This window comes from Nocardioides malaquae (assembly GCF_015070385.1).
In the GTDB taxonomy this organism is placed as follows: domain Bacteria; phylum Actinomycetota; class Actinomycetes; order Propionibacteriales; family Nocardioidaceae; genus Nocardioides; species Nocardioides malaquae.
Genome location: NZ_JADCSA010000006.1, coordinates 1 through 57,671, shown reverse-complemented (window position 1 = coordinate 57,671; position 57,671 = coordinate 1). Strand labels below are relative to the sequence as shown.

The following is a 57,671-nucleotide window of genomic DNA, read 5'->3' as shown; positions in this document are numbered from 1 at the left end:
TCATCGGCAGCAGGGCGCGCCACTGGTCGGCGATGTAGCCGGGCCGGACCATCGCGTACGCCCCCCAGCCGACCCCACGCACGTCGACGTTGTTGAGGAGCAGGCGGTTGACCTTGACCTGGGGGATCCCCTCCCCGGAGGCGAATCCCACGACCATCAGCCGTCCGAGCGGGGCCAGGGCCCGCAGCGAGTCGGTGAAGAGGGGGCCGCCGACGACGTCCACGACCACGTCGACGCCCTTGCCCGAGGTGAGCTCCTGCACCTGCTCCAGGAAGCCGTCGGCGAGGATCACCTCCTCCGCCCCGGCAGCGCGGGCGACCTCGGCCTTCTCCGGCGTGGAGACCACGCCGATCGGCCGGGCGCCCATGCCGCGGGCCACCTGGATCGTGGCGGTGCCGACGCCACCGGAGGCGCCGTGCACGAGCACCGTCTCCCCCGGCTTCAGCTGCGCCCGCTCTGCGAGGGTGAACTGGGCGGTCAGGTAGTTCATGCCCAGGGCCGCGCCTTGGTCGAAGAAGATGCTGTCGGGCAGCGGCACCACGGCGTCCTCGGGCACCGCCACCAGCTCGGCGGCGCCGCCGTAGGGCATCATCCCGGCGACCCGCTGGCCCACCTCGAAGCCCTCGACGCCCTCGCCGAGCGCCTCCACGGTGCCGGCGACGTCGACGCCCAGGGTGAAGGGCACCCGCGGCCGGAGCTGGTACTGCCCCTTGGAGAGGAGCAGGTCGGGGAAGGCGAGCCCCACGCTGTGCACCCGCACGAGCACGGTGCCGGGCAGGGCGGTGGCGTCGGGCACGTCGACGACCTTCACGCCGTCGGGACCGATGGGCTGGATCACCTGGGCTGCACGCATGGGGCCACCCTAGGGAATGCATCCGACCTTGGGCAGGGGCGGTGCGCACGACCGTCGACGTGCGGTGCGCTCACCCCCCCCACGTCGGAGACTCGGCCTCCCTGAGGCCCCGGAAGCGATGTCGGGCCCGAACTTCCGACGTGGTGGTCACGCAATCCGTGTGCCGACCCGAAATGATTCGGCACGTTCCCGATCCGGGGGCATGATGTGCCGGTGACTGACCCGCTCATCGACAACGTGATCGACACCGTCGGTGACCAGGAGGTCGGCCGTGAGCTGCCCAAGGACCTGCCCCGGGCGCTGCGCCCCTTCAAGGTGCCGGCCTACCGACGCCTGGCCGTCTCGCTCAGCTTCGGCGCCTTCGCCAGCGGCGTGTGGATCATCGCGCTGGTCTGGGAGGTCTTCCGGCTGGGCGGCTCGGCCGGTGACCTGTCCTTCGTCTCCGCCGCGGCCGCCGTCGGCGTCATCCTCCCCGCCCTCTTCGCCGGGGTGGTCGCCGACCGGGTCACCCAGAAGTACGTCCTCATCGGCGTCGCCGCGGTCGAGACGACCGGCTTCGGCCTCGCCGGGCTGCTGGCCTGGGGCGACCTGACGAGCATCTGGGTGCTCGCCGCGATCGCCTTCGGCACCGGCACGGCGATGGCCTTCTACTACCCGGCCTACTCGGCGATGCTGCCCTCGATCGTGCCCGAGCAGGACCTGATGGCCGTCAACGGCTTCGAGGGCATGGTGCGCCCCACCATCTCCCAGGCCATCGGCCCGGCGGTGGCCGGACTGGTGGTCGGGGCCGCCGCCCCGGCCGCGGCCTTCGGCATCGCCTCAGCCTCCATGTTCTGCGCGTTGCTCGCCCTCGTCTCCGTGCCGCGTACGCCCCTGCGACGCACCCTGGACCCCGCGCACGCCGCGCACCCGGTGCGCTCGGCGCTGACCGACATGCGGGAGGGGTTCGCCTACATGCTGCGGACCCCGTGGCTGCTGGCCACGCTGTCCTTCGCCTGCCTGATGCTGCTGGTGATGATGGGTCCGCTGGAGGTGCTGATCCCCTTCATGATCAAGAGCGAGCTGGGTGGCGACGCCAGCGACCACTCGCTCGTGCTCGCGGCCTTCGGCATCGGCGGTGCCCTGGGCTCGTTCGTGATGTCGTCGATCCGGATGCCGCGGCGCTACCTGACGCTGCTGATCCTCGGATGGGGTGTCTCCGGCCTGCCCTTCCTCGTGATCGCGCACGCCGACTCGGTGTGGACGATGGTCGCCGCGGGCGGGGTGATGGGGGCGCTCTTCTCCGCCCCCATGGTCATCTGGGGCACGCTGCTGCAGCGCCGCGTGCCGCCCGAGCTGCTGGGCCGGGTCTCCTCGCTCGACTTCTTCGTCTCCATCGCCTTGATGCCGGTCTCGATGGCGCTCGCCGCCCCGGTCGCCGACGCGATCGGCCTGGAGCTCACCTTCTACATCGCGGCCCTGGCCCCGGTGGTCTTCTCCGTCGCGGCCGTCGTGTGGGGGCGTACGACCTCGGACGAGGTGGCGCACCCACTCACCTGAGGCGCCCCGGGAGGTTTGGAACCGGGCCGCAGGTGGGACTTCCCCCGAGCGCCTCGCCGTGGAAAGGTCGGGGGCACCCGAACGCAGGAGGATCCATGGCGACACAGGATGCGGTCTCCGTCGAGAAGGCGAAGCGAGGAGCCTTCTCGTCGCGCAAGGTGTTCATCTTCGCGGCCATCGGCTCAGCCGTCGGGCTGGGCAACATCTGGCGCTTTCCCTACGTGGCCTACGACAACGGCGCGGGCGCGTTCCTCATCCCCTACCTGGTCGCCCTGGTGTGCGCCGGGATCCCGTTCCTCTACCTGGACTACGCGCTGGGTCACCGTTTCCGCGGCTCCGCCCCGCTCTCCTTCGCCCGGCTGAGCCGCCCCGCCGAGGCGATCGGCTGGTGGCAGGTCGGCATCTGCTTCATGATCGCGGTCTACTACGCGGCGGTCATCGCCTGGGCGCTGAGCTACACCGTCTTCTCTTTCGACAAGTCGTGGGGCGACGACCCCGGCGGCTACTTCACCGGCGAGTTCCTGAAGGTCGGCGAGGTCGGGGTCGACCTCGACGTCGTCGTCGGCGTCCTGGTGCCGATGCTCGTCGTCTGGCTGGCGGTCGTCGTGATCATGGTGGCCGGTGTGGAGAAGGGCATCGGCTTCACCTCGGTGGTCGGCATCCCGGTGCTGATCCTGGCCTTCCTCGCTCTCGTGATCCGGGCGCTCTTCCTGCCCGGTGCGATGGACGGCCTGGAGGAGTTCTTCACCCCCGACTGGGCGGCGCTGCGCGAACCGGGCGTGTGGGCCGCGGCCTTCGGCCAGATCTTCTTCTCGCTCTCCATCGGCTTCGGCATCATGATCACCTACTCCTCCTACGTCGACCGCAAGACCGACATGACCGGTTCGGGCGCCGTGGTGGCCTTCTCCAACTCCGGCTTCGAGCTGCTCGCCGGCATCGGCATCTTCGCGGCCCTGGGCTTCATGTCCCAGGCCAGCGGCGACCCGGTCGGCAAGGTGCTCGGCTCCGGTGGTGTCGGGCTGGCCTTCATCGGTTTCCCGACGATCATCAGCGAGGCCCCGTGGGGGGCCTTCATCGGCGTGATGTTCTTCGGTTCGCTGGTGGTGGCCGGACTCACCTCGCTGGTGTCGGTGCTGGAGGTCGTCGTCTCGGCGGTGCGCGACAAGTTCGACCTGCCCCGCAAGGTGGCCGCAGCAGCGGTCAGCATCCCCTGCGCGATCATCAGCCTGATCTTCTTCTCGACCGCGAGCGGGCTCTACATCCTCGACATCATCGACCACTTCATCAACCAGTTCGGCATCCTGCTGGTCGCGACCGTCGCGATGGTCGTCGTGGCCTGGTCGCTGCGCGCGCTCCCGCTGCTGGCCGACCACATGAACGCAGGTGGGTCGATCAAGCTCCTGCTCTGGTGGAAGGTCCTGGTGGGCGGCCTCGTGCCTGTCGCCCTGGCCTACATGCTCTTCGAGGCGTTCCGGATCGACGTGGAGACGCCCTACGAGGGCTACCCGACGTGGATGCTGGCGCTCTTCGGCTGGGGTTCCGCGGCCGCCGTGATGGTCCTGGGCTACGTCCTGGCACCGATGCCGTGGCGCAAGGACACGTCGCTGGAGGACCCCGGCCTCGACGCACCACCCCATGACGGGGTGCCCACAACGCCCACCGCCCGGACGACGAAGGAAGGGGTCGAGCGATGAGCACCACCTCGATCATCATGATGATCATCTCGATGCTGATCGTGTGGGGAGGTCTGGCGCTGTCGATCGTCAACCTCGTGCGCAGCGACCGGCGCCAGCCGGGCGCAGGCGGTCACCCCGACGGTGAGCACCTGACTCGCGACCTGTGACGACCACCTGCGAGGCGCGGCGGCCCATCGACGGCCGCGTCCTGCACCTCGTGCTGGGATGGGGACCATGACTTCTCACGACGCCTCGGGCGTGCGCTTCGGCATCGACTTCGGTGGCACCGGCATCAAGGGCGCGGTCGTCGACCTCGAGCGCGGCGACTTCGCCGCCGACCGGATCAAGATCGCCACCCCGCAGGAGTCGACTCCCGACGCGGTCGTGGAGATCTTCCGCGAGATCCTCGACGCCCATCCGGAGGTCACCGGCCCCGTGGGTGTGACCGTGCCCGGCATCGTGCGCCGCGGCGTCGTGGGGCTCGCACCCAACATCCATCCCTCGTGGCAGGGCGTGGATGCCGACGCGCTGCTCGAGGACCGGCTCCAGCGTCAGGTGCACGTCGTCAACGACGCCGACGCCGCCGGCTACGCCGAGGCCGCCCGGGGCGCCGCGCAGGGGCGTACGGGTGTGGTGCTGGTGACCACCCTCGGCACCGGCATCGGCTCCGCGCTGCTGCACGACGGCGTGCTGGTGCCCAACGTCGAGCTGGGCCACCTGGAGATCGGGGGCCGGGTGGCGGAGAGGTGGGCCTCGGCGAAGGTGAAGAAGACCGAGGACATCTCCTACGAGGAGTGGGCCGAGCGACTCACGGTCTACTACCGCCACGTGGTGAGGCTCTTCTCCCCCGACCTGGTCGTGGTCGGTGGTGGGGTCAGCAAGAACCACGACAAGTTCCTGCACCTGATCGACGTCGACGTCGAAATGGTGCCGGCCCACCTGGAGAACCGCGCGGGGATCGTCGGCGCGGCCCTGCTCGCGGGCAACTGAAGAGCGCGGCCCTGCTCGCGGACAGCTGAACAGCGCGGTCGCTCAGTCGTCCTCGACGACGGCCCTGATGGCCTCGGTCGCGCCCTCAAGGTAGCGGCGTACGACCTCGCGCTCCTCGTCGGTGAAGGCGGCGTCGTTGGCGAGCAGCCCCAGGATCATCTGCTGCAGGTGGCCGCGGGCGTCCGCACGGCCGGAGTCGGTGATGTGCACCCCCGTACGCCGGCGGTCGCCGGGGTGGGGGCGGCGCTCGACGTGGCCGCGGGCCTCGAGGCGGTCGACGATGCCGGTGGCTGCGGCGGTGGTGACGTCGAGGGCGCGGGCGATGTCGGCGGGCCCCATCACCTCTCGGGTGAGCAGGTCGAGGGCGCTGAGCTCGGTGGGGCTCAACCCGCTGCGCCGGGAGACGGCGTGGTGGAGGCGCGAGCTGACCCGGGTGAGATCGCGGATGGCCTCCAGCGACGCACTCGTCTCGGGGCGAGGCACGCTCATCCTCCTCCTCGGACGTGTGGGGATATTCGTGGGCCGGTGCGGGAACATTCCGCACAGTTGGACGTGTTGCTAAGTTCGTTGATGATTAACGAAGTTTGACATCAACCACTGTACTCCCGCTCCACCACTCGCTTACCACCTCCGAACACCGGCCCGCACGAGGAGCACGACATGCCCACCTCCGCCTCCGAACGGACGCAGGACCCCCACGCCGGCACCAACCGGCTGACCCGCTTCATCGCCGGGCGCCGCAGCGCGTGGGTCGTGGCCCTGCTGCCGCTGCTGCTGGCCGGCTTCATGTTCAGCCTCGGCGAGGCGGAGCGCGAGGAGCAGACGGTCGACTCGCTGCCGGCCGGCTTCGACATCACCGAGGCGACCAAGATGCAGGAGGAGGCCACCGAGGGCGAGGACCTGGTGGCGATCGTGCTCTGGACGGCCGACGAGGGTGAGTTCACCCAGGCCCAGGTCGGTGAGCTCCGGGAGTACGTCGGTCAGGCACCCCTCCTCGTCGCCGACGACAACACCGCCGCCTACACGGTGCGTCCGGTGGAGGACGGCGACTCCGCCGGGGTCAGGGACCAGGTCAAGGACCTGCGCGACGAGGTGGAGGGCAGCTCCCCCGACGGCGTCACCGCGGAGGTCACCGGCCCCGCGGGGCTGCGCGCCGACTTCGGCGAGGTCTTCGCCGGGGCCGACGTCACCCTGCTCATCGCCACCGCCTCGATCGTGGCCGTGCTCCTCATCGTGACCTACCGCAGCCCGATCCTGTGGGTCGTGCCGCTGACCGTCGTCGCGGTCGCCGACCGCCTGGCCGCGATCACCGCCACCCAGGTGATGCAGCACGTCGACGCCGTGGCCTGGGACGCCTCGACGGTCGGCATCCTCTCGGTGCTCGTCTTCGGAGCCGGCACCAACTACGCCCTGCTGCTCATCTCTCGCTACCGCGACGAGCTGAAGATCGAGGAGGCCCGCCACGTCGCGATGGCCCGGGCCCTGACCCGCACCGCCGAGTCGGTGCTCTTCAGCGCCACCACCGTCGTGCTGGGTGTGCTCACCCTACTGCTCTCGGCCACACCCACCACCCGTGGCCTGGGTCTGGCCTGCGGCATCGGCATCGTGATCGCCGCCGCCTTCGCGCTCATCGTCCTCCCGGCCGCGCTGGTGCTCTTCGGCCGTTGGATCTTCTGGCCCAAGGTGCCCAAGGTCGGCGAGCCGCAGCTGGTCGACAGCAACGGCTTCTGGCACCGCGTCGGCACCCAGGTCAACCGTCGCCCCGGCACGTTCGTGGCGGTCACCCTCGCTCTCATCGCCCTGATGGCCGTCGGCTTCACCCAGGTCAAGACCGGGCTCAGCTCGGAGGAGCAGTTCACCCAGGTGCCCCAGGCGGTGACCGCCGCCGAGCGTCTCGGTGAGTCGTTCCCGGCCGGCACCGCCTCCCCCACCGAGGTCGTCACCCGCGACGACGCGCGCGAGGTGCTCGCCACGGTGGAGGACGTCGAGGGCGTCACCTCGGCCCGCATCACCGCCGAGAACAACGGCATCACCGTGGTGCAGGCGACGTTGGAGGCCCCGCCGAGCTCCGACGGGGCCGGGGAGACCATCGTGGCGCTGCGGGAGGCGCTCGAGGGCTACGACGAGACGTACGTCGGTGGCTCGGACGCCGAGAAGGTCGACGTCGACGAGGCGACCTACGGCGAGCGGCTGCTCATCCTGCCGATGATCGCCCTGCTCGTGCTCGTGGCCCTCATGCTGCTGCTGCGCTCGATCGTGGCGCCCCTGCTGCTGGTCGGCACCGTGATCGCGACCTACGCCGCGGCGATGGGTCTGTCGTGGTGGGTCTTCCGGGGCATCTTCGACTTCCCGGCGCTCGACCAGACGGTCCCGCTCTTCGCCTTCCTCTTCCTGGTGGCGCTGGGCATCGACTACAACATCTTCCTGGTCACCCGGGCCCGGGAGGAGGCGCTGACCCACGGCAACCGACGCGGCGTGCTGCGGGCCCTGACCGCCACCGGTGGCGTCATCACCAGCGCCGGCATCCTGCTGGCTGCCGTCTTCGCGGTGCTGGGCGTGCTGCCGCTGGTGCTGCTGGCCCAGCTCGGCATCATCATCTTCATCGGTGTCCTGCTCGACACGCTGCTGGTCCGCACCGTGCTGGTGCCCGCGCTCGCCATCACCCTGGGCGACAGGTTCTGGTGGCCCCGCAAGCCGGCCCGTACGGTGGAGGGATGACCGATCAGATGAATGACCGGACCGCCATCTCCTCCGACTCCCCCACGGTGCGCGACAACCCGGAGCAGAACCGCTTCGAGGTGCTCGTGGGCGAGACCCTCGCCGGGTTCGCCGACTACCGGCGCAGCGAGGGCCGCATCGACTTCACCCACACCGAGGTGTTCGAGCAGTTCGGTGGGCGGGGGCTGGCGAAGACGCTGGCCGCCGCCTCGCTGGACGAGGCGCGCGCGCAGGGTCTCGCCGTGCGGCCCTACTGCCCGCTCTACGCGCGCTTCATCGCCAAGAACTCCGACTACCTCGACCTGGTGGCCGAGGGTGATCGCGCTGAGTTCGACCTCGCCTGACACCACTCTCGTCAGGCGTCGAGCGCGGCCTCGATGTCGGCAGCGATCTGCTCCGGCTTCGTCGTCGGGGCGTAGCGCTTGAGCACCTGGCCGTCGCGCCCGACGAGGAACTTGGTGAAGTTCCACTTCACCCGGTCGCCCAGCACGCCGGACTTCTGCTCGCGCAGCCACCGGTAGACCGGGTGGGCGCCGGGGCCGTTGACCTCGATCTTGGAGAACATCGGGAACGACACCCCGAACTGGCCGGTGCAGAAGTCGAGGATCTCCGCGTCGTCGCCGGGCTCCTGGTGCTTGAACTGGTCGCACGGGAAGCCGAGCACGCTGAAGCCGCGGTCGGCGTAGGTGTCGTAGAGCTTCTGCAGGCCGGTGAACTGCGGGGTGAAGCCGCAGTGCGAGGCGGTGTTGACCACCAGGACCACCTGGCCGTCGAAGGTCTTGAGCTCCGTCGGCGTGCCGTTGATGGCGTTGGCGGAGAAATCGAAGAGCGATGTCATGGCGCCAGTGAACCAGCGGCCGCCCCACCGGCAACCCGTTCTCACGGATCGACCCCCTCCGCCCGACGAACCAGACGCCACAGGCGCCCGCCCCCTGGTGGGGACGGGCGCCTGCCTGACCGGTTCGATCCGCGAAGGGATCAGTTGGTGAGGGTCACCGTGCCGCGGGTGACGGAGGTGGTGTTCTGCTGGTTGTCCGTCGGCTCGATGACGACGTCGTACGTGCCGGGCGCCAGCCAGCAGTCGACGGTGCCCTTGCCGACCCAGGTGCCCTTCTTGTTCTTCAGGCCACCCAGGGCGACGGGGTAGCTGTACTCGCTGTCCTGCTGGCGCAGGGAGGCGAGCACGTAGCCGACGCCCGACTGCTTGTCGGTGGCCTTGACGGAGTAGGAGACCTGCCAGCGGTTGTCGCCCACGCGGCCGGTGGTGGGCGTCACGGTCACGGCGCCCACGGTGGGAGCGGTGCGGTCGGTCTTCGACGTGACGGCCAGACGCGGCTTCAGCTTGCCGGTCAGCGACTTGTCCTCCGGGTAGGAGGTGAAGTTGCCGGCCTTGTCACCGACGGAGGCGTTGACCACGGTGGCCTTGCCCTTGCCCACCCACTTGGGGATCGTGGCGGTGCCAACCAGCTTGCCCTTCTTCGGGGTCAGGGAGGCAGCGGCGATCGTCTTCTTGGCGGTGCCGATCATCACGGTGCCGTAGCCCATGCCGGAGCCACCCTTCTCGGCGAAGGTGGCGGTCACCTTCACCTTGGCGACCTTCTTGGTGGTGTTGACCTTCTTGGTGCTGAAGGTGATCTTCTTCAGCGTCGGCGCCTTGAGGTCGGGCTTGGAGATGACGTTGAAGAACGACGGCATGCCCATGTCGGCCAGGTCCGAGGTCTCGTAGCCCTGGTAGGAGTCGCCGCTGGAGAGGTCGACCGACAGGTCGTGGCGGCCGTTGCCCGCACCCTTGGGCACCGAGACCTTGACCTTGAAGGTGCCGGCCTTGGGCTTCGACTGGTAGCCGAACCGGTCCTGGCCCTTGCCGACCGGGTCGCCGTTGACGAAGACGTAGTCGAGCTTGGGTCCCGACGTGGTGCCGGAGACGATGACGGTGCGCTCGCCGGTCTTCACGTTGACCTTCGTGGGGCTCACGTTGAGTGAGGTGAGCACGGGCTCCGCCGGTTCGCACGACGGGTCGAACGCCTGCGCGGGCGCGGTGGTGACGGCGACGAGGCCGCCGAGCGAGAACGCCCCGGCGATCGCGGCCGCGGCCGCCCGTCGCACCGTGGTGGGTGCAGTCATGGTTTCCCCCTGGGATGAGATGGCACCGGCCGACCAGGCCGGTGGTGTGACCGGGCCAGTGTGGCGGCTCCGGACCGGCTTGGGAACACACCCCGCCGCCGTGGACCAGTTGGTTAACGACCGTTCACCGCACGGACGCCGCCATTCGTGGACGAGGACACTCTGGGCCCTTGGCAGCCGCCGACGCCTCAGCCAGAGTGAGTGATCCAGGTCACTCTTCCCTCGGGAGGTCCCGTTGCCGTCCACGTCCACCGCATCGCCCGCACTGTCGTACGCGGCTGGCGAGACGACCGTTCCCCTGCTCGCCGTCACCATCGGCGAGGCGTTCGACGCGACGGTCGCGCGCCACCCCGAGCGGGAGGCGCTGGTCGAGGTCGCCTCGGGTCGCCGGTGGACCTGGGCCGAGATGCAGCGGGACGTCGACGCCTTGGCGCGTGCCCTCATCGGCGCCGGCCTGGCCGCTGGCGACCGGGTGGCGATCTGGGCGCCCAACTGTGCGGAGTGGACGCTCGTGCAGGTGGCCACCGCCAAAGCCGGGATCGTGCTCGTCAACGTCAACCCCGCCTATCGCACCCACGAGCTCTCCTACGCCCTCAACCAGTCAGGGGCGCGCATGGTCATCGCGGCCACCGACTTCAAGTCGAGCGACTACGTGGCGATGGTCCGCGAGGTGCTGCCCGACTCGCCGCAGGTGGGCGAGGTCGTGCACATCGGTACGCCCTCGTGGGACGCCCTGCTGGCCCGCGCGGGCGACGTCGACGCGGCGGCGCTGGCCGAGCGTACGGCCTCGCTGAGCCCGACCGACCCGATCAACATCCAGTACACCTCGGGCACCACCGGATTCCCCAAGGGCGCGACCCTGAGCCACCGCAACATCCTCAACAACGGCCACTTCGTGACCGAGATGATCGGGCTGACCGAGAGCGACCGGCTCTGCATCCCGGTGCCCTTCTACCACTGCTTCGGCATGGTGATGGCCAACCTGGGGTGCATCACCCACGGCACCACGATGGTGATCCCGGCGCCCGGCTTCGACCCCGGCGTCACCCTGCAGACCGTGCACGACGAGCGCTGCACGGGGCTCTACGGCGTGCCGACGATGTTCATCGCGATGCAGAACCATCCCGACTTCGACTCCTTCGACCTCTCCTCGCTGCGCACCGGGATCATGGCGGGGTCGGTCTGCCCGGTCGAGGTGATGCGGCGCTGCATCGACGACATGCACATGGCGGAGGTCTCGATCGCCTACGGCATGACCGAGACGTCGCCCGTCAGCTGCCAGACGCGGGTCGACGACGACGTGGAGCGGCGTACGGCCACCATCGGCCGCGCCGCACCGCACGTCGAGATCAAGGTGGTCGACCCGCTGACCGGTGAGACGCTGCCGCGCGGGGAGGCGGGCGAGTTCTGCACCCGCGGCTACTCGGTGATGCTGGGCTACTGGGACGACCCGGAGAAGACCGCGGAGGCCATCGACGCGGACGGCTGGATGCACACCGGCGACCTGGCGGTCATGCGCGAGGACGGTTACTGCACGATCGTGGGCCGCATCAAGGACATGGTGATCCGCGGCGGCGAGAACATCTATCCGCGCGAGATCGAGGAGTTCCTGCTCGCGCACCCCGACGTGGAGGACGTGCAGGTGATCGGGGTGCCCGACGAGAAGTACGGCGAGGAGCTCTGCGCCTGGATCCGGATGCGTGCAGGCGCCCAGCCCCTTGACGCCGAGGCGGTACGCACCTTCGCCTCCGGCAAGCTCGCGCACTACAAGATCCCGCGCTACGTGCTCGTCGTCGAGGAGTTCCCGATGACGGTCACGGGCAAGATCCGCAAGGTCGAGATGCGCGAGGAGACCGCGGCGCGACTGGGGTTGGTCGAGCGCGGTCACGGCTGACCCCGGCCCTCACCCGTGACGGGCGACGTCCTCGCAGAGCACCTCGGGCCACCGCGCGACGTCGTGGGGCGTACGCGCGACCTCGAGGCGAGCGTTCGGCAGCAGGTGAGCGAGGGCCTCGGCGGTGGAGACCGGGTGGGTCGGGTCGTCGATCCACGCCAGGATCGTGACCGGCACGTCGATGCCGGCGATGGCCTCGCGCGGGGGCAGGTCGCTCAGCGCGGCGCCCCGCATGAGTGAGGGCAGCAGCTCCTCGGAGACGTCGGGCACGGTCTCCGGGGTGCCGGCGGTGGCGGGCGGGCGCGGCACCATGCGGCTCGCCTGCACGAAGGCGTCCATGCCGATCCGCTCCACGATGTCGGCGGCGCGCAGGTAGTCCGCCGCCTTGGCCTGCCGGGTCTCCCAGGCGGTCGGCGGCACCAGCAGCGTCAGGCTGGTGAACCGCTCGGGGTCCTTCACGGCCGCGTGCAGCAGCGTGGCGCACCCCATGGAGGGCCCGACGCCGTGCACCGCCTCGCCGGGCAACCAGGCGTCGAGCAGCGCGAGCAGGTCGTCGGCGATCGCGTGCCAGCGGTAGTCCTCGGCGACCGCGCGCCCGGTGGAGCGGCCGTGACCGCGGGCGTCGTAGCGCAGCAGCCGGGTGCCGCTCAGACCCCGGCCGAGGTCGAGGTCGAGCAGCCGGTCGCGCCGCCGGCTCGAGGTGAGCCCGTGCAGCTGCACGACGGGGTGGCCGCCCTCGTCGCTGAGCTCGACGTCGAGCACGGCCCCGGGCACGGAAAAGGTCGGCACGCGATTGCCTCCTGCCTGCGGGGTGGGGGCGCCTACGCTAACGCCATGCGGCTGACCAACGTTGCGCATCTCCGCCTGCCGTTCGGTCGGCTCCTCGGCTACGACGTCACCGTCGGCCCGCCCGGAGGCGAGCTGCCCGTCTCCTTCGACCAGGCCCGTCACGTCGGCGCCGGCGACCGCGCCGGGTCGTGGATGGCGCTCTCCTTCCGGCTGCCCCACGCCGTCGAGCCCGACGACCTGGCGACCGCGTGGCTGGCCGTGGTGCAGCGCCACGGCACCCTGCGCACCGTCTTCACCCCCGGCTCCGACGGGCCTCGGCTGCACGAGGTCGAGGTCGGCCCGGGTGGGTGGACCGAGCACCCGATCTGGCCCGGGCAGGCGGTCAATGCGGCGTTGCGCGACGTGCTCGACGACGCCTGCGCGCCCTACGCCACTCCCTCCCACCGGCTCTGCCTGCTCACCACCGCGGACGGCCCGACCGTCGTCGTGGGCGCTGACCACGCCCACACCGACATGTGGTCGATGCTGGTGATCGCCCGCGACCTGCTCTCCGCGCTCGCTGCCGTACGCCGCGGCGAGACGCCCCACTTCGCGCCCGCACCGGCGTTCGCCGAGCACACCGCGGCGCTGGAGCAGCGGGAGGCGGCACCTGCGGACGTACGGGAGCGGTGGGCGCAGGTCATCACCGACGGCGGCGGCGTGATGCCGCGCTTCCCGATGCCGTTGGGCGAGGTGACGACGCTGCAGCGCGAGCGGGTCGAGGTGCGCGACGTGCTCGACGTCGACGACCTGGCTGCCTTCTCGGCCGAGGCCCGGGAGCGGGGCGTCTCGACGCTGGCGCTGGTGGTCTCGTCGATGACGGAGGTGACCCGCACCCTGGCTGGGCAGCCGCTGCGGGCGCTCTTCCCGGTGCACAGCCGCTACGAGCCGACCTGGCACGACTCGGTCGGGTGGTTCATCACCAACTCGGTGCTGGTCTGTGACGACCCCGAGCCGCGGGCCAGCTCGGCTGCGGTGAAGGAAGCCGTCGAGCTGGGGTCGTGGCCGCTGGCAGACGTGCTCGCGCCGTGGGGCGGGATGCCCGACGCGCCGGGCATGTTCGCCATCTCGTGGCTCGACCTGCGGCGCCTGCCGGTGCGGGTCGATGCGGCAGGCCTGGAGGCGCAGTACGTCGGCGCGGAGGTGCTCACCGACGGGGTGATGCTCTGGTTCGTGCTCGACGAGACCGGGCTGCACCTGCGCTGCCGCTACCCCGACACCGAGCTGGCGCGCCGCAATGTCGGCGGCTGGCTGGACGCGCTGGTCGCCCACGTCTGCGCCCACGCCCAGGTCTCCGCCGGCGGACGGCTGCGGGTCGCCGACGAGGTCTTCCGCGTACGCCGCGCGCAACGCGAGGACGTACCGGCCCTGGTCGCGCTGCTCGCCGACGACCCGATCGGCGCCACCCGCGAGGGCGCAGAGCTGGTGCGCTACGAGACGGCCTTCGACGCGGTCGCGCGGGACACCTCCCACTACCTCGCCGCTGTCGTCGACGCCGAGGACCGCATCGTCGGCACGATGCAGCTGACGATCCTGCCCGGGCTCTCGCGTGGCGGGGCCACCCGGATGCAGGTCGAGGGCGTACGCGTCGCGTCGGCGCTGCGGGGGCGTGGTCTGGGCGCGGCGATGCTCGGGTGGGCGCACGGTCACGGGGCCGCGCGCGGCGCGACGCTGGCGCAGCTCACCACCGACCTGGCCCGCGACCGGGCGCGCGCCTTCTACCTGCGACTCGGCTACGAGGAGACCCACGCGGGGTTGAAGCGGAAGCTCTGAGCGACCTCGTGCACAACTTCGCGGCGGGTCATTGACCGCCACCCACCCGGGGAGGATGCTGGGTGGGTCCGGCGCCATGGTGACGCCGACGTCACTGGGGGTTCGACGATGTTGGAGTCACGGCGGCCTGCCGCACTGCTGACCACACTGCTCACCGCGGGCGCACTCGGCCTGTCAGGCTTCGGCCTCTCCGGCCTCGCGACCGCCTCCTCGGCCGCGCCGGCTCCGGCGGGTGCCGCCGAGGTCGCGGTGGCCGAGGCCTCGCCCTCGGCCCGGGCCGCGGCGAGGAAGGGCCTGCGCGTGCGGGTCCTGAAGCCCAAGGCCATGCGCAAGCAGGTGCGGGTCACCGTCACCGGCCCCCGGCAGAACGGCAAGAAGTTTCGCAAGGTGATCAAGGCGACCCGTTGGTGGCCGAAGGTCAAGCCGGGCGTCTACCGGATCAAGGCCAACACGTTCCGCAAGTACGAGCAGCGCGTGGTGCCCACCGTCAACGTCGCGAAGGTGCGCATCCCGCGCTCGAGGAAGTTCCGTGAGGTCAAGGTCACCTACGCCAACCCGCGGTTCTGCACCGGCCAGGGCTACTCGCTGAAGGCGTGGGGCGACAACACCCACGGCCAACTCGGCACCACGAGCCCCGCCTGGACGACCAGCCCCACCACGAACCGGTGGATCAGCGGCCTCACCGCAATCACCGGGGCGCGCTCCTCCACCTACGCCCTCTGCAACGACGGCAGCGTCTGGGCGTGGGGCCTCAACTCCTCCTACCAACTCGGTGTCGGCCACACGAAGAACCGGCACTACCCCGTCCGGGTCCACGAGGTCAGCGGCGTGACGGCCCTGGCCGCCGGCACGGAGACGGCCTACGCCCTGACGGCCGACGGCAGGGTCTGGGCATGGGGCTCGGGCCGCTACGGCGAGCTCGGCAACCGGCGGTCCGGCTTCGGCACGGTCGCCACGAAGCCGGTGCCGGTCTCCCTGCCCCCCACGATCGTCCAGATCGCGGCGGGCGGGCGCTCCGCCTACGCCCTGACCGACGAGGGCGAGGTCTACGCCTGGGGTGCCGGTGGCGTCGGTCAGCGCGGCAACGGCACGACCGGCGCCGAGACGCCGCGCCCGGTCAAGGTGGCGGGTCTCGACGACATCGTGGAGATCGACGCCGGCCAGGTCACCGCCTACGCCCTCGGCGAGGACGGCACGATGTATGGCTGGGGTGGCAGCAACCAGGGGGAGATCCCCAACGTGGCGCCCTCGACCAACACGCCCGCAGGCATCGCCACCGGCGTGACCAAGATCGGCGCCAGCCAGTCGGCCGGCTTCTTCGTCACCGGGACGCTCCACGGCTTCGGCTCCGGACGCCACCACGACTCCGGTCGCGACACCGGCGGCAGCCCGACCACACCCGACGCGGTGCCCGGGCCCGACGGTCTCTTCTCCTCGGTGCTCGACCTGGTCGGCAAGGGACACACCTCCTACCTGCTCGACGAGGAGGGATACGTCTACTCATGGGGCGACAACAACCGGGGCCAGGTGGGCCTGCGACCGATCACCGGACCGGGGGCTGACGAGGGCCTGCTGCCCCAGGAGATGAACTCGGGTGAATACAACGCTCCCGCGAGGGCGATCGGAGCCGGGCAGTTCAACGGCTACCTGCTCTACAGCTCGTCGGAGATCCCGCGCTGACCGGAGCCCCCGACGCAGAGGCAGGCGTGACGCCGTGGTGGGTGCTGCACGTCGACATGGACCAGTTCATCGCGGCGGTGGAGGTGCTGCGGCGCCCCGAGCTGGCGGGGATCCCGCTGGTCGTGGGCGGGCGCGGCGACCCGACCGAGCGCGGCGTCGTCTCGACGGCCTCCTACGAGGCGCGGGCCTTCGGGGTGCGCTCGGGCATGCCGTTGCGTACGGCCGCGAAGCGCTGCCCCGACGCCGTGGTGCTGCCGGTCGACAAGGAGGCGTACGACGCGGTGTCGGCGGTCGTGATGGAGACGTTGCGCTCGGTGCCCGGGGTGGTGGTGGAGGTGCTCGGCTGGGACGAGGCGTTCGTCGGCGTCGAGACCGGTGACCCGGAGGCGGTGGCGCGGCAGATCCAGGCCGACGTGCTGGCGGCGACCGGACTGCACTGCACGGTCGGCATCGGCGACACCCGGGTGCGGGCGAAGACGGCGACCGAGTTCGGCAAGCCGCGCGGCCTCTTCCGGCTGACCGCCGCCACCTGGCCCGAGGTCATGGGGTCGCGTCCGGTGCGCGACCTGTGGGGCGTCGGCAGCCGGATCTCCCAGCGGCTCGAGGGGCTCGACATCCGCACGGTCACCGACCTGGCCGAGGCCGACGAGGCGCTGCTGGCAGCAGAGTTCGGACCGCGCACCGGCCCGTGGCTGGGCGAGCTGGGGCGCGGCGGCGGCAGCGCGGTCGTGGACGACACCCCGTGGGTGCCGCGGGCCCACGGCCGCGAGACGACCTACCAGCAGGACCTCACGACGTACGCCCAGGTCGAGGCGGCCGTGCAGGCCCTCGCCGAGCAGGTGGTCGCCGACATCCGCGCCGAGGGTCGGCCCTGCCAGCGGGTGCACCTGAAGGTGCGGTTCGCGCCGTTCTTCACCGTCAACCGCTCGCGCAAGCTGGCCGAGCCCACGTGGGAGGTGGAGGTCATCGCCGCGACTGCTCTGGGCCTGCTCGCGAAGCTGGAGGACGACCGTCCGATCCGGTTGTTGGGGGTGCGGGCGGAGATGGTGGCGCCGGAGGGTGGCTATCCCCGCTGAGGGGGGTCGGCACGGGAGCTGCGATCCGCCTCACACCTGGATTTTTCACGGTGTCAGCCTTGGCAAATCGTTCATACGATCGCGCCATGGCGACCCAGAGATCGACCGTGGTGGTTGGCGCCGGCATCTCGGGGCTCGTGGCTGCCCGGCGCCTGCGTCAGCGAGGCTTCGGCGTGACCCTCCTCGAGGCCTCGGCGCGGGTGGGCGGCCAGATCGAGAGCCGTGAGGTCGCAGAGGGGGTCTGGCTCGACCTCGGCGCCGAGTCCCTCCACCTCTCCGCGCCCGGCGTGGCGGCGCTCGTCGACGAGCTGGGCCTCACCGACTCGGTGGTGACGGCCACGCCGGGCAGCAGCCGGCTGGCGACCCGTCGCGGTCTGCGGCCGCTGCCGGCCGGGGTCGGACCGGCCGGACCCTCGCGCCTGGCGCCCGTGCTGACCAGCCGCACCCTCACGCTGCCCCAGCTGGTGCGGGCCGGTCTGGAGCCGGTCGCGTCGCGTCGCACGACTCCACTCTCCCCGGACGCGGACGTCTCGGTCGGCGACTTCGTGACGAGCCGCTTCGGTCGCGCCATCAGCGACACCTTCGTCGACCCGCTGCTGGGCACCCTGCACGCCGGTGACGTCAGCCGGCTCAGCCTGCGCGCGTGTGCGCCGATGCTGGTGCCGAGTGCGAGCAGCGGGAGGTCCCTGCTGCGCAAGCGTGCGAAGGGCGCGGCGGTGCAGTTCGCCACCTGGCGGCAGGGCCTGGGGGCGGTGGCCGACGCCCTGCTCGCGACCCCGGGGCTGGAAGTGCGCACCGGCTGCCGGGTGACCGGCATCGAGCCGACGGCAGGCGGGGGCCACCTCCTGCACACCGACGGACCCGGCACGCTCGCCGCCGACGCCGTGGTCGTGGCGGTGCCCGCCGACGCGGCCGCGACGCTGCTCGGCGGGGTCGCGCCCGGAGCGTACGGACCGCTCACCGCGGTGGAGACGGCCGACGTCGTCACCGTGCTGGTCGCCGTGCCGGCCGGTGCCGCCCGCCGCCACCTGCACGGCACCGGGCTGATGGTGGGCTCCGGGTCTGGGCGGCTGCTCAAGGCCGCCACCTTCTCGAGCGCGAAGTGGCCGCACCTGGCCGACGACCGCGAGCAGTGGCTGCGCCTGTCGGCCGGACGGGTCGGCGACGACCGGATCGCCGGACTCGACGACGACCAGCTGGTCGCGGCGCTGATGCGCGACCTGCGCGAGCTGACCGGGCTCGACATTGCGCCCACGCGGACGGTCGTACGCCGCTGGCCGGGCGCCCTGCCGCAGCTCACCGTGGGCCACGCGCAACGGATCGCCGCGGCACGGGCGGCTCTCCCGCCGGGCATCGCGCTGGCCGGCGCGGCCTACGACGGCCTCGGCCTGGCCGCGTGCGTGCGCTCGGGCGCGACCGCAGCCGACCAGATCAGTCAGGAGAATCCATGAGCCAGCGAACGGCCGTCCGGCAGCTGCGCCACGACGTGGGCGAGCGCCCCATGATCGCCATCTGGGAGGTCACCCGGGCGTGCGCGCTGGTGTGTCGCCACTGCCGTGCCGACGCCCAGACCCGCGCCCACCCGCGGCAGCTCTCCACCGAGGCGGGCAAGGCGCTGCTCGACGACATCGCCGGCTACGGCGCGCCCTACCCGATCGTCGTGCTCACCGGCGGTGACCCCTTCGAGCGGCCCGACCTGCCCGAGCTGGTGCGCCACGGCACGTCGCTGGGGCTGCACGTCGCGCTGTCGCCGTCGGTCACGCCGCGGCTCACGCCCGACGTGCTCGGCGAGCTGCGTGAGGCCGGCGCGAAGGCGGTGTCGCTCTCGCTCGACGGCGCCAACGCCGCCACCCACGACACCTTCCGCGGCGTGCCCGGGGTCTACGACGAGACCCTCACCGCGGCGCGATGGGTGCGCGAGGCGGGCTTCCGGCTGCAGGTCAACACGACGGTGACGCGCGCCACCGTGCTCGAGCTGCCCGAGGTCCTGCAGACCGTCCTCGACCTCGAGGCCTCGCTGTGGAGCGTCTTCTTCCTCGTGCCGACCGGGCGCGGGAGCGCGCTGCAGGCGCTGGACGCCCGGGAGACCGAGGACGTCCTGCACTGGATGCACGACGTCTCCGACCTGGTGGCCGTCAAGGCGACCGAGGCGCCGCACTACCGCCGGATCGCGATCGAGCGGGCCCGCGGCATCCGCCCCGTGCTCGGCGACCTGCACGCCGAGCTGACCGCCGCGACTGCGGGCGTACGGGCCGGTCGGGCTGGTCAGGAACGGCGGCCGCGGCCCCCGATCGACGTCAACTCCGGTCGCGGGTTCGCCTTCATCGACCACCTCGGCGACGTCTACCCGTCGGGCTTCCTGCCGATGAGGTGCGGCAACGTGACCGAGCAGAGCTTCCGGGAGATCTATGCCACCAGCCCGGTGCTGCGCTCGCTGCGCGAGCCCGCCGGCTTCCACGGTGCCTGCGGCACGTGCGAGTTCGCCGAGGTGTGCGGCGGCTCCCGGTCGCACGCCTACGCCGTGACCGGCGACGTGCTGGCCTCCGACCCCAGCTGCCTGCGGGTGGTTGAGGCGGTCGGGTAGCAGTCGCGGGGCCGTGGGGTGGTGCCCGTTCCACATACAGACCGGTGGTTCGTCGACGGCGCCGACGGGCAGATGATGACCTCGTGACCCGGTTCCTCGATCATGACGCGGCCCTGCTGGTGATGGCCGACAAGATGGCTGAGCTCAAGCCACGCCTGCGGGGGTGGCTCCACGCAGGCTCGGTCCCGCTGGTGGTGGCCGCCGGCATCGTGCTGATCGTGCTGTCCCCCTCGGCCGGCACGAAGGTCGGGTCGGCGGTCTTCATCGCCTCGGCGCTGCTGACCTTCGGCGTCTCGGCGATCTATCACCTCGGCACGTGGGAGCCGGCCATCTGGGCCCTGCTGCGCCGCCTGGACCACTCCAACATCTTCATCCTGATCGCCGGCACCTACACCGCCTTCGCGATGCTGCTGCTGCACGGCGACGCCCGCGCCTGGCTGCTCACGGGCATCTGGACCGGCGCCGTGCTCGGCGTGCTCTTCCGCGTCTTCTGGACCGGCGCCCCGCGGTGGCTCTACACGCCGATCTACCTAGCCCTCGGGTGGGCTGCCGTCTTCTTCATCCCCGACTTCATCGACGGCGCCGAACGCCTGACCACGCCGATGGCGATCACCACCCTGGCCCTGGTCCTGGCCGGCGGGCTGCTCTACACCCTCGGTGCCGTCGCCTACGGGCTCAAGAAGCCGAACCCGCACCCCGAGTGGTTCGGCTTCCACGAGGTCTTCCACACCTTCACGATCCTGGCCTTCGTCGCGCACTACGTCGGTGTCTCGCTCGCGACGTACGCCCTGCGCTGAGGGCAGTGACGGCGCGCCGGGCGTTGGCGCACTGAAGGCGAGGTCTCTGCACGACTGCGCCTTCGCGAGCAACACGCACAGGCCCGACTCCCGCTGCCGGATGTGCAGTGCGCCATATCGAGTGGTGGTCCGAGGATGAAACAGGGGATGAGGTGTCGGCCGACAGACCCACAACGCGACGGGGTCGACCGAGCATGGCGATGCGCCCGGTCTGGGCGCGCTGCCCTGACCGGTTGCCCCCTCGCCAGAAGGTTCCTTTGCCGTGAAGTCCACACCCAGCACGTCTTCCGCCTCGACGATGCCGTCGCCCACTCGACGCACCCTGCTGGCCGCCTCGGCCTGGTCGGTGCCGGTGGTTGCGCTCGCGAGCGCTGCTCCGGCATACGCCTCGAGCGGCTGCCTGACGACGAGCTATCAGCTCAACTGGGGTGAACAGGGCGCCTGGACCTACGGCCTGACGGGTCCGGCCACCCCTGGCAACGGCGTGGGACAGATCGTGGCGATGCCCGTGAGCGCGCCGGTGGCTGGGCAGGTCTTCGACCCGTTGTCGATCACCTTCACCAACACCTTCCACGGGAGCATGCAACGCTCCGGCAACCTCACCACCGAGGGCAACATGATCGTGACGCCAGGGGCGGTTGGCGGCACGGGGGCCCGCGGCCTGGAGATGTGGCAGCAGATGGGATCCACGGCGTCGCGGACCGCTTCGACCGTCCACAACGACCGCCAGACGATCACCTTCGACTTCGGGCGTCCGGTGACGAACCTGTCCTTCACCATCACCGACATCGACGCCCATCAGCCCGCCACCTCGACAAATGGTCAGTACCGGGACGCGGTCTACGTCTCTCAGGCACCCACCTCCTTCTCCCTCGGTAGCCGGGTGACGGGTCAGGGCACGCAGGCGTCCCCGTGGACGCCGAACGTGACCACGAGTTCGTCCACGGGACTGGACAACGGGACGGACAATCGGGGCAACGTCCGCCTGACCTACGCCGGTCCGATCCAGGCCCTGTCGGTGACCTTCTACAACACCGAGACCCGGCGGTTGAGTTCGAATGGCAGCCAAGCCATCTACTTCACCAACTTCGACTTCAGCGCGAACTCCTGCGTCTGAGTCGACGCACGCGTTCCAGAACCTTCGGGCACCTCAGAGCGCGAGCTGCTGCACCTTTGCGACGGCTTCGTCGCGAGTGCGTACGCCCAACTTGCGGTAGGCCGACGCCAGGTGCGACTTGACGGTGTGGACCGACAAGAAGAGTTCGTCGGCAATCTCCTGGCGCGTCCGTCGAAGAGCCAGGAGTCGCAGCACGTCGACCTCGGCGGGAGTCAGGGGAGCGCTGGTCAGCGTGACGCACTCGAGAAGCGGCACGTCGTGCTTGCGCACGAGTGCGGCGGCCGTGGCTCCCTCGGTGGTGTCGGCGATCAGCTCCAGGCCTGACGGCGTGAGGTACGCGAGCATCGACAGGACACCTCGTTGGAAAACGGTGGTCAACGTGTCTCGCAGGAGGGCGCGGGCCTCGTCTGACTGGCCACTCTCGTGCAAGGCCTGCGCGCGGAGCAGACGCAACGCCAGGGCGGGACGCACGTCGGATCCGCTCGTGTCCTCGGCGTCATGGGGCGTCACCACTTGGTCGATGCGGCCAAGGGTGAGGTGGTGGACGCGACGGGACACGACGGCCCAGGGGTCGGAGTCGACGACGCCGTGCGGCTCAGGCGCGCCGGGGGCACGGCACATCAGCCGGGCCTGGGTGAGGGCGACGGCCTGCCAACCGTCGGAGCCGGGCTGGGGCAGACCGGCCGCCGCCACCGCGTCGCAGATCTCAGCGGCACTGGAGGCCCGTCGCGTGATCGCCAGGTGGCGGACCTGGACGTGGAGGGCGACGGCCCACCATTCAAGGTGGCTCAGGGGCGAGGGTTTCTCCTGGCGGATCTTCTCGGCCCGATCGAGCTCCAGCGACTCCAATGCGATGAAGTAGTCGACCAGCCAGAGAGTGTCGTCGATGAGGGTCTCGACCCAACTCTCGGTGTGGGCCAGGTCGTGGGCCCTGGTGGCCCAGTGCTGGGCTTCACCCATGTCACCGGCCATGGCGTGGGTCAACGCCATCTTGGCGGCGGTGTCGCGGGCAGCGAACGGGAAACGCGCGGGCCGGACGGGGCTCGCCCCTCGCAGGAAGTGGGCGCGGGCCGCGACCAGGTCTCCGGCCAGCAATGCGGTGGAGCCAGCCTGCAGGGCGTAGATGGCGGCGATGCCGTCGGAGGTGTCGAGGAAGGCGCCACTGATGCGACGAATCGCAGGGGCGGCATCGTCGATGCGCTCCATGGCGGCGACGGGCCGACCCCGCATGCGCAGGTCACCGGCTTCGATCGCTGCGGTCTGCACCAAGCGCCTGGGGTCGTCACTCGACAAGGGGCGCCGGGGCGCGACGGGTGCAGACACGGCAGCCCCGGTCAGGGCAACCACGAGCGCAGCGCCGGCGCCGATGCAGGCGGGGGGCTCGTGCTGCTCGATCAGTTGCCGCAACTGGGTGGGGTCACAGGCATACCAGAGCTCGAGCCAGTTTTCTTCGAGGTGGGCGTAGAAACCCTCGTGCTCGCCCGCATCATGGAGAGCCATCAACTCCTGGCCGGCCGGTGTCGTCACTGCCGGTCTCTGGTCGCCCACGGTTCAGTCCCCCCTTGCCGCCAGTCGGCCGCCAGTCGGCCGCACGCTCGGCTCACCGGAGTCTAGAAGGCATCCCTGCTTTCTCATCGTCCAACTCTTCGACATCACCCGGACCGACTCCACGCCGAGACCGAGACGGCCAAGTACAGCAACTGCAACTGACACACCAGCTCGACGATCGAACGCACATGCTGAGCGCCTCCCACTGGGGTCACCTTCTGCTGGAGGTCGCAGTGGTCCTGGCGGGTTTCGACCTCCTCAGCGGGCGTGACGGCCTCACCCCGGACGTCCCTTCCGTCGGCTCCCAGAGTGCTCCACGTCGGCCCAGCCAGGGTCGGGACAGGAGTCACCACCATGATCGAAAACATCCACGTCGGTCGCGGCCTCACCCGCGGATCGATGACCGTCTTCCCGCTGTGGGCCCCGCGCACCGGCCCCAGCACCCACACCGTCTCGCCGCGCACCCTCGACGTGGCCGAGACCGACGGCGGCCCGCAGGTCGACACCCTCGTGATGGGCAACCACGGAGACAAGGCCGTCCTCGTGCTCGAGGGTCAGCTCTTCGAGGGCGGCTGGCAGCACCGGATGGCCACCAGGCCCGTGATGATCGGGATCCACCAACAGGTGCCGGTCGAGGTGGCCTGCGTGGAGCAGGGCCGCTGGGAGGGCGAGCGTACGCAGCGCTGGCCGCCGTGCCACGCCGTGGGTGCGCGAGTCGGTGCGGAGCCCCTTCGGCGTCGGCCTGCCTGCCCGGGCAGGCCGGCGTCCTGATCGGTGTCGGTGGTCTTCGTCTCCTCGGCGCTGCTGACCTTCGGCGTCTCGGCGATCTATCACCTCGGCACCTGGGAGCCGGCCATCTGGGCCCTGCTGCGCCGCCTGGACCACTCCAACATCTTCATCCTGATCGCCGGCACCTACACCGCCTTCGCGATGCTGCTGCTGCACGGCGACGCCCGCACCTGGCTGCTCACGGGCATCTGGACCGGCGCCGTGCTCGGGGTGCTCTTCCGCGTCTTCTGGACCGGCGCCCCGCGGTGGCTCTACACGCCGATCTACCTAGCCCTCGGGTGGTGCGCCGTCTTCTTCATCCCCGACTTCATCGACGGCGCCGAACGCCTGAGCACGCCGATGGCGATCGCCACCCTGAGCCTCGTCCTGGCCGGCGGGCTGCTCTACACCCTCGGTGCCGTCGCCTACGGGCTCAAGAAGCCGAACCCGCACCCCGAGTGGTTCGGCTTCCACGAGGTCTTCCACACCTTCACGATCCTGGCCTTCGTCGCGCACTACGTCGGCGTCTCGCTGGCGACGTACGCCCTGCGCTGACGCGGTCAGGTCCACGCAGCGCAGGAGCGTCTGCGGGGTGCCCACCGCGAGCACAGTGCGGTCGGGCCGCACCAGCGCCGCGGGACGACGCCCGAGCCACCGGTCGAGCTCTGCCACGTCGTCGACGGACAGCACGACGACGTCGAGCGCCTCGAGGCGGTGCGCGAGCTCCCCCGCCGGAGCGGTTCGCACCACCATGGCAAAACGACCGCCGACGAGGTCGTCCAACCTCGTTCCCGTCTCCAGCACCGGGTTCGGACAGAGCGCACCGACGACGCGTGGACGCCACCAACGTCGTTGGTTGAGGTCGGACCTGGCGAGCGCCGGGGTGGCGCTGTCGAGGACGCGGCCGCGGATCCCCGGGACGTTCACGAGACGGGGAACGACGAGGCCGCGCAGTCGGTTCCCGACCGGGCCGCCGGCGGTCATGGCGCGCCCGATGCGGCAGGCGAGGCGGACCATGGCCCGGGCGTGGGGGACGCGCTCGGCCTCGTAGCTGTCGAGCACCCGGGCCGGCAACGTGCCGTGGACGACAGCCGCGATCTTCCAGGCGAGGTTGGCTGCGTCGCGGATGCCCGCCCCCATCCCCTGACCGATGAACGGTGGGGTCAGGTGGGCAGCGTCGCCGAGGAGGAAGACCCCGTCGCGGTGCCAGCGGTCGGCCAGCTGCGCCTTGAACGTGTACTCGGCGAGGCGGACGACCTCCAGGTCGGCGAGGTCGGTGACCCAGGGGGCGAGGAGCGGGGCCAGGGCGTCGAGGGCCTGGAAATCGACGGCCGCCTCGCCCTCACGGAGCGCGAACTCCCACCGGTGGCGGGTCCTTCCGATGCGCATGTAGGTGGCGGCGCGCCTGCTGTCGCAGACCTGGTGCACGCCACCCCAGTGCCCCAGGTCCCGCGGGGTCGAGATGTCGACCACGAGCCACCGCTGCTCCTTGAACCCGAGGTCCCGCATCCTCGACCCGATCGCGGTCCGCACCATGCTGTTCGCGCCGTCGCACCCGAGGACGAATCGAGGACGGACCCGACGGACCTCTCGGGTGGCGAGGTCGACGTACTCGACCTCGGGCGCTTCGTGGCCGTGCGTGCGGACGGTGGTGACCTCGACGTGGCCACGGAAGGTCACCAGCGGCAGCTCGCGCATCCGGGTCCGCAGGACGGCCTCGAGGTCGGGCTGGTCGAACATGTTGGCCTGCGGATAGCCGTTGGACGTCTGGGGGTCGGTCCGACAGAACTCGGCGAGCGTCGTGTGGGTCGGCGACAGGAGCCGCAGACCAGCCCCCGGGATGGACAGCGTGGCGAGCTGCTCGCCCACACCCAGGCGGGCCAGGATCCGGTAGACCTCGTCGTCGAAGTGCACCGCGCGGGGCTGGGTGAACACGTCGTGCCAACGGTCCAGGAGCAGCGTCCGGACTCCGGCCTGGGCCAGCAGGATCGCCGCCGTGACTCCTGTTGGACCAGCGCCGACGACCACCACCTCCGGCTGCTCGGGTGGCCAGTCGCCTCCGGGCCGGCTCGCCACGGGACCGGCGAGCTGCGCGGCAGGGTCCTTCACGGTGAGTCGGTGGTCCACGTGGGGACGACCGCGTACGTGGTCATCGTGCGACCACCTCGCTGGCGAGGGCGAACTCGTCCAGACGGGCCCGGACGGCAACGGCGTCCGTGTCAGGCCCCGTGGTCACCACGACGCCCACCCCACCGTCCTCCACGCGGCCCTCGACGCCGAGCACCCCGGCGACGTCGGCCAGCGCCTCCTCGACGGCGCGGCGCGCAGCGTCGGCGCGCAGGGCGAGCTTGTAGGGCTTGCCGACGTCGGTCACGGGCAGCGCGTCGATGACCGTGACCGACCTGGGCCGTGCCGCAGCTTCCAGGTCGGAGGCGGCGATGAAGGTCTCCAGCTCGCCGGGAGTCGTCTCGGCGCCCGGTGCGAGGGTGACGTACGCGACGGGGACCTCCCCGGAGTGGGCGTCCGGTCGACCCACCGCAGCCGCATCGGCCACCGCGGGGTGGGCCCGCAGCGCATCCTCGATCGCGGCGGGGTCGATGTTGTGCCCGCCGCGGATGATCAGGTCCTTGGCGCGGCCGGTCAGGTGGACGAAGCCGTCGTCGATGCGGGCGAGGTCGCCGGTGTCCAGCCAGCCGTCCCGGACCTTGCCGAGGTGGTCCAGGACGAAGCCGTCCTCCCCTCGCCCGGTGACGTATCCCGCGAAGACGGTCGGGCCGCCGACGAGGAGGGTGCCGACGCAGCCCTCGGGCACGTCGGTCCAGGAGCCGTCCGGGGCGACGTCGACCACCCGGAAGTGCTGGTAGGGCAGCCTCTTGCCGACCGATCCCGGGCGGGGGTCGGAGACGAAGGAACGGGCGCTCGCGCACGTGCCCTCGGTCAGCCCGTAGCCCTCCAGGAGGGGAACCCCGGTGTGGTCCTCGAAGGCCCTCCGCACGGCGGGTGGCAGCGCAGAGGCCCCGACCACGGCGAAGCGCATCGACGAGATGTCGGCGTCGACCGGACACCCGGCCAGCACGGCGTACACGGTCGGGACAGCGCTCATGGTGGCGACGGAGAAGTGCTCGATGATCCGCCAGACCTCACCGTAGAACGCCGGGTCGCGGTAGCCGAGCGGGCCGGCCCAGACGACTCGCTGGCCCTTGAGCATCGGCGCGAGCATCGTGACGTGCAGGGCGTTCACGTGGAAGAGCGGCAGCGCTCCGAGGATGGTCGCCGGTTCGTCGTCGTCCGGGTCCGCGGCGGAGTCGGCGGCGATGAGCCAGGCGTTGACCACCTGGTTGGCGTGGGTCTGCGCGGCCAGCTTGGGGGTGCCCGTCGTGCCGCCGGTGTGGAAGACGGCGGCGATGTCGCCGGCGGTGTGGGGGTCGTCGAAGCCGCGCTGCTCCAGGTCGGCCGCGTCGAACAGGTACTCGACGGCCACGTCCGTGGGCGGCGTCACGGCCGAACGGGTGCCGTCGGTCGGGTCGAGCAGGTACAGGTGGTCGAGGTGGCCTGCCGCGGCGACCTCGGAGACCTTGGCCCAGACCTCGCCGTCCAGGTCGGGCGAGGCGACGACGGCGTGGCGGACGCCAGCGCGCTGGAGGAGGGTCGTCAGGTGCTCGGTGCTGAGGCCGCCGTTGAGGGGCACGGCGACACCGGCCGCCTGGACCCCCAACATCCCCGGGACCAGCTGGAGGCAGTTGGGGGCAACGATCGCGACGGGGGTGGTGGGCGCGACACCGCGCCGGACGAGGGCGTTCGCGACCCGGTCGACCTGGTCGAGGAGCTCTCCGAACGTGAGGCTCACCGTCTCCCGCCACCGGGCAGCGTCCGGCATCGCGACCATGGCCGTGCGCTCCGGCCACTGCTCGGCTGCGCGCCGGACGACCTGGTAGGTCGTGGCGGGCAGGTCCCGCGCGGCGAGGGGGACGGCTTCGATCCGCTCGACGTCGTCCGGGGTGGCGAAGGCCGGCCAGGTGGCGTCGACGGACGCGGCGGCGCTCACTGGTCGACTCCGGACTCGTGGCGGACCGTCGTGCGCTGCCGCCCGAGGTCGAGCTTGCCGTCGGCGGTCGCGACCCGGATCTCGACCAGGTCTCCGTCGGCGAGGTACGACGTGTTCCTGGCCTGGGCCTTGAAGAAGGCCTTCCACTTCACCGCGGGCGGCAGGAGCGCACCGATGATCTCCACCGGCTTGGGTGGGGCCTTCAGCGCCGTGCCGCCGGGAGTCCCGGTGAGGACGAGGTCGCCCGTGGACAGCGGCTGGAAGCGGGTCAGCCCCCGGAGGGCCTCGAGCGGCGGGTAGAGCATGTCGTCGCCGACGACGGCGTCCTGCCGGACCTGGCCGTTGACCCACAGCTGGAGCCGCAGCTCCGCGAAGCGCTCCCAGTCACCGGGCTCCAGGACCACGAGCCGGGGGCCGACCGGGGTGAAGGTCGGGTAGGACTTGGCCTCGAAGAACTGGGTCTTCGGCAGCTGCAGGTCACGGGCCGAGACGTCGTTGGTCACGACGAGCGCGGCGACGTGGTCGGCGACGTTCTCGGGGGGCAGCGTGGTCCCGACCGGCAGGTCCTTCCCGATCACCAGCCCGACCTCCACCTCGTAGTCGAGGAAGCGGACGTGGGACGGCTTGACGATGTCGTCGCCGGGTCCGCTGATCGAGTGCGAGGTCTTGCGGAAGAAGGTCAACGGGACGGTCTCCGGGTTGAAGCCGGAGTCCTTGATGTGGCTGACGAAGTTCGTCATCTGGGCGACCACGCGGCACGGTGAGGTCACGGGCGCCTGGAGCCGCCCCTCGGGCAGCTCCTTCTCCTCGCCGCCCACGGCGAGGTCGATGGACGTACGGTCGGCGAGCAGCTCGGCGGTGCTGCCCGCGGAGGTCTGGACGAGGGTGCCGGTGCGGGCCGACTTCTCGACGTACCAGCGGTCGGCGATGCGGATGACGTTGATGCTCACGAGTTGGCCACCTTCAGGAGCCCGCGGAGGCGGGTCAGGTCGAATTCGTTGTCGGAGCTCCGCAGGGCGGAGAGGAAGGAGCGGGCCTCGGCCAAGGACTCACGGCCGGGCTTGATGCCCATGAAGTCCGCCGTGGCCGGCGGCCCCCACTGCGCGAGCCCGGAGGCCGTCATGGGGGCCCACCCGGGTTGGAGGGTGTTGTCGAACATGTCCCCGTCGGTGAAGTGCTCAACGAGGAAGCCCTTGTCGTCGCGCCAGTAGTCGAAGATCTGGCTGCCCTGGATGTGGCGGCCGATCCCCCACGAACGCTGGTAGCCGGCGTCCTTGAGGAACTCACCGCCGGCGGCGAGCACATCGAGGTCGGCGACCTGGTAGGCCGAGTGCACGTAGCGCGCCCGAGGGCCGAGCGTCATCGCGAGGGTGTGGTGGTCTGCCGGCTCGCTGCCGCGATCGCACCGGATGAAGCTCATCGTCGGTCCCCTGGACCGTTGGCCTTCGTAGAAGAGGAAGTCGCTGACAATGAGACCGAGGTTCTCGAGGTACCAGTCCAGGGTCTCCCGGTAGCGCGGCGTCTGGAGCACGACGTGGCCGAGGCGTTCGACCTTCGCCGGCTCGCGACGCGGGCGCTGGGTGGTGTTGACGCGCGGGCGACGCCCGCCGAAGTTGTGGACGAGCGGCTCCTGCCCCGGCAGCGCAGGCAGCGGGTGGCACCCGGTCACCACGCGGACCCTCGCGCCGCTGGGGTCGCGGACGTCCACCGTGGCGCCGCCCAAGGCTTCCGGCAGGGGGGTCACGGGGGCGTCGAGGTGTCCGGCGAGCCGGAGAAGGTCGGCATCGTCGGCCGCTAGGAAGGCGGGCCCGGTGAACCGGGAACGTGCGCCACGCCGGACGATCACGGCCGGGGTCCCCGGCAGGGTGCCGCGCAGGTGCAGCTCGTCCGGGCCCTTGAAGCTGGTGGCGAACCCGAAGGCGTGCGCGAAGACCTCGGCGCCGTCCAGGTCCGGCTTCTCGAACTCCAGCCAGGCCAGGTCGCGCACCTTGATGACGGGGTGCTGGGCCCGGCCGGGGTGCTCCCCGGCCAGCGCTCCCTGCTCGCTGTGCAGGTCGTTGTGCGTGTGGTGGATGGACATGGCCTCTCCCTTTTGACTGAAGCAATCGTCAAACACAGCGGGAGGCGACGTCAAGGCTTTCTGACGAAATCGTCAGTTTCGATGGCCCAGACTAGAGTTGCAGCCCGGAAGACAGCGAAGAGGAGGCAGTGGGTGTCGGCTGCGAAGTCTCAGGCGGCGAGCCGGCGAGGCGCGCAGCGACGGGCACAGACCAGGTCCGCCCTCATCAAGGCTGCCCAACGGCTCATCGCCGAGGAACGGACCAACGTCGCCATCCTGGAGATCACCCAGCTCGCCGACGTGGGCATCGGGTCGTTCTACAACCACTTCGAGAGCAGGGACGAGCTCTTCGAGGCCGCGGTCCACGACGCCCTTGAGGTGCAGGGGGCGTTCCTCGACCAGCTCACGACCGGGCTGGACGACCCCGCCGCAGCCTTCGCGCGGAGCTTCCGCATGGTCGGACGCCTCCACCGACACGTCCCCGAGCTGAGCAAGGTGATCCTGTCCAAGGGAGCGTCCCTGATCACCTCCGACCACGGCCTCGCCCCCCGCGCCCTGCGGGACATCCGCGCTGCCGTCGAGGCAGGCCGCTTCTCCACCCGTGATCCGGGCGCCGCACTCCTGATCGCCGGCGGCGCCGCCCTCGCCCTCGCCCAGCAGCTCCATGAGCATCCCGAGGTCGACGCCGCCGTCCTCACGGACACCGTGACCGAGTCGCTGCTGCTCATGCTGGGCCTCAGCGCCGAGGACGCCCGCGACCTCGTCGCGCACGACCTTCCCGAGGTCGACGGGCCGTTCGAGGGTCGCCCGAAGGCGGCGTCCTAGGTCCCGGCTCTTGGCGCGAGGGCAACGCCACGGTCGAGCGTCAGGCCAACGTGCGGGCCTCCAGCAGCGACGGCCCGTACCAGGTGAGCAGCCGACCACTGACGAGCCGGGCCGGGGTGCGCTTGAAGCACTCCGGTCCGTCGTCGGCGGTGAAGACGTAGGGCTCGTCGGGCAACAGCACGAGGTCGGCCCGCCCGTCGTCGAGGGTGGCGACGTCGACCGTGGGGTAGCGGTCCTCGGAGCCGGCGTACGCGTTCTCCCAGCCCAAGCGGCGCAGCAGGTCACCGGTGAAGGTGTGCGAACCAACCACCATCCACGGGTCGCGCCAGATCGGCATGGCCACGCGCGCGGTCACCTCGGGCAGCGGCCCGCACCACAACTGCCGCGCCTCCTCGAGCCAATCGGGTCGGGGCCAGCGCAGCACCTCGTCGAAGAGCTCGTCGTAGGCCGCGAACGCCTCCGGCACCGACTCGATCTCCGCGACCCACACGCGTAGGCCCGACTCCCGCAGCCGACGCACGTCCAGCTCGCGGTTCTCCTCCCTGACCGTGACGACCACGTCGGGCTCGAGCGCCCGGATCGCCGCGAGGTCGGGGTTTTTCGTGCCCCGGACCCGGGTGACGTCGAGGTCAGCCGGGTGGGTGCACCAGTCGGTGGCGCCGACGAGCGCCTCGGGACGGGCGGCGGCCAGCGCCTCGGTGATCGAGGGGACCAGCGAGACGACGCGGGTGGCGGGCGTGCTCATACGGGGTGACTGTACGAGGGCCAAGGGGAGCATTGTTGGCACCTGGTGCCGGGAACGCTCCACCTAAGGCTCCTCTCCTACCTGGGCTCGTGGCGGTGATCTGGCTACTCGTCGGCGCTACCCTCCTGGTCTCCGCGGCGGCAGCTGCAGTGCTCCGAGTCGGGCCCCGTGCTGCGGCTCGCCGCGAGGCCGCCTCGGAGCTGGTTGCCGCCGCGACGACGTGGGCGGACCCTGTCGACGCCGATGGCCAGAAGGTCAGAGCCACCGGTTGGACGGCTTCGTGCGCACCCCGATGCGGTCTTCCAGCTCTCGCACCTCGGTCATGACGTCGCTCGCCACCCAGATGCGGTTACGTGACCCGTGACTGATCTCGGCGAGCACCCTCGCGTCGGTGAGCCGATCCAGGGCCTCGTAGGTCCGGGCGGGACTTGCCCCAGTCAGATGCTTCGCTCGCTCGGCGTCGAGGATGGGGACACTCAGCAGGCCGTCGAGCAGCTTCTGTGCTGCGGAGCCGCGCCTGGACTGCACCCGGTCCCGCCACTGTGCTGGCAGCTCGGCCAGATGGTTGGCAGCCTCTTCCGCGGCCTCGGCCGCACCGATGAAGGCATGCGCCAGGTAGGCGACCATGGAGTCGGCGTCGCCCTCGCGATATCCGCGCAGGTGGTCGAAGTACGTGTCGACGTCAGCGAGCATCGCCGCTGCCGCAGGCACCGTGACACTGCGGGTCAGACCACGCCGACGCAGGACCGCCCCGATGAGCCCGCGCCCCACGCGTCCGTTGCCGTCGGCGAACGGGTGGATGGCCTCGAACTGGGCGTGCGCGATCGCTGCCTGGGCGGTGCCGCTCAGGTCGTCACGGTTCGCGAAGACCAGCAGGTCCTCCATGAGCCCGGCGACGTGCGCCGGGGGTGGTGGGACGTGCTGGGAACCGTACGGCGTGAGATCCGATCCGCCGATCCAGTTCTGCACCGTGCGGTACTCCCCGGCGTGATCACGCTCCGTCGGGTCGGTGCCCAACAGTTGGCCGTGGGCCTCAAGAATGGCTGCCTGGGTGAGCGGCTGGCCACCGTTGGTGGAGTTCGTGAGCGCGGTGAGCGCCTGTGCAGCCGCGAAGGTCGACATGGCGCTGTCGGCGGCTTTGGCTCCGACGGACGCTCGGGCCAACTCGTCCATGTCGGCGTAGATCCGTTCGATCTACGCTCGATATTTTCGATTTGCCACCGGCCCCGCCGATGCGGAGGCCGCGCGCGAGCAAGGGCGTGAGCCGATCGTGGGCGACCGCGGTGCCATGCATCCCACCTTGGGTGGAAAGTTGTGGGCATCTGGTGCCCACGATGCTCCACCCAGGCGCCGCACCCAGCGCTTGGATCGGCGAAAGCCCCGCCTTCTCGTCGGTTCCTCCGCCTAGATTCACGCCATGAGCGAGATGTGGGAACGGTTCCAGTGCCGCCTCTCCGTGAAGGTCGACGACCAGACGCGGGGGCCGTGGGCGGCGCCGCAGCACGAGAGCCTGACGCTGGGCCGGGTGCCCCACGCGGGTCTCCACCTCGGGGACGACTGGGTGCCGAGCCGGCTCGGGCGTCTCGTGCCGTTCGACCGCGGCTGGGTGCTGCAGCTGGGGCGGTCGCGCGCGACGGTGGTCAACAAGTACGTCGGGCAACACGTCTTCCGGGGTCGCGCGATGGTCGCCCTCCAACCGGGACGGTCACTGGTGCACTTCCTCGACCTGGACCGGGAGCTCAAGCTCGCGGTCACCATCGGGGCCGACGTCGCCGAGGGCCTCGAGGAGCTGCACAACGCACCGGAGCGTGAGCCGGCCCGCAACCCCGAGACCGTCTACGCGGGCCACGACGTCGAGCTCACCGACCACCAGCGGGCGGTGGTGGCGGTCGCCTACCGGCACCTGATCGAGCGGACCCCGAAGCCTGTCAACGTCACCAAGCACGCCGCTCAGGTGCTCGGAAAGAGCGAGCAGTCGGTGAAGAACACGCTCACCGACGTCCGGCGCAAGGTCAACCGCGAGCGCTGGCTGGACCTGCGTGACACCGAGCACCTCGGCTACTACCTGACCCGCGTCACCCGGGTGATCACTCTCGCCGACCTGCCTGACCACCTCCGCTGAGGGCGGGCAGGGGTTACCCGGGTAACCCTGTGGAAAACGCCCTTCTCGACAGAGTGCTCCACGTCGGCCCATCCAGGGTCGGGACAGGAGTCAGCACCATGATCGAGAACATCCACGTCGGCCGCGGCGTCACCCGCGGATCGATGACCGTCTTCCCGCTGTGGGCCCCGCGCACCGGCCCCAGCACCCACACCGTCTCGCCGCGCACCCTCGACGTGTCGGAGTCCGAGGGCGGCCCGCAGGTCGACACCCTGCTGATGGGCAACCACGGCGACAAGCCGGTCCTCGTGCTCGAGGGTCAGCTCTTCGAGGGCGGCTGGCAGCACCGGATGGCCACCCGGCCCGTGATGATCGGGGTCCACCACCAGGTGCCGGTCGAGGTGGCCTGCGTGGAGCAGGGCCGCTGGGAGGGCGAGCGTACGCAGCGCAGCGCCGGCCGCCGCGCGACGCCGTGGGTGCGCGAGTCGGTGCGGAGTCCCTTCGGCGGCGGTCTGCTCGGCGACGGTCTGTTCGGCGACGTCCAGGGGGAGGTGTGGCGCCGGGTGGCGCACCACACCGCCGACCGACCCGGCAACGAGACGACCTCGCTGGTCACCCGCCTCGACGCGGGCACGGTGACCGACTGGTCGGACTACCAGCTCCTGCCTGGTCAGGCCGGCGTCCTGATGGGTGTCGGTGGTCAGCCCTACGCTGCGGAGTTGTTCGACTCCTCGCGTCACCTGACGCGTCAGGTGCGGGCGATCCTGGAGGCCGCGGCGTTGGACGCCGAGAAGGTCGCCGGGCCGTCCACCCCGTCGCGGCGGGCGCACCGGTTCGTCGACCGCTTCATGGCCCTGGAGGTCCAGGAGCGGCGACCGGCCGGGGTGGCCGAGGAGCACCTGGCTTGCTCGGCCTGGGTGGACGCCTCGGTGGTCCACCACGCCGGACGCCCGGTGCACACGCGGATGACCAACGTGCGGCACCCGATGCTCGCCACCGCTTGAGCGGCCCGGTCGCACCCACGGACCTGCACAGTTTTCACACCCCAGGGGGACACATGGACAAGAGGACACGGAAGACGGGGGCGCTGACCAGTGCCCAGCTGGACCGGGCCACGGGCGTGCTGCTCGCCTCCGCCGCAGGAGACGCGCTCGGCGCGGGCTACGAGTTCGGCTCGGCCCCGTTCGACGGCACGCCCGCGATGATCGGCGGCGGCCTGGGCGGCTTCGCACCCGGCGAATGGACCGACGACACGGCGCAGGCGGTGGCGATCGCCCGCGTCGCGGCCAGCGGCGCCGACCTGCGTACGCCCGACGCACTCGACGCCGTCGCCGCCGGGTTCGCGCAGTGGTATGCCGACGGCCCGCCTGACGTGGGCATCCAGACCGCCGCGGTCCTGCGCCTCGCCGGACGTGACGCCGACGGGGCGACGATGACCGAGGCTGCGCGGCGCGTCCACGGGGCCACCGGGCGCAGCGCCGGCAACGGTTCGCTGATGCGTACCGGTCCCGTGGCACTCGCCCACCTGGACGACCCGACCGCGCTGGTCGAGGCGGCGCTGGCGGTCAGCGCGCTGACCCACCACCAGGCGGAGGCCGGCCAGGCAGCGGCGCTGTGGTGCCTGATGATCCGCCACGCGGTGCTGACCGGGGAGCTCCCGCAGGCCGTGGAGGTGGTCGCGGAACTCGAGGCCGGGCTGGGCGGGCCGGGCTGCGTCGACTGGCTGGCGGTGCTGGCCGAGGCGGAGTCGACGGAGCCGTCGCACTTCACGAGCAACGGCTGGAGCATCGGCGCCCTCCAGGCGGCGTGGTCGGCGATCACCCACACGCCCGTGCCGGATCGGCTGCCGTGCCGCCACCTGCAGGACGCACTGGCCACCGCCATCGGGATCGGCCACGACACCGACACGGTCGCCGCGATCGCCGGCGCACTGCTGGGTGCGCGGTGGGGCGGCAGCGCCGTGCCGCAGGAGTGGCAGGCGCTGCTGCACGGGTGGGGCCTGGAGCCCGGCGAGACCGACGGTGCCGCGGCGTTGGTGCGGTGGGCACTGCCCACCGTGCGCGGCGGCCGGGCGCCCGGCGGCAGCGGGTGGCCGCTGTGCGAGCGGATGGACTACCGCGACTGGGGCGGCGAGGAGACGTGGGTCGCGCACCCGTTCGTCGACGGCGTCTGGATCGGTGGCGCGCTGCCCCTGGACGACCTGCCCGAGGAGATCACCGCCGTGGTGAGCCTCTGTCGGGTCGGCACCCGCCAGGTGCGCGACGGGGTCGTCACCCACGCGGTGCGCCTGCTCGACACCGTCGCCGAGGACAACCCCAACGTCGCCTTCGTCATCGACGACGCCGCCCGCACGGTGCTGCGGCTGCGCGACCAGGGGCACCGCGTCTACCTGCACTGCGTCGCCTCCCACAGCCGGACGCCCACGGTCGCCACCCGCGTCGCCATGCTCGCCGGCCACTCGTTGGAGGAGTCGTACGCTGCCGTCTGCGCCGCGCTTCCGGCCGCGAGGCCGCGGCAGTTCCTGCGGGACGCGCTGGCGGAGCTGGCGGCGGGTGACGCCGAGCGGGCGCGACCGGCTGGGTCAGAAGTCGCTCAGGGGAGGTAGCGGAGGCGGAACGCTGCTGCCCACTCAGCCAGGTCGTCGATGCCTTCGGCCGCTTCGACGATCCGCTCGAGCGACACGTGGACCAGGCGGTCCTGCGAGGAGAGGTGCTCGCGCAGGACGCTGACCGCGGCGTCGGCACCCCGGTCGTCGGCGAGGGCAACGACGGCGACCGACCCGGTGCCGTGCTCGCCGCGGAGCTCCATGGAGGCGGCGAGCATCATGTTGCGCCACAGCTGGTTGGACGTGCTGCCCTTGAGCGCGTCGGGCGCAGAGGCCGGGTTGGCAAACCACCCGCTGGCCTCGGTCACCTCGCGGTAGCGCGGGGTGTCGTACTTCTTCTGGCTGAACGGCTCGGTGTACTTCGTCTCGATGCCGACGAAGCGCGGCCCGGCGGCGGTCTCGTAGAAGATCACGGCATCGAACGCGGTGCGGTCGTTGAGGTGGTCGCGCGGAGGGGGCGCGTACTCGCAGACCACGTCGGTGATGGCCGTCGCGGTCGGGTCGAAGACGCGCTGCACGAGGGTGAGGAACGCGGGCTCCCCGCGCATCGAACCGAAGAGGTTGAAGCAGAGCGGCATGCTCGACAGCATGTTGCGGCGCAGCCGCACGGGGTCGAGAGCGCCGTTCTCCTTCTTCACCTGGGCTGCTCGTTCCTCGGCGTGGGCCTCGGCCTCCGCGGTGAGGAAGTTGAGTGACGGGTCCCGCGCCACGTCCTCCTCGTGGAGGTAGCTCCCAAGCGTCGGGTAGGTGCGGAACCTGCCGGGGCGTGCCCGCAGGACGTGCTCGCGGTACCAGGACTGGTGACGGCGATATCTGGCAATGCGCGCCGCTTCTTTGACGGGTCGGACGTCAGAGCTGTCCCACGCAGGGTCCATCGCGGGAGCGGGGTCGACAGGGAGTCCGGGACGCAGGAGCTTCATGGGCACGACGCTAGTGAGCGTTGGTGTCTGCCGTCCCGGATACAGCCGGGTGGCGTGCCCGAATCCCAGTCAATTTCACTGACTTCGGCGTCTTCCGCCGGTACTCCCCCACTCCTCGTGTCGCCCCCGGCACAATGCCCCCAGGTGTCCCCTGTCCGGTGACACGAATCGACGTGAGCGACGGAGCAGCAGTCACACATGAGCACCTTGGGCAACTTCGTCTGGGGCATCGCCGATGCATTGCGCGGCCCCTACAAGCCCCACCAGTACGGCGACGTCATCCTCCCGATGACGATCCTGCGTCGTCTCGACGCGATGCTCGCCCCGACCCGCGACGAAGTCGCGAAGCTGGTCGCGGCCAACCCCAACCCGGATCTGGCAGCAGCGCGGATCAAGCAGCAGCTGGGGCTGGGCTTCTTCAACACCTCGAAGTGGACGCTCATCAAGCTGCAGGGCGACCCGGACAACCTGGCCGACAACCTCGTCGACTACATCTCCGGGTTCAGCAAGAACATCGACGTCTTCACTGAGTTCAAGTTCGACCAGACCATCCACGACCTGGCCGACAAGGACCGGCTGCTGATCGTGGTCCAGGAGTTCGCGAAGGTCGACCTGTCGCCGGCGAAGATCGACAACGCCGCGATGGGTGACCTCTTCGAAGAGCTCATCCGCAAGTTCGCCGACGCCTCCAACGAGACCGCCGGTGAACACTTCACTCCGCGCGATGCCATCAGGCTCCTGGTCGATCTGCTCTTCGCCGAGGACGACGAGGCCTTGGCCACCGCCAACACGGTGCGCTCCGTCTACGACCCCACCGCAGGAACCGGCGGAATGCTCTCCATCGCCGAGGAACACCTGCGCGCCCTCAATCCCGATGCCCGCCTGCGCCTGTACGGCCAGGAGATCAACCCTCAGTCGTACGCGATCGCGAAGTCCGACATGATCGCCAAGGGCCAGAACGCGGAGAACATCAAACGCGGCGACACCCTGCGCGAGGACAAGTTCGCTGGCACCACCTTCGACTACTGCCTCTCCAACCCACCGTATGGGGTGGACTGGAAGACCGCGCAGGCGGACGTGAAGGCCGAGAACCAGAACTTGGGGCAGGCCTCCCGCTTCCACGCCGGTCTCCCGGCCGTCTCGGACGGCCAGATGCTCTTCCTGCAGCACCTGGTCTCGAAGATGCGGCCCGCGAAGGACGGCGGTGGTCGCGCGGGCATCGTCCTCAACGGTTCCCCGCTCTTCAACGGTGGCGCGGAGTCCGGGCCGTCGAACATCCGCAGGTGGCTGCTCGAGTCCGATCTGGTGGACGCGATCGTCGCGCTGCCGACCGAGATGTTCTACAACACCGGCATCGCGACCTACGTCTGGATCCTCGACAACAAGAAGCCCGCCGAACGTGTGGGCACGGTCCAACTCATTGACGGGACCGACTTCTACGCAAAGATGCGCAAGAGCTTGGGGTCGAAACGCCGCGAGATCACCGAGGCGCAGCGCGCCCAACTCGTGCAGATGTACTCGGAGCACAACCAGGGCGAGAAGTCGAAGATCTTCCGCACCGACGAGTTCGGCTACTGGACCATCACCGTCGAACGCTCTCTCGTGGACGAGGACGGCAACCCGGTCACCGACCGCAAGGGCAACCCCAAACCCGACCCCAAGCTCCGGGACACCGAGAACGTTCCCTTTACCTACAACGGCAATGCCGATGGTGATGCTGGCCGAGACGTGACGGTGAAGGCGTACATGGAGTCCGAGGTGCTGCCGCACGTGCCGGATGCCTGGGTTGACGCCAAGAAGACCAAGATCGGCTACGAGATCCCGTTCACCCGGCACTTCTACACGTACATCCCTCCGCGCCCTCTTGCGGAGATCGACGCTGACCTCAAGACGCAGGTCGCAAAGATCATGGATATGTTGCGCGAGGTGGAGGCGTGACCTGGAACCGCCTGCCAATTCGGCGGATTGCCCGAGTGTTGGGGGGTGGCACCCCAGGGCCCGACCCGGAGAACTGGGATGGCCCCATTCCCTTCGTCACCCCTCCCGACCTGCGTGAAGTTCATGGGGGCCAAGTTGTCGCGACTGGCAGATCACTGACCGCTGAGGGGCTAGCTGCGGGCTCGAACCTCGCTCCAGCCTCGTCAATCATGATTTCGAAGCGTGCCCCGATCGGGTACGTGGCCCGCATCGCTCAAGACAGCGCCTTCAACCAGGGCTGCCTTGCCCTCGCTCCTGACACATCTCGGGTGTCACCCCGCTTCCTCGCTTGGTCCCTGAGTAGCCGAGTCGTGGAACTCAAGTCCTTGGGAAAGGGGACCACGTTCGCAGAGCTTTCAGCCAGCGATCTTGCGAGCCTTGAAGTGTCTCTCCCTAGCGCTAGGGCGCAGGAAACGATCGCGGACTACCTCGACCGCGAGACCGCCCAGATCGACACTCTCATCTCCGAGCAACGCAAACTCGTTGAGTTGCTGGCCTTGCGACGGCAGGCGGCGATCGATGCCCTCTTTGATTCGTCAGATGCACCCGTCATGCAACTGAGGCGGGGTATCGACTTTCTCACCAGCGGGTCTCGAGGTTGGGGGGAGTACTACGCGGACGAAGGTCACCGGTTCGTTCGTATCGGGAACCTGCCGCGTCGGAACGTGAAACTCCGGGGCGATGTTCAGAGAGTCGCGCTGCCGGCGGGAGTCTCTGAGGGAGAGCGCACAAAGCTGCAAGCAGACGACTTGCTCTTCTCGATCACCGCGTACCTGGGATCTGTTGGTGTAGTTGATGACCAATGGGTTGGCGGATATGTGAGTCAGCACGTGGCTCTGTGCAGGCTCGACAAGAGTCGGATGGACCCTCGGTTTGTTGCCTGGGCGATGCTCACGACCCGAGGTCAGCGGCAGCTGAACGAAGGTGCGGCAGGGGGCACGAAGATCCAACTTGCGTTGGATGACATTCGCCGTCTCGCGGTTCCCGTGCCTTCCCTGGCGACCCAGACATCTGTGGTCACAGAGGTGGAACAGCAGACTGAGTCGATCGATCGGCTGATTGACGAGGCACGCCGTCTGGAACAGCTTGCATCGGAACGGCGTGCCGCTCTGATCACAGCCGCCGTCACCGGTCAGATCGAGATCCCGGAGGACTGATGACCATCGAGCTCGGCCGCCTGGCCACCGTCACCCCGCAAGAGGTGTGGCCCCACGAGGCCCACGACTTCACGCCGTGGCTTCTGGCCAACGTCGACGTCCTCAGCGACCTGCTGGGGATGGACTTGGAGCTCACGGCAGCCGAGCACCCGGTGGGCAACTTCCGACTGGACCTGATCGGGCACGACACCACCACCGGTGAGCGGGTGATCGTCGAGAACCAGTTAGCGACCTCAGATCACACCCACCTGGGCCAGATCATCACCTACGCCGCTGGCACCGATCCGACCACGATCGTGTGGATCACGACCGGCTTCCGCCCGGAGCACCGAGCGGCGATCGATTGGTTGAACGAACGCACCGACGAGAACACCCGCGTGTTTGGTGTCGTCATCCATGTCGTGCGGATCGGCGAGTCTCCGGTGGCGCCGAACTTCGAGCTGGTCGCCCAGCCCAACGACTGGGAGAAGACGGTCCGTCAGGTGGCCGCCGGTAGCGCGGCTGTGAGTGAGCAGGCTGTCTTCTACACAGCCTTCTGGGAGCAGTTCCTCCTCGCCGCCCGCGAAACCCGGGAGTCCTGGGTCCCGCGAGGACGTACGACACGCTCCGGCTGGATGGACACCCGCACCGGCGTGGTCGACGCCAACGTGACGATGTGGTTCCAGAAGCGAGGTCTGAGCCTGCAGGTGTACTTCGGCTCCAACGACGAGGCGTTGAACTCCCGTCGGTACGAAGCACTCCTGTCGCGGCGTGACCAGCTGGACGTGCTGCTGGGTGCGGATGTGGAGTGGGACCCCATGCCGGGTCGTAAGGCGAGCCGGTTGGTCATCCCCTCGCCCTTTCCGGCGATGCCGGACGAGGCCCAGTGGCCGGCCGTCAACGCTTGGTTGATCGACCACCAGCGCCGCGTCCGCGCCGCGCTCGAGAGTGTCGGATTCGAGTCCTTGATGGAGCAGGCCGGAGAGAACCCATGAGCGTCGAGCACGAAAAGCATTTCGAGGACGAGATCTGCGACTCCCTCCACGCCCAGGGCTGGATCTACACCACCGACGCCGAGCGGGGTGGCTACGACAAGGCCCGGGCACTGTTCGTGCCCGACGTCCTGGCGTGGCTGAAGGAGACCCAACCGGCCGAATGGGCCAAGGTCGTCAAGCCGTCCATGACTGAGGCCGAGCGTGTCAAGACCACGGAGGCGCTGCTCGACCGGCTCGTGAAGACGCTCGATGCGCCGTTCGGCTCCGACGGCGGCACTCTCAACGTCCTGCGCAAGGGGTTCAAGAAGACCCCGGGCAAGTTCAAGATGGCCGAGTTCAAGCCGGCAACCACGCTCAACGAGACGGTCAACGCGCGTCATGCGTCGATGCGGCTGCGGGTGATGCGGCAGGTGTACTACTCGTCGAAGAACACCAACAGCATCGACCTCGTGCTGTTCGTCAACGGTCTGCCAGTGGCGACGTTGGAGCTGAAGACCGACAACACCCAGTCGATCGAGCACGCGATCAAGCAGTACAAGGAGCACCGCCTCCCGGCCGGGGAGCCGTTGCTGGGATTCGGCAACCGGTGCCTGGTGCACTTCGCGGTCTCCAACGACGAGGTCGCCATGACGACCAAGCTCGCGGGCCCCAAGACGTTCTTCCTGCCTTTCAACGTGGGGCGCGACGGCGGAGCCGGCAACCCGCAGGTCCCCGGAAAGGCCGCGACGTCCTACCTGTGGGAACGGGTGCTGGCGCCGCAAGCCTGGCTGCACATCCTCGGCAAGATGATGCACCTGGAGGAGAAGACCGAGACCGATCCGATGACGGGGACAGTGGAGAAGAAGTCCACGCTGCTCTTCCCGCGGTTCCACCAGTGGGACCTGGTCACGAAACTCTTCGCCACCGTGGCGGAGGAAGGGCCTGGCCACAACTACCTCATCCAACACTCCGCCGGTTCCGGCAAGACGAACTCCATCGCGTGGACCGCGCACGGGCTCGCGACGCTCTACGACGAGGCGAACGAGAAGGTCTTCGACTCCGTCATCGTGGTCACCGACCGCACCGTGCTCGACGACCAACTGCAGAAGGCCGTCAAGCAGATCGAAGGCACCTCCGGCACGGTCGCGCAGATCAACATCGACGAAGCACGCAAGGCTGGTGCGACCTCCAAGTCCGGGCTCCTGGCCGAAGAACTCCTGGCCGGCAAGCTGATCGTCATCGTCACCATGCAGACCTTCCCGTTCGCTCTCGACGCGATCCGGGAGAACGCCGGCCTGGCCGGCAAGAACTTCGCGATCATCGCCGACGAGGCCCACTCCTCCCAGACCGGCCGCACGTCGCAGAAGCTGCGTGCCGTGCTGACCGCCGAGGAAGCCAAGGACCTCGACGACGGCGGCGAGATCGACGTCGAAGCCGTGCTGGCCGCGGAGATGGCCGAGCGGGCGGAGTCGAAGAACCTCTCCTTCTTCGCGTTCACCGCGACCCCGAAGTCGAAGACGCTGGAACTCTTCGGGCGCAAGGACGCCGACGGGAACCCGCGCCCGTTCCACGTCTACACGATGCAGCAGGCCATCGAGGAGGGCTACATCCTCGACGTGCTGCGCAACTACACCACCTACGACACCGCGTTCCAGATCGCCCAGAAGGCGACCGGGAACGGTGACGGCAAGGGGGAGCGACACCTCAAGGCCGTGAAGCTGGTCGACGAGTCCGAGGCCACCAGCCACCTGATGCGCTGGGTGTCGCTGCACCCCACCAACATCGCGCAGAAGGTGCAGATCATCGTCGAACACTTCCGCACCAACGTCGCGCACCTGCTCGACGGGCACGCGAAGGCGATGGTCGTCACCTCCTCACGCGAGCACGCGGTGCGCTACAAGGAAGCGATCGACGCCTACATCGCCACGTCCGGCTACACCGACGTCGCAACCCTGGTCGCGTTCTCCGGGACGCTGACCGCCGAGCAGGCACCCGGTGTCGTGTTCCCCGGAGTCCAGCCACCCTTCTCCGAGGCCAACCTCAACTCCGGCCTGCGCGGACGACCGATCCCGGCCGCGTTCGCCGACGGCTTCCAGCTGCTGATCGTGGCCAACAAGTACCAGACCGGGTTCGACCAGCCGCTGCTGTGCGCGATGTACGTCGACAAACGACTCGACGGCGTCTCAGCCGTGCAGACCCTGTCACGTCTCAACCGCACCTACCCCTCCGCCGGCAAGGACACAACGTACGTCGTGGACTTCGTCAACGAGCCCGAGGAGGTCCTCGAGGCGTTCCTGCCCTACTACAAGGACGCCCAGATCGACGGCGTGACCGACCCCGACCAGGTGCACGACCTCAAGGCCAAGCTCGACAACGCCGGGATCTACACCGAAGGCGAGGTCGACGCGTTCGCCGTCGCGTACCTCAACGGCAAGCACGGCGCGGTCTCCGCACCGCTCGGGTCGGCCGCCGCCCGGTTCGCCGACGCCTGGCACACCGCCCAGACGACGCAGGACAAGGCCCGCGTGGACGAACTGGAACTGTTCCGCAAGGACGTCGGCTCCTACGTGCGGCTCTACGACTTCCTCAGCCAGATCGTGAACTACGAGGACCCCGACCTGGAAAAGCTCGCGCTGTTCCTGCGGCTGCTCAAGGGACGCCTCGTGCGCCCCGAGGCTTCCGACATCATCGACCTCTCCTCGGTCGAGCTCACCCACATCAAGCAGGCCCGCGCCAAGGGCCAGACCCTGGACCTCAACTCCGGCGAAGCCGTGGCGCTGAAGCCGATGACCGCCACCGGGTCGGGCCAGTCACGCGACCCGCACATGGTGCTGCTCGAGGAGGTGCTGGCCAAGGTCAACGCCCTCTTCGACGGCGAGGACTTCACCCCCGGCCAGCAGCGGTCCTGGGTCGAAGGTCTCGTGACCGTGCTTGGCGAGAACACCACCGTGCGCTCCCAGGCCGCAGCCAACACGTCCAAGCAGTTCGTGGAATCACCCGACCTGTCGGACGCCGTGACCGGTGCCGTGCTCGACGCCGGGGACGCGCACACCAAGATGACCGAGAAGTACTTCAGCGACGAGACCTTCAAGGCCAAGCTCGTGAAGCTGCTCGGGGAGTTGGTCCACTCCAACGTGAACCGAGGGGCCTGACGACGCCAGGTCGATCAGGCGCTGGCGAGGCGCCGACTGGCCAACCGGTTGAGGCTGACACCTTCCTCAGCTGCCGCGATGGCCAGCTCGCGGTGGAGCGATTCAGGGACACGGACCTTGAACTCCCCCGAGTACCGGCGCTCACCCATCGGGACGGGCACCGTCTCCCCCTGCTCCTGCATGTCTCCGACGACGTCGTCCACGAGGGCGATGAGGCCAGAGAGGGCCTCGGTCTGCTCCCCTGCCAGCCAGGACAGGGACGGAAACTCGGCCACGGTGGCCACGAACTCCTCATCGTCACCGGACCACAGCACCCGATAGGTGTAGTGCTCGACCTCCACGTCGATTCCTCCTACTTGGGGCCGGTCTTGGGTTACGACGAATGGTGTCACTATTGACACCATTCTTTCAAGCGCGCCGCTACAACGGACGAGGTTCCTCGAAAACCGCCCGCGCTTCCGACGACCTGATCAGGATGGGCACAAGCCGATCTGAGGAGTTGCTGTGCCCTACGCCGTCATCGACTTCGAGACCACCGGGCTGATGCCTGAGCGCTCCGATCGGGTGCTCGAGGTCGGCGTCGTGCTCTCCGACGACCGTGGGCAGGTGGAGCACGAGTGGACGACGCTGGTGAACCCCGGTCGCGACGTCGGCGCGGCACACATCCATGGCATCCGCGCCGCCGACGTCCTCGACGCCCCAGGGTTCGCTGACATCACCGACCACCTGCTCGAGCTCGTTGCCGGCCGCACCGTCGTGGCCCACAACGCGTGGTTCGACATGCGCTTCCTCCGTGCCGAACTGCTCCGAGCTGGCCATGACCTCGACCATCCCCCGGCGGTCTGCTCCATGCGGTGGGCCGGACGGACCATCGGGGCAGCCGCCCTGTGGCAGTGCTGCGAGGCACTCGGCATCGAGTTGGTCAACGCACACACCGCGCTGGACGACGCACGCGCAACGAGCCGTCTGGTGGCTCACCTCGTCGAGATGGTGGGGCAGCACCCGTCGTGGGTGGCTGATCGAGACCTCAGCGCCTCTTTCGCCTGGCCTGGCCAGCGAGTGCCTCGGCCCGCCCCGAGGACAGCGCTGCGGGGTGCAGCGTCGGATGACCCTCACGTCTGGTTGCGTTCGGTGCTCCAGGCCGCGTGGATCCCGGGATCGCCGGAGGACGAGGCGTCCTACTTGCTGCTGCTGAGTCAGGCACTTCTGGACCGCCACGTCTCCGTGACCGAGGGACGAGCGCTGCAGGAGACAGCCGAAGCAGGCGGACTGACCCGGGAGACCATCTCACGACTGCACCACGACCACCTGCGAGCGATCGCGGTCGAGGCCCTCGCAGACGGTGTGGTGACACCCGAGGAGCGTGTCGACCTCGAGCGGGTGGCCGCCGCGCTGGGCCTGGGTGTTCCCTACGTGGACGAGGCCCTCGCCTGGGCCGCTTCCGTGGCTGACACGCGCGCCGCTTCGACAACCTCCTTCACGCTCGCGCCGGGCGACCGCGTCGTCTTCACCGGCGAAATGGCGAAGCCGCGCGACACCTGGGTCAGCGAGATCGTCGCCGCGGGCCTCGCTTCTGGCGGCGTCACCAAGTCGACGAAGGTGCTGGTGAGCGCAGACCCCGACTCGATGAGCGGAAAGGCGGCCAAGGCCCGGAGTTACGGGATCCCGGTGATCTCGGAGGAAGCCTTTGCCCGGCTGTTCGACGCCTTCAGGCAGGAGCACGCTGCGGTCTGAGCCTTGACCGCGGTTCCACGCGTCAGAGCCGTACAACAAGTCTCACGCGATCAAGATCCGCTCCCAAGCAACTCCCCCGGCTGCGTACCTCACGTGCCCGCCACGCGCGCCCGCACAAGCGTCATAGCTCCATAGACTCCCTAGCCGATCCAATCGCTGTGTGGTCTCGAGGTGGGCAGTGTGAGTGTGCTGGGCCGGTTTCCCGGGGGTCACATGTACGTGGATGAGTCGACCGCCAAGCAGTACCTGGTGATGTGTGCGGTCATCCCGACCGGGGACGTCAACGCCACCCGGGGGGCAATGCGCGGCCTCCTGCTCCCAGGCCAGAAGAGCCTGCACATGAAGAACGAGAAGAAGCGTGCGAAGGAGATCCTCGAGAGGATCGTCGCACTCCAACCCTCGGTCCTCGTATTGGCCTGCCACGAGACTGTCCCGGACTTGGTTGCTCGAGAACGTTGCGTGCAACGACTCTCACGGGAGGCGTGCGCGGCTGGCTTGGGGAGAGTCATGCTGGATCCGATCGAGTCACTCCGCCAACGCGATCTGTCATGGATCCACCAAGGAGCAAGAGCGGCCGGCCACACGACGCCACCTTTCCAGTTCGGGCATCAGCAACGTCACGAAGAGCCCCTCATGTGGATCGCAGACGCCGTCGGCTGGGCCTGGCAACGAGGGGGCAAGCACCGATCGACCGTGCGCGGCCTCGTGAAGGTGATCGAGGTGTAGAAAGCGCGAAACCCGACACCGCGGGCGTCCGTCCGGGTATCGGGTTCACTTCTCGGGAGGTAATGCTCCCTCGCCCGTCCAACACTACTGGACATCCGATGGGACGACCAGATCCCGGAACTGACAAGAGCCCCAGTCTCTCGACCGGGGCTCTCGACTCAAGCGTGCGCGAGGGGGGAGTTGAACCCCCACGTCCTTTCGGACACACGGACCTGAACCGTGCGCGTCTGCCTATTCCGCCACTCGCGCTTGAAGCGACAGAAACATATCCCACCCCGCGGTGATCACCCAAACCGGGGCGCCCGCACAGAGACCCCGACGACGGGTCCTGCACCGCTTCTCCACAAGCCCGCCGCCGTGGGAACGAGGGTTCGTCACCGCTCCCCGATACGATCGCCGATAGCCGGGCAGGACCCGCTCGTCCGGCATGCACTGGAGAAGGAGGTCGCGTGGGCGCCCTGCAGCGATTCGAGCAACGCCTGGAGAACCTCATCTCCGGGGCCTTCGCCCGCGCCTTCCGCAGCGCCGTGCAACCGGTCGAGATCTCGGCCGCGCTCCAGCGCGAGGTCGACAACAACTCCCAGATCCTCAGCCGCGACCGGCGCCTGGCCCCCAACGTCTTCCACGTCGAGCTCTCCGACGCCGACCTGGAGCGGCTCTCGCCCTACGACAACGCGATGGCGCGCGACCTCTCCGACCAGCTCGAGGAGCACGCCGACGCCCAGGGCTACGTCTTCCCCGGCGACATCGAGATCCACTTCGAGCAGGCCGGTGACCTGCCCACCGGCCAGATGCGGGTGCGCAGCGCCGCCCGCGCCAGCGTCTCCGGCGGCGGCCAGGAGCACCGCGCCCACTCGCGTACGCCCCGGGCCGTGCTGGAGATCAACGGCACCCGCCACCCGCTCCTGCCGCCCGGCGTCGTCGTGGGCCGCGGCGCCGAGTCAGACGTACGCATCAACGACCCCGGCGTGAGCCGGCGCCACGTCGAGTTCGAGTGCGCCGAGCGCGGCGACGGGCCCTACGTCACCGTCTCCGACCTGGGCTCCACCAACGGGATGCTCGTCGACGGCCAGCGCGTCGACCACGCCCGGCTGGGCGACGGCTCGACCGTCAAGATCGGCAGCACCGTCGTCCGGGTGCTCTTCACCCACGACGACGACTCGAGGAGGAGCTGACCTGTGTCGGAGCTGACGCTCTTCCTGATCCGGTTCGCCTATCTGGCGGTGCTGTGGATCTTCGTGCTCGCCGCCGTCTCCGTGGTGCGTTCCGACATGTTCGGCGCCCGCGTGCCCGAGCCGCGCGCCGCCCGCGGCGGCCGCCTGGGACGTACGAAGGCCCCCCGCCCTGCCAAGGCTCCCCGTCGCCGCGGCTCGCCCACCCAGGTCGTGGTCGTCGAGGGCGCCAACACCGGCGAGCACGCCGAGCTCAACGGTGAGCCCGTGCTCATCGGACGCGGCACCGACGCGGCCATCCGCCTCGACGACGACTACGTCTCCACCCGCCACGCCCGCATCGCGCTCTCGGGCGACCAGTGGTATGTCGAGGACCTCGGCTCCACCAACGGCACCTACGTGGGCAGCGCGCGCCTGACCGAACCGATGGCGGTGAGCGTCGGCAGCCAGGTGCGGATCGGCAAGACCCTCCTCGAGCTGCGGAAGTAGGGCCTGGCGTGACCGAGCTCGACACCGACACCGACACGGCCGTGCGCCCCGCGGTGCGCGCCGACGGCCCCGAGCCGACCGGCGACGCCGCCCTGCGCCTGACCTGGTCGGCGATCTCCGACGTCGGCCGGGTGCGCAAGGACAACCAGGACTCCGGCTACGCCGGCCCGTGGCTGCTGATCGTGGCCGACGGCGTCGGTGGCGCAGCCCGCGGTGACGTCGCCTCCGCCACCGCCGTGCAGGTGATGCGGCGCCTCGACGAACCGCCCGGCGACGACGCGCAGGAGCGGCTCGCCGGCGCCCTGCACCGCGCCCACGACCGGATCGCCGAGCTCGTCGAGGACGACGAGTCGCTCAACGGCACCAGCACCACCGCCACCGTGGGCCTCTTCGACGGCCGCCAGCTCTCCGTCGGCCACGTCGGCGACTCCCGCGCCTACCTGCTGCGCAACGCCGAGCTGAGTCTCCTCACCCACGACCACACCTTCGTGCAGAGCCTTGTCGACGAGGGCCGCATCTCCGAGGAAGAGGCCCGGGTCCACCCCCACCGCAACCTCATCCTCAAGGCCCTCGACGGCGTCCGCGACCCCGCCCCCGACCTCTTCAGCGTGCCGCTGCAGGCCGGCGACCGACTCCTGCTCTGCTCCGACGGCGCCAGCGGCGTGCTCGACGACGACCGCCTCGCCGCGGTGCTCGGCGACGGCACCCCCGACTTCGCAGCCGTCGAGCTCGTGCGCGCCAGCCTCGAGGCCGGCAGCAGCGACAACGTGACCTGCGTGGTCGCCGACGTCGTCACCGACGACACCCCGCGCAGCGACGACCTCGCGCCCCTGCTCGTGGGCGCGGCGGCCGACCTGCCGCGTACGACCGGGGCTGGCGTCAGCGACACCGCCCGGCGCGCGACGGGTCGCCCCGCCGCCGCCACCGAGGCGCTGCCGCCCGGCGCGGAGGGCGCGATCGAGACCGACCCCGAGGCGGTCCGCTACGCCCCGCAGCCGCCCGCCCGCTTCATGGCGTTGAAGCGTCTCCTGGTGCTCGTCACCGTGGGCGGCCTGCTGTGGATCGCCGGCGTGGCTGCTTGGTCGTGGAGTCAGCAGCAGTACTACGTCGGCGAGCACGAGGGCGCCGTCGCGGTCTTCCGCGGCATCGACGCCACGCTGCCCGGCGGCTTCGAGCTCTCCCAGCCCTACGAAGTCTCCGACGTGCGCATGGACGGGCTCTCCAGCTATGACGCCGCGCTCGTGCGTGACGGCATCGAGGCCGCTGGTCTGGACGCCGCCCGCACGGTCGTCGACAACCTCGCTGCCCAGCAGTTCGGCGGGTGATGATGACCGGCAACCACCACTCCGCCGCCGCCTCACTGATGGGCTTCGTGCACCGCAGCCGCCGCGGGGCAGAGCTCCTCCTGCTCGTGCTCGCCCTCGCCGTCGGCCTGGGCGCCTACGCCGCCGTCGGCGTCGGCGTCAAAGGCGAGGTGCCGGTCAACATCCTCGGCTACGGCAGCTGGTTGGCGATCCTGCTGCTCGGGGCCCACGTCGCGCTCCGCTTCCTCGCGCCCTACGCCGACCCCGTCCTGCTGCCCGTGGTCGCCGCCCTCAACGGCCTGGGCCTGGCCGTGATCTATCGGATCGACCTCGCCCGCGGCAAGGAGATCGGTGGGCTCGCCCAGCAGCAGCTGATCTGGATGACGCTCGGCGTCGTGCTCTTCGTGGCCACCCTGTGGGCGGTGCGCGACCACCGCCTGCTGCAGCGCTTCACCTACACCTCCGCGCTGGCCGCGGTCGTCCTGCTCCTGCTGCCGATGGTGCCGGGTCTGGGATTCAGCGTCTACGGCGCCCGGATCTGGATCGGCCTCTTCGGCTTCACCTTCCAGCCCGGCGAGATCGCCAAGGTGCTGCTCGTCGTCGCCTTCGCCGGCTACCTGGTGCACCACCGCGACGCGCTGGCGCTCGCAGGTCGCCGCGTCCTCTTCATCGACCTGCCCCGCGGCCGCGACCTCGGCCCGATCCTGGTGATGTGGCTGGTCAGCCTCGGCATCCTCGCCGCCCAGCGCGACCTCGGCTCGGCGCTGCTCTTCTTCGGCCTCTTCCTGGTGCTGCTCTACGTCGCCACCGAACGACCCGGATGGATCGTGGTCGGTGGCGGCCTCTTCGCCGTCGGCGCGACACTCGGCTACCTGGCCTTCGGCCACGTGCGCAACCGTGTGCGGATCTGGCAGGACCCGATGGCCTACATCGACCAGAAGCCCGGCAGCGGCCAGCTCGTCGAGGGGCTCTTCGGCATGGCCTGGGGCGGTCTCATCGGCCGCGGCTTCGGCGAGGGCTCGCCGTGGCGCATCCCGGTCGTCGAGTCCGACTTCATCCTCGCCGCCGTCGGCGAGGAGCTCGGCCTGACCGCGGTCATGGCCGTCATCCTCTGCTACGGCCTGATCGTGGAGCGTTCGCTGCGCACCGCCCTGATCTGCCGTGACGGCTTCGGCAAGCTGTTGGCCGTCGGCCTCGGCTCGGTCCTGGCGCTGCAGACCTTCGTGGTGATCGGCGGCGTGACCGCCCTCATCCCGCTCACCGGTCTGACCACGCCCTTCCTCTCCTACGGCGGCTCGTCGCTGGTGGCCAACTGGATCATCGTGGCCCTCGTCGCGCGGGTCTCCGACCACGCGCGCAAGCCCCCGCCGGAGCTGATGCCCGACCACGACGAGGACGACTCCGAGACCACCCAGGTGGTGCGCCTGCGATGAACAAGCCCATCCGGATGATCTCGATCTTCTGCCTGGTGCTCTTCCTGCTGCTGCTGGGCAACGTCACGTGGCTGCAGGTCTTCAAGGCCGGCTCGCTGGCCGACAGCGGCCACAACCAGCGCGTGATCGCCGACAACTTCTCCCGCGAGCGCGGCGCCATCCTCGTGGGCCGCCAGCCCGTCGCGCAGTCGGTGCCCGTCGACTCGCAGTACGAGTTCCAGCGCGAGTACCCCCGCCCCCGGCTGTACGCCCACCTCACCGGCCGCTTCAACTGGTTCGGCACGACCGCGCTCGAACGCAGCCAGGACGACCTGCTCTCCGGCGAGGACTCCCGCCTCTTCGTCAACCGCGTCATCGACATGCTCAGCAACCGTTCGCCCAAGGGCGGCAACGTCCAGCTGACCATCAACCCCGCCGCGCAGCAGGCCGCCTTCGAGGGCCTCTCCGCGCTGCCGGGCAACGTCGAGGGCGCCGTGGTGGCCATCGAGCCCGACACCGGCAAGATCCTCGCCTCCGTCTCGCTGCCCACCTACAACCCCAACCAGCTGGCCAGCCACCGCTTCGGTGAGGTCATCAAGGCCCAGGAGCGGCTCGAGGCCGACGACTCCGAGCCGCTGATCAACCGCGCCACAGCGATGCGGCTCCCGCCCGGGTCGACCTTCAAGCTCGTCACCGCCGCGGCCGCCATCGAGTCCGGCGACTACAACGCCGACTCCCAGGTGCCCGGCGGCGACTCCTACCAGCTGCCGCTGACCTCGGGCGAGTCCGGCCGCATCACCAACGAGGGCCGGGCCTGCGGGGGCCCGAAGGTCTCCTTCCGCCAGGCGATGGGCAACTCCTGCAACACCACGTTTGCCGCACTGGCCGTGGAGGTCGGCGCCGAAGAGATGGCCGAGCGTGCCGAGCGCTTCGGCTTCAACCGTGACTACCTCTCGGAGATCCCGCAGGCCCAGTCGGTCTTCCCGACCGACATGGACGCCGCCCAGACCGGTCAGGCTGGTCTGGGTCAGTTCGAGGTCGCCGCGACGCCCCTGCAGATGGCCATGGTCGCCGGCGGCATCGCCAACGGCGGCACGGTGATGAAGCCCTACCTCGTCGACGAGGTGCGTACGCCCCAGCTGCAGGTGCTCGACAAGACCGAGCCTTCGCAGCTCAACCAGGCCGTCAGCTCGCGCACCGCCCGTGAGCTGACCGACCTGCTCGTGCACACCGTCGACAACGGCACCGCCAGCCCCGCCGCCATCCCGGGCGTGAAGGTCGCCGGCAAGACCGGCACCGCCCAGTCCGGCCTCGACGACGTGCCGCCGTATGCCTGGTTCGTCTCCTTCGCGCCCGCCAACGACCCCGAGGTCGCGGTGGCCGTGATGATCCAGCGGGCCGACATCGACCGCGGCGAGGTCGCCGGCGGACGCCTCGGCGGCCCCATCGCCAAGGCAGTCATGGAAGCGGTGATCTCCCGATGAGCTCCCCCATCAGCAGTGTCGGACGCAACGGGCGCTACGTGCTCGACTCCCGCATCGCCACGGGCGGCATGGGCGAGGTGTGGCGCGCCACCGACACCTCCCTGGGCCGCCAGGTCGCCGTCAAGCTGCTCAAGGCGGAGTATGCCGACGACGCGCTCTTCCGCCACCGGTTCGAGTCGGAGGCCCAGCACGCCGCGGCGCTCTCCCACCCCGGCATCGCCGCCGTCTTCGACGTGGGCGAGGTCAACAACCCCGACGGCGGGCCCCCGCGACCCTTCCTGGTGATGGAGCTCGTCGACGGGCAGCCCCTCTCGAACCTCATCCGGCCCAGCGCCCCCATGGACCCGACCGCCGTGCGCGACCTGCTCGCCCAGGTCGGTGACGCCCTCGGGGCCGCCCACCGCGCCGGCATCGTGCACCGCGACGTGAAGCCGGCCAACCTGCTCGTCACCCCCGAGCGCCGCGTCAAGGTGACCGACTTCGGCATCGCCCGCGCCGCCGAGGCGGTCGCGCTCACCCAGACCGGCCAGGTCATGGGCACCCCGCAGTACCTCTCCCCCGAGCAGGCCGAGGGTGGCCAGGCCACCGCCGCCTCCGACGTCTACTCCCTCGGGGTCGTCGCCTTCGAGTGCCTCGCCGGACGCCGCCCGTTCGAGGCCGACTCTCCGGTCGCCACGGCGCTGGCCCACCTGCGCAACCCGGTGCCCGACCTGCCGCCGAGCGTGCCCGCCGACCTCGCTGCCGTCGTACGCCGCGCGCTGTCGAAGAAGCCCGCCGAGCGGTTCGCCGACGGTGCCGCCTTCGCCGCCGCCCTGCGCGACCCGGCCACCCATGCTGTCACCGCCCCGGCGGTCGCCCCCGTGCCGATGGACCCGCCCACTGCAGCGACCCAGGTGCAGCCCGCCGCCACCCAGGTCGTGCCGGCCACCACCGCCAACCCCCTGCCGACCGGAGGCGTGCCCGCCCACGGCGTGGCAAGCGGACCCACGCGCGGGGAGCGCCGCTCGGCCACGGCCGCCGCCGTCGTCGTGGTGCTCGTGGTGGCCGCGCTGATCGCCGCCGCCGTCTGGTGGTCGCAGTCGGGCGACGACGTCGACGACCCCGGCCCGGTCACCCCGACCCCCACCGCGAGCGAGAGCTCCGAGCCCGACGACGAGCCCGAGGAGGTGCGCGTCGACCCGGGTGACTACGAGGGTCGTGACGTGGCCGCGGTGGTCGCCGAGCTGGAGGCCCTGGGCCTGCGCGTCACCCGCGACGAGCGGGAGAACCCCGGCGACGAGACCCCGGGCGAGGTGATCGAGGTGAACCCCTCCGGCACGCTGCAGGAGGGTGACAGGATCACGGTGTCCTTCTGGGGCCCGCGCCCCACCGAGGAGCCGGAGCCCGAGCCGGAGCCCACCGAGACACCCACCCCGACCCCGACACCCACCCCCACGCCGACGCCCACCCCCACGCCGACGGAGACACCCACCCCGTCGGAGGAACCCGCACCGACCACCACGCCCGACTCTCCCGGGGGCGACGTGCCTCCTGAGGAGCCCGGCGTGGCCCCCCAGTCCTGAGAGGTCTGAGATGAGCATGTCTGAGCCGACGACGGTCGGCGGTCGCTACGAACTCGGCGAGCTGCTGGGCCGTGGCGGCATGGCCGAGGTCCGCAAGGGTGTCGACACCCGGCTCGGACGCACGGTGGCGGTCAAGCGACTGCGCACCGACCTCGCCAGCGACGCCACCTTCCAGGCCCGGTTCCGGCGCGAGGCCCAGTCGTCGGCCTCCCTCAACCACCCCGCCATCGTGTCGGTCTACGACACCGGCGAGGAGTGGAGCGACCCCCAGGGCGTCGCCCAGCCCTACATCGTCATGGAGTACGTCGCCGGGCGTACGCTGCGCGAGGTGCTGCGCGAGGGCCGCAAGATCCTGCCCGAGCGGGCGCTCGAGATCACCAGCGGCGTGCTCGCCGCCCTCGACTACAGCCACCGCGCCGGCATCATCCACCGCGACATCAAGCCGGCCAACGTCATGCTGACCCCGTCGGGCGACGTCAAGGTGATGGACTTCGGCATCGCCCGCGCCGTCTCCGACGCCTCCACCACGATGACCCAGACCGCGGCCGTGGTCGGCACCGCGCAGTACCTCTCCCCCGAGCAGGCGCGCGGCGAGACCGTCGACTCGCGCTCCGACGTCTACTCCACCGGCTGCCTGCTCTTCGAGCTGCTGACAGGTCGTCCGCCCTTCATCGGCGAGTCGCCGGTGGCGGTCGCCTACCAGCACGTGCGCGAGCCGGTCACCCCGCCGAGCGAGTTCGAGCCCGACCTGCCGCCGGAGGTCGACGCCATCGTGCTGAAGGCGCTGGCCAAGCGCGTCGAGGACCGCTACCAGAGCGCCGCCGCCATGCGGCAGGACATCGAGCGTCACCTCGCCGGCCAGGCCGTCGTCGTGGCGCCCACCCCGCAGCCGCCCGCCACCAACGCGCCCCCCATGGCCGTCGCGGCGACCGTGCCGCCGGCCGAGCAGACCGCGACCCGCCCCCCGGTCCGCGACGACCGGCGCGAGCGCAGCGGCCTGCTCTTCCTCGTGATCGGCCTGGTGCTGGCCCTGGCCGTCGCCGCCGTCTTCGTGCTGCCTCGCCTCTTCGAGAGCGCCGACGACCAGGTGCGGGTGCCGAGCGTGATCGGCATGTCGGAGGAGGAGGCGCGCACCGCCATCGGTGACGCCGAGCTGAGCGTCGGTCGCGTCGACTACGAGGCCTCGACCGACGCCGACGCCGACGAGGTGCTGCGCCAGGACCCCAACGCGATCTACGTCGACCCCGGCACCACCGTCAACCTGGTGGTCTCCACCGGCCCCCCGATGGTGGAGGTGCCGTTCCTCATCGGCCAGGACCGCCGCAGCGCGCGGCAGGTGCTGGAGGACCGCAACCTCGAGGTGAAGATCGAGGTCGAGGAGTCGGACAAGCCCAAGAACGAGGTGATCCGCTCCGAGCCCGCGGCCTACCGCGAGGTGCAGGAGGGCAGCACCGTCACCCTCTACGTCTCCGACGGCCCCGAGACCATCCCCGACGTGGTGGGCATGAAGCAGAAGGAAGCCATCCGGGTGCTCAGCGAGGCCGGCTTCGAGGCCGACGTCGTGGAGGACAGCAACACCACCGAGCCCAAGGGCACCGTCATCCGGCAGAGCCCCCAGTCGGGCAACGAGGCCGCCAACGGCGCCACGGTGACCATCGTGGTCTCCACCTACGAGGAGCCCGAGCCCGACCCGGACCCGTCGGAGACACCCGGCCCGGAGGAGCCGGGCCCGCCCGGCAGCCCGGGACCGTCGGTGCCGGTGCCGACGGGCGTACCGCCGCTGCCGGACCCGGCGCGCCAGGACTGAGCAGCGCGGCTGGCCCCGTGGACCTGGGCCTTCGGGCTCAGGACTCCATCGGCTCCGCGTAGCTGAGGTTGACCGGCACGTCGTAGGCCGGCGCGGTGGCGTGGTCGACGAGCTCGATCTCGTAGCCGACCGCGATCTCGGGATCTGTCGAGTCCTCGCGGTAGAGCGAGACGTAGTCGTCGGCCTGGATCTCGGAGAAGATGTCGAGCTGGTCACCGATCGCGGTGATCACGTAGGGCGGCGAGTAGGGCAGGCCCTGCAGCTGCACCGTGTTGCCGCTGCACTTGATGCCGGTGGTGGCGATGACCCGCTTGCCCTGGATCGTCACCGCCTCGGCGCCGGCGCGCCACATCGCGTTGACGACCGCCTGGATGTCCTGCTGGTGCACGACCATCTTGTCGCGCTCCTCGTTGGTGGCCGCCTCGCGGATGAGGTCCTCCGGGGCGTCGGTCAGCGTGACCGTGACGGCCGTGCCCGACTTGGCGGTGTAACCGGTGGGGTCGAGCAGCTTCTCGATGCGTCGGTTGTAGCGGTTGGTGTCGCGGTCGTCGTACGCCCTGGCGAGGGCCGCCACCTCCGCGTCGAGCCGCGCCGCCTCCTCGGTGAGGCGCTCCAGCTCCGCGGTCTCGGCCTCCACGATCGAGGCGATGTCGGTGTAGCGGGTGGGACGCAGGTCGCCACCGTCGCTGTTCTGTGCGCTCACCACGAAGAGGGTGCCGCTGAGCAGCAGGATCATCGGGGTCGCCACACGCCATGCCCGCCGGGTGGGGGAAACGCGTGGCTCCTCGGTCATGCGACTACGCTAACTGCGCCTGCCAACACAGTCACGCGGGCGCCGTCACACCCGCACACATCCCAGGAGTCACCCGGTGTCGAAGCCCAAGGCCCACAACGAGTCACTGGCCCTCGAGAAGGAGAAGATCTTCTCCGTCCGCTTCATCGTGGCGATCGTCCTGCTCGTCGCCGGCATCGCGTGGATCGCCTACTACTACACGGGCGTACGCCCCGACCCGACGGTCTTCCCGCCCGAGGACCCGTCCGGCCCGAAGGCCATCGGCGACCTGGGCATGTGGAACTACACCATCGGCTTCGCCCTGATCCTCGTCGGCCTGATGGTCGCCGCCCACCCGTCGACCCCCGCCGGCCGCGGCCGCGGCGTCGTGATCGGGATGCTCGGCTGCTTCCTCATCGGCCTGCTGTGGATCTGCACCTTCTACGTCTTCAGCGGCGAGAAGCTCAACGACATCTGGGTGCTCAACGACCTGGGCAACTACAACCTCCTCGTCGGCATCGGCTTCATGGCCGCCGGCTTCGCCTACGCCACCCGCTGGGAGTGAGCCGCCGGGAGTGACCCACTCCCGCTGCCCCTCACGCACCAACCGAAATGGTCGTTTCTTGGCGGCGGATTCCAGTTGGTCACGCAACACCGTGGTGTTTGTGGTGGGTCAAGAGTAGGTCGTCGAGGACCTCGGCCGGG

At 70.2% G+C, this 57,671-nt stretch carries 47 protein-coding genes, 1 tRNA gene and 1 pseudogene (1 of these 49 running past the window's edge); 33 read left to right on the top strand and 16 right to left on the bottom strand.

Annotated features, from left to right (window positions below):
- Positions 1-853 carry the 5' portion of an NADPH:quinone oxidoreductase family protein gene (locus tag IEQ44_RS07700; RefSeq protein WP_193637870.1) on the bottom strand. It extends 122 nt beyond the left edge of the window, so the window shows 853 of its 975 coding nt (coding positions 1-853); it begins with the start codon at positions 851-853; its stop codon lies off the left edge, out of view.
- Positions 854-1,066: 213 nt separating this feature from the next.
- Between IEQ44_RS07700 and IEQ44_RS07695 the strand changes: the two genes are divergently transcribed.
- The 4 genes from IEQ44_RS07695 to ppgK all read left to right on the top strand — a co-directional run bounded on the left by IEQ44_RS07695 (position 1,067) and on the right by ppgK (position 5,058).
- Positions 1,067-2,392, top strand: coding sequence for an MFS transporter (locus IEQ44_RS07695; RefSeq protein WP_319804561.1), 1,326 nt, complete (start codon positions 1,067-1,069; stop codon positions 2,390-2,392).
- 95 nt (positions 2,393-2,487) lie between these two features.
- Positions 2,488-4,086, top strand: a complete 1,599-nt coding sequence (locus IEQ44_RS07690; protein ID WP_193637869.1) for a sodium-dependent transporter — start codon at positions 2,488-2,490, stop codon at positions 4,084-4,086.
- On the top strand, positions 4,083-4,235 hold the full coding sequence (locus IEQ44_RS07685) for a methionine/alanine import family NSS transporter small subunit (protein WP_193637868.1): 153 nt from the start codon (positions 4,083-4,085) through the stop codon (positions 4,233-4,235). Before IEQ44_RS07690 ends, IEQ44_RS07685 begins: the two co-directional genes overlap by 4 nt.
- A gap of 67 nt (positions 4,236-4,302) precedes the next feature.
- Positions 4,303-5,058 (top strand): polyphosphate--glucose phosphotransferase, encoded by a 756-nt coding sequence (gene ppgK / locus IEQ44_RS07680; protein WP_193637867.1) that lies wholly within the window; start codon positions 4,303-4,305, stop codon positions 5,056-5,058.
- A 42-nt stretch (positions 5,059-5,100) separates the two neighbouring features.
- On the opposite strand, the gene IEQ44_RS07675 is transcribed toward ppgK, so the two are convergent.
- Positions 5,101-5,541 carry a MarR family winged helix-turn-helix transcriptional regulator gene (locus tag IEQ44_RS07675; protein ID WP_319804560.1) on the bottom strand — a complete coding sequence of 147 codons (441 nt, stop codon included), beginning with the start codon at positions 5,539-5,541 and terminating at the stop codon, positions 5,101-5,103.
- Between the two features lie 177 nt (positions 5,542-5,718).
- Here IEQ44_RS07675 and IEQ44_RS07670 point away from each other — a divergent pair, with 177 nt between their 5' ends.
- Positions 5,719-7,776, top strand: a complete 2,058-nt coding sequence (locus tag IEQ44_RS07670; protein WP_193637865.1) for an MMPL family transporter — start codon at positions 5,719-5,721, stop codon at positions 7,774-7,776.
- Entirely contained in the window at positions 7,773-8,120 is a 348-nt protein-coding gene (locus tag IEQ44_RS07665) for a GNAT family N-acetyltransferase (RefSeq protein ID WP_227487119.1), read from the top strand. Before IEQ44_RS07670 ends, IEQ44_RS07665 begins: the two co-directional genes overlap by 4 nt.
- 11 nt (positions 8,121-8,131) lie before the next feature.
- Here IEQ44_RS07665 and IEQ44_RS07660 read toward each other — a convergent pair whose 3' ends face one another.
- Positions 8,132-8,614 (bottom strand): glutathione peroxidase, encoded by a 483-nt coding sequence (locus IEQ44_RS07660; RefSeq protein ID WP_193637864.1) that lies wholly within the window; start codon positions 8,612-8,614, stop codon positions 8,132-8,134.
- Positions 8,615-8,754: 140 nt separating this feature from the next.
- Positions 8,755-9,900 carry a hypothetical protein gene (locus tag IEQ44_RS07655; protein ID WP_193637863.1) on the bottom strand — a complete coding sequence of 382 codons (1,146 nt, stop codon included), beginning with the start codon at positions 9,898-9,900 and terminating at the stop codon, positions 8,755-8,757.
- 235 nt (positions 9,901-10,135) lie between these two features.
- On the opposite strand from IEQ44_RS07655, the gene IEQ44_RS07650 reads away from it, so the two are divergent.
- On the top strand, positions 10,136-11,794 hold the full coding sequence (locus IEQ44_RS07650) for an AMP-binding protein (RefSeq protein ID WP_193637862.1): 1,659 nt from the start codon (positions 10,136-10,138) through the stop codon (positions 11,792-11,794).
- 9 nt (positions 11,795-11,803) lie between these two features.
- Here IEQ44_RS07650 and IEQ44_RS07645 read toward each other — a convergent pair whose 3' ends face one another.
- Complete coding sequence (locus IEQ44_RS07645) at positions 11,804-12,583, bottom strand: alpha/beta fold hydrolase (protein WP_193637861.1); 780 nt, start codon at positions 12,581-12,583, stop codon at positions 11,804-11,806.
- On the opposite strand from IEQ44_RS07645, the gene IEQ44_RS07640 reads away from it, so the two are divergent.
- The 7 genes from IEQ44_RS07640 to IEQ44_RS07610 all read left to right on the top strand — a co-directional run bounded on the left by IEQ44_RS07640 (position 12,503) and on the right by IEQ44_RS07610 (position 21,649).
- The gene (locus tag IEQ44_RS07640) at positions 12,503-14,395 is read left to right on the top strand and encodes a GNAT family N-acetyltransferase (RefSeq protein WP_319804559.1); all 1,893 of its coding nucleotides are present in this window, start codon (positions 12,503-12,505) and stop codon (positions 14,393-14,395) included. The two genes, IEQ44_RS07645 and IEQ44_RS07640, sit on opposite strands and share 81 nt — an antisense overlap.
- A 108-nt stretch (positions 14,396-14,503) precedes the next feature.
- Entirely contained in the window at positions 14,504-16,075 is a 1,572-nt protein-coding gene (locus tag IEQ44_RS07635) for an RCC1 domain-containing protein (protein WP_193637860.1), read from the top strand.
- A 26-nt stretch (positions 16,076-16,101) separates the two neighbouring features.
- Positions 16,102-17,151, top strand: coding sequence for a DNA polymerase IV (locus tag IEQ44_RS07630; protein WP_319804558.1), 1,050 nt, complete (start codon positions 16,102-16,104; stop codon positions 17,149-17,151).
- A gap of 86 nt (positions 17,152-17,237) precedes the next feature.
- Positions 17,238-18,602, top strand: coding sequence for a protoporphyrinogen oxidase (gene hemG / locus IEQ44_RS07625; protein WP_193637859.1), 1,365 nt, complete (start codon positions 17,238-17,240; stop codon positions 18,600-18,602).
- A complete protein-coding gene (locus IEQ44_RS07620) occupies positions 18,599-19,735 on the top strand; it encodes a TIGR04053 family radical SAM/SPASM domain-containing protein (RefSeq protein ID WP_193637858.1) in 1,137 nt (378 codons plus the stop codon). The genes hemG and IEQ44_RS07620 overlap by 4 nt, the downstream gene beginning before the upstream one ends.
- An 83-nt stretch (positions 19,736-19,818) precedes the next feature.
- Positions 19,819-20,532 carry a PAQR family membrane homeostasis protein TrhA gene (gene trhA / locus IEQ44_RS07615; protein WP_319804557.1) on the top strand — a complete coding sequence of 238 codons (714 nt, stop codon included), beginning with the start codon at positions 19,819-19,821 and terminating at the stop codon, positions 20,530-20,532.
- A 262-nt stretch (positions 20,533-20,794) separates the two neighbouring features.
- A complete protein-coding gene (locus IEQ44_RS07610; protein ID WP_193637857.1) occupies positions 20,795-21,649 on the top strand; it encodes a lysozyme family protein in 855 nt (284 codons plus the stop codon).
- A gap of 33 nt (positions 21,650-21,682) precedes the next feature.
- Here IEQ44_RS07610 and IEQ44_RS17885 read toward each other — a convergent pair whose 3' ends face one another.
- The gene (locus IEQ44_RS17885) at positions 21,683-23,197 is read right to left on the bottom strand and encodes a response regulator transcription factor (RefSeq protein WP_193637856.1); all 1,515 of its coding nucleotides are present in this window, start codon (positions 23,195-23,197) and stop codon (positions 21,683-21,685) included.
- Positions 23,198-23,551: 354 nt separating this feature from the next.
- Between IEQ44_RS17885 and IEQ44_RS07600 the strand changes: the two genes are divergently transcribed.
- Positions 23,552-23,968, top strand: coding sequence for an ARPP-1 family domain-containing protein (locus IEQ44_RS07600; protein WP_193637855.1), 417 nt, complete (start codon positions 23,552-23,554; stop codon positions 23,966-23,968).
- A 3-nt stretch (positions 23,969-23,971) separates the two neighbouring features.
- Complete coding sequence (gene trhA / locus IEQ44_RS07595) at positions 23,972-24,520, top strand: PAQR family membrane homeostasis protein TrhA (protein WP_193637854.1); 549 nt, start codon at positions 23,972-23,974, stop codon at positions 24,518-24,520.
- 15 nt (positions 24,521-24,535) lie between these two features.
- On the opposite strand, the pseudogene IEQ44_RS07590 reads toward trhA (IEQ44_RS07595), so the two are convergent.
- From IEQ44_RS07590 to IEQ44_RS07575, 4 genes and pseudogenes are all read right to left on the bottom strand, one after another.
- Positions 24,536-25,993: pseudogene (locus tag IEQ44_RS07590) on the bottom strand (bifunctional 3-(3-hydroxy-phenyl)propionate/3-hydroxycinnamic acid hydroxylase); the annotation flags it as partial.
- 121 nt (positions 25,994-26,114) lie between these two features.
- The gene (locus IEQ44_RS07585) at positions 26,115-28,010 is read right to left on the bottom strand and encodes an acyl-CoA synthetase (protein ID WP_193637853.1); all 1,896 of its coding nucleotides are present in this window, start codon (positions 28,008-28,010) and stop codon (positions 26,115-26,117) included.
- On the bottom strand, positions 28,007-28,960 hold the full coding sequence (locus IEQ44_RS07580; protein ID WP_193637852.1) for a fumarylacetoacetate hydrolase family protein: 954 nt from the start codon (positions 28,958-28,960) through the stop codon (positions 28,007-28,009). The genes IEQ44_RS07585 and IEQ44_RS07580 overlap by 4 nt, the downstream gene beginning before the upstream one ends.
- Positions 28,957-30,090, bottom strand: a complete 1,134-nt coding sequence (locus IEQ44_RS07575; protein ID WP_193637851.1) for a VOC family protein — start codon at positions 30,088-30,090, stop codon at positions 28,957-28,959. Before IEQ44_RS07575 ends, IEQ44_RS07580 begins: the two co-directional genes overlap by 4 nt.
- 132 nt (positions 30,091-30,222) lie before the next feature.
- On the opposite strand from IEQ44_RS07575, the gene IEQ44_RS07570 reads away from it, so the two are divergent.
- Positions 30,223-30,894, top strand: coding sequence for a TetR/AcrR family transcriptional regulator (locus tag IEQ44_RS07570; protein ID WP_319804556.1), 672 nt, complete (start codon positions 30,223-30,225; stop codon positions 30,892-30,894).
- Between the two features lie 40 nt (positions 30,895-30,934).
- On the opposite strand, the gene IEQ44_RS07565 is transcribed toward IEQ44_RS07570, so the two are convergent.
- Both IEQ44_RS07565 and IEQ44_RS07560 read right to left on the bottom strand, forming a co-directional pair.
- Positions 30,935-31,639, bottom strand: a complete 705-nt coding sequence (locus IEQ44_RS07565) for a helical backbone metal receptor (RefSeq protein ID WP_227487118.1) — start codon at positions 31,637-31,639, stop codon at positions 30,935-30,937.
- Between the two features lie 255 nt (positions 31,640-31,894).
- On the bottom strand, positions 31,895-32,812 hold the full coding sequence (locus IEQ44_RS07560) for a Fic family protein (RefSeq protein WP_193637849.1): 918 nt from the start codon (positions 32,810-32,812) through the stop codon (positions 31,895-31,897).
- 244 nt (positions 32,813-33,056) lie between these two features.
- On the opposite strand from IEQ44_RS07560, the gene IEQ44_RS07555 reads away from it, so the two are divergent.
- The 3 genes from IEQ44_RS07555 to IEQ44_RS07545 all read left to right on the top strand — a co-directional run bounded on the left by IEQ44_RS07555 (position 33,057) and on the right by IEQ44_RS07545 (position 36,345).
- Positions 33,057-33,761 (top strand): hypothetical protein, encoded by a 705-nt coding sequence (locus IEQ44_RS07555; protein ID WP_193637848.1) that lies wholly within the window; start codon positions 33,057-33,059, stop codon positions 33,759-33,761.
- Between the two features lie 98 nt (positions 33,762-33,859).
- Complete coding sequence (locus IEQ44_RS07550) at positions 33,860-34,744, top strand: ARPP-1 family domain-containing protein (RefSeq protein WP_193637847.1); 885 nt, start codon at positions 33,860-33,862, stop codon at positions 34,742-34,744.
- Between the two features lie 53 nt (positions 34,745-34,797).
- Complete coding sequence (locus IEQ44_RS07545) at positions 34,798-36,345, top strand: ADP-ribosylglycohydrolase family protein (RefSeq protein ID WP_193637846.1); 1,548 nt, start codon at positions 34,798-34,800, stop codon at positions 36,343-36,345.
- Here the strand turns inward: IEQ44_RS07545 and IEQ44_RS07540 are convergent.
- Positions 36,333-37,265: a PGN_0703 family putative restriction endonuclease gene (locus IEQ44_RS07540; protein WP_193637845.1), complete on the bottom strand. Its 933-nt coding sequence runs from the start codon at positions 37,263-37,265 to the stop codon at positions 36,333-36,335. The genes IEQ44_RS07545 and IEQ44_RS07540 overlap by 13 nt on opposite strands.
- A 198-nt stretch (positions 37,266-37,463) precedes the next feature.
- Here IEQ44_RS07540 and IEQ44_RS07535 point away from each other — a divergent pair, with 198 nt between their 5' ends.
- The 4 genes from IEQ44_RS07535 to IEQ44_RS07520 are packed head-to-tail and all read left to right on the top strand — an operon-like array spanning position 37,464 to position 44,504.
- Positions 37,464-39,203 carry a type I restriction-modification system subunit M gene (locus tag IEQ44_RS07535; RefSeq protein WP_193637844.1) on the top strand — a complete coding sequence of 580 codons (1,740 nt, stop codon included), beginning with the start codon at positions 37,464-37,466 and terminating at the stop codon, positions 39,201-39,203.
- Positions 39,200-40,399: a restriction endonuclease subunit S gene (locus tag IEQ44_RS07530; protein ID WP_193637843.1), complete on the top strand. Its 1,200-nt coding sequence runs from the start codon at positions 39,200-39,202 to the stop codon at positions 40,397-40,399. The genes IEQ44_RS07535 and IEQ44_RS07530 overlap by 4 nt, the downstream gene beginning before the upstream one ends.
- On the top strand, positions 40,399-41,373 hold the full coding sequence (locus tag IEQ44_RS07525) for a DUF4268 domain-containing protein (RefSeq protein WP_193637842.1): 975 nt from the start codon (positions 40,399-40,401) through the stop codon (positions 41,371-41,373). Before IEQ44_RS07530 ends, IEQ44_RS07525 begins: the two co-directional genes overlap by 1 nt.
- Positions 41,370-44,504 carry a type I restriction endonuclease subunit R gene (locus IEQ44_RS07520; RefSeq protein WP_193637841.1) on the top strand — a complete coding sequence of 1,045 codons (3,135 nt, stop codon included), beginning with the start codon at positions 41,370-41,372 and terminating at the stop codon, positions 44,502-44,504. Before IEQ44_RS07525 ends, IEQ44_RS07520 begins: the two co-directional genes overlap by 4 nt.
- 14 nt (positions 44,505-44,518) lie before the next feature.
- On the opposite strand, the gene IEQ44_RS07515 is transcribed toward IEQ44_RS07520, so the two are convergent.
- Positions 44,519-44,845 carry a type II toxin-antitoxin system HicB family antitoxin gene (locus IEQ44_RS07515; RefSeq protein ID WP_319804555.1) on the bottom strand — a complete coding sequence of 109 codons (327 nt, stop codon included), beginning with the start codon at positions 44,843-44,845 and terminating at the stop codon, positions 44,519-44,521.
- Positions 44,846-45,008: 163 nt separating this feature from the next.
- Between IEQ44_RS07515 and IEQ44_RS07510 the strand changes: the two genes are divergently transcribed.
- A complete protein-coding gene (locus tag IEQ44_RS07510) occupies positions 45,009-46,238 on the top strand; it encodes an exonuclease domain-containing protein (protein WP_193637839.1) in 1,230 nt (409 codons plus the stop codon).
- An 891-nt stretch (positions 46,239-47,129) separates the two neighbouring features.
- Here the strand turns inward: IEQ44_RS07510 and IEQ44_RS07505 are convergent.
- Positions 47,130-47,213: transfer RNA gene (locus tag IEQ44_RS07505), tRNA-Leu, on the bottom strand.
- Between the two features lie 200 nt (positions 47,214-47,413).
- On the opposite strand from IEQ44_RS07505, the gene IEQ44_RS07500 reads away from it, so the two are divergent.
- From IEQ44_RS07500 to pknB, 7 genes are read left to right on the top strand one after another with little or no spacing between them, the layout of a single operon-like run.
- Positions 47,414-48,139, top strand: a complete 726-nt coding sequence (locus tag IEQ44_RS07500) for an FHA domain-containing protein (protein WP_193637838.1) — start codon at positions 47,414-47,416, stop codon at positions 48,137-48,139.
- Between the two features lie 3 nt (positions 48,140-48,142).
- Positions 48,143-48,625, top strand: a complete 483-nt coding sequence (locus IEQ44_RS07495) for an FHA domain-containing protein FhaB/FipA (protein ID WP_193637837.1) — start codon at positions 48,143-48,145, stop codon at positions 48,623-48,625.
- Positions 48,626-48,633: 8 nt separating this feature from the next.
- The gene (locus IEQ44_RS07490) at positions 48,634-49,950 is read left to right on the top strand and encodes a PP2C family protein-serine/threonine phosphatase (RefSeq protein WP_319804554.1); all 1,317 of its coding nucleotides are present in this window, start codon (positions 48,634-48,636) and stop codon (positions 49,948-49,950) included.
- Between the two features lie 2 nt (positions 49,951-49,952).
- The gene (locus tag IEQ44_RS07485) at positions 49,953-51,362 is read left to right on the top strand and encodes an FtsW/RodA/SpoVE family cell cycle protein (RefSeq protein WP_193637836.1); all 1,410 of its coding nucleotides are present in this window, start codon (positions 49,953-49,955) and stop codon (positions 51,360-51,362) included.
- The gene (locus IEQ44_RS07480) at positions 51,359-52,825 is read left to right on the top strand and encodes a peptidoglycan D,D-transpeptidase FtsI family protein (RefSeq protein WP_193637835.1); all 1,467 of its coding nucleotides are present in this window, start codon (positions 51,359-51,361) and stop codon (positions 52,823-52,825) included. The genes IEQ44_RS07485 and IEQ44_RS07480 overlap by 4 nt, the downstream gene beginning before the upstream one ends.
- The gene (locus tag IEQ44_RS07475; protein ID WP_193637834.1) at positions 52,822-54,387 is read left to right on the top strand and encodes a protein kinase domain-containing protein; all 1,566 of its coding nucleotides are present in this window, start codon (positions 52,822-52,824) and stop codon (positions 54,385-54,387) included. The genes IEQ44_RS07480 and IEQ44_RS07475 overlap by 4 nt, the downstream gene beginning before the upstream one ends.
- A 10-nt stretch (positions 54,388-54,397) precedes the next feature.
- Entirely contained in the window at positions 54,398-56,194 is a 1,797-nt protein-coding gene (gene pknB / locus IEQ44_RS07470; protein ID WP_193637833.1) for a Stk1 family PASTA domain-containing Ser/Thr kinase, read from the top strand.
- Between the two features lie 37 nt (positions 56,195-56,231).
- Here the strand turns inward: pknB and IEQ44_RS07465 are convergent, their stop codons facing one another.
- The gene (locus IEQ44_RS07465; protein WP_193637832.1) at positions 56,232-56,987 is read right to left on the bottom strand and encodes a DUF881 domain-containing protein; all 756 of its coding nucleotides are present in this window, start codon (positions 56,985-56,987) and stop codon (positions 56,232-56,234) included.
- Positions 56,988-57,000: 13 nt separating this feature from the next.
- Here IEQ44_RS07465 and IEQ44_RS07460 point away from each other — a divergent pair, with 13 nt between their 5' ends.
- The gene (locus tag IEQ44_RS07460) at positions 57,001-57,531 is read left to right on the top strand and encodes a cell division protein CrgA (RefSeq protein ID WP_319804575.1); all 531 of its coding nucleotides are present in this window, start codon (positions 57,001-57,003) and stop codon (positions 57,529-57,531) included.
- The last annotated feature ends 140 nt before the right edge of the window (positions 57,532-57,671 follow it).

What these genes read in the sequence shown, in the direction of transcription:
- IEQ44_RS07600 (WP_193637855.1), top strand. Translation starts at nt 23,552, where the DNA reads ATGATCGAAAACATCCACGTCGGTCGCGGCCTCACCCGCGGATCGATG.
- IEQ44_RS07550 (WP_193637847.1), top strand. Translation starts at nt 33,860, where the DNA reads ATGATCGAGAACATCCACGTCGGCCGCGGCGTCACCCGCGGATCGATG.
- IEQ44_RS07545 (WP_193637846.1), top strand. Translation starts at nt 34,798, where the DNA reads ATGGACAAGAGGACACGGAAGACGGGGGCGCTGACCAGTGCCCAGCTG.
- IEQ44_RS07535 (WP_193637844.1), top strand. Translation starts at nt 37,464, where the DNA reads ATGAGCACCTTGGGCAACTTCGTCTGGGGCATCGCCGATGCATTGCGC.
- IEQ44_RS07690 (WP_193637869.1), top strand. Translation starts at nt 2,488, where the DNA reads ATGGCGACACAGGATGCGGTCTCCGTCGAGAAGGCGAAGCGAGGAGCC.
- IEQ44_RS07485 (WP_193637836.1), top strand. Translation starts at nt 49,953, where the DNA reads ATGACCGGCAACCACCACTCCGCCGCCGCCTCACTGATGGGCTTCGTG.
- IEQ44_RS07660 (WP_193637864.1), bottom strand. Translation starts at nt 8,614, where the DNA reads ATGACATCGCTCTTCGATTTCTCCGCCAACGCCATCAACGGCACGCCG.
- IEQ44_RS07620 (WP_193637858.1), top strand. Translation starts at nt 18,599, where the DNA reads ATGAGCCAGCGAACGGCCGTCCGGCAGCTGCGCCACGACGTGGGCGAG.
- IEQ44_RS07480 (WP_193637835.1), top strand. Translation starts at nt 51,359, where the DNA reads ATGAACAAGCCCATCCGGATGATCTCGATCTTCTGCCTGGTGCTCTTC.
- IEQ44_RS07540 (WP_193637845.1), bottom strand. Translation starts at nt 37,265, where the DNA reads ATGAAGCTCCTGCGTCCCGGACTCCCTGTCGACCCCGCTCCCGCGATG.
- IEQ44_RS07475 (WP_193637834.1), top strand. Translation starts at nt 52,822, where the DNA reads ATGAGCTCCCCCATCAGCAGTGTCGGACGCAACGGGCGCTACGTGCTC.
- IEQ44_RS07575 (WP_193637851.1), bottom strand. Translation starts at nt 30,090, where the DNA reads ATGTCCATCCACCACACGCACAACGACCTGCACAGCGAGCAGGGAGCG.
- IEQ44_RS07555 (WP_193637848.1), top strand. Translation starts at nt 33,057, where the DNA reads ATGAGCGAGATGTGGGAACGGTTCCAGTGCCGCCTCTCCGTGAAGGTC.
- IEQ44_RS07655 (WP_193637863.1), bottom strand. Translation starts at nt 9,900, where the DNA reads ATGACTGCACCCACCACGGTGCGACGGGCGGCCGCGGCCGCGATCGCC.
- IEQ44_RS07665 (WP_227487119.1), top strand. Translation starts at nt 7,773, where the DNA reads ATGACCGATCAGATGAATGACCGGACCGCCATCTCCTCCGACTCCCCC.
- IEQ44_RS07635 (WP_193637860.1), top strand. Translation starts at nt 14,504, where the DNA reads ATGTTGGAGTCACGGCGGCCTGCCGCACTGCTGACCACACTGCTCACC.
- pknB (WP_193637833.1), top strand. Translation starts at nt 54,398, where the DNA reads ATGAGCATGTCTGAGCCGACGACGGTCGGCGGTCGCTACGAACTCGGC.
- IEQ44_RS07560 (WP_193637849.1), bottom strand. Translation starts at nt 32,812, where the DNA reads ATGGACGAGTTGGCCCGAGCGTCCGTCGGAGCCAAAGCCGCCGACAGC.
- IEQ44_RS07565 (WP_227487118.1), bottom strand. Translation starts at nt 31,639, where the DNA reads ATGAGCACGCCCGCCACCCGCGTCGTCTCGCTGGTCCCCTCGATCACC.
- IEQ44_RS07685 (WP_193637868.1), top strand. Translation starts at nt 4,083, where the DNA reads ATGAGCACCACCTCGATCATCATGATGATCATCTCGATGCTGATCGTG.
- ppgK (WP_193637867.1), top strand. Translation starts at nt 4,303, where the DNA reads ATGACTTCTCACGACGCCTCGGGCGTGCGCTTCGGCATCGACTTCGGT.
- IEQ44_RS07520 (WP_193637841.1), top strand. Translation starts at nt 41,370, where the DNA reads ATGAGCGTCGAGCACGAAAAGCATTTCGAGGACGAGATCTGCGACTCC.
- IEQ44_RS07465 (WP_193637832.1), bottom strand. Translation starts at nt 56,987, where the DNA reads ATGACCGAGGAGCCACGCGTTTCCCCCACCCGGCGGGCATGGCGTGTG.
- IEQ44_RS07525 (WP_193637842.1), top strand. Translation starts at nt 40,399, where the DNA reads ATGACCATCGAGCTCGGCCGCCTGGCCACCGTCACCCCGCAAGAGGTG.
- IEQ44_RS07670 (WP_193637865.1), top strand. Translation starts at nt 5,719, where the DNA reads ATGCCCACCTCCGCCTCCGAACGGACGCAGGACCCCCACGCCGGCACC.
- hemG (WP_193637859.1), top strand. Translation starts at nt 17,238, where the DNA reads ATGGCGACCCAGAGATCGACCGTGGTGGTTGGCGCCGGCATCTCGGGG.